The organism is Bradyrhizobium sp. LeoA1Lang, assembly GCF_055413685.1.
Map to the genome: position 1 here is coordinate 114901 of NZ_JBVAPG010000001.1, position 52664 is coordinate 167564.

54 protein-coding genes and 1 pseudogene (1 of these 55 running past the window's edge) are annotated in these 52664 nt (G+C 62.9%); 31 read left to right on the forward strand and 24 right to left on the reverse strand.

All coding sequences use genetic code 11. From position 1 onward, the window contains the following. The 4 genes from ACZYOF_RS00490 to ACZYOF_RS00505 all read left to right on the forward strand — a co-directional run. A protein-coding gene (locus tag ACZYOF_RS00490; RefSeq protein ID WP_463714420.1) for an amidase family protein crosses the window boundary here: on the forward strand, positions 1 to 488 show its final stretch. 904 nt of this gene lie to the left of the window's left edge; 488 of the gene's 1392 nt are visible here — the last part of the coding sequence; its start codon lies off the left edge, out of view; its stop codon occupies positions 486 to 488. Positions 489 to 697: 209 nt separating this feature from the next. Then, on the forward strand, positions 698 to 1174 hold the full coding sequence (locus tag ACZYOF_RS00495) for a glutathione peroxidase (protein WP_463714421.1): 477 nt from the start codon (positions 698 to 700) through the stop codon (positions 1172 to 1174). After that, complete coding sequence (locus ACZYOF_RS00500; RefSeq protein ID WP_394568656.1) at positions 1171 to 1440, forward strand: DUF3297 family protein; 270 nt, start codon at positions 1171 to 1173, stop codon at positions 1438 to 1440. Before ACZYOF_RS00495 ends, ACZYOF_RS00500 begins: the two co-directional genes overlap by 4 nt. 135 nt (positions 1441 to 1575) lie before the next feature. Then, the gene (locus ACZYOF_RS00505; RefSeq protein ID WP_282528955.1) at positions 1576 to 2745 is read left to right on the forward strand and encodes a mandelate racemase/muconate lactonizing enzyme family protein; all 1170 of its coding nucleotides are present in this window, start codon (positions 1576 to 1578) and stop codon (positions 2743 to 2745) included. A 1030-nt stretch (positions 2746 to 3775) separates the two neighbouring features. Here ACZYOF_RS00505 and ACZYOF_RS00510 read toward each other — a convergent pair. Both ACZYOF_RS00510 and ACZYOF_RS00515 read right to left on the reverse strand, forming a co-directional pair. Next, positions 3776 to 5128, reverse strand: a complete 1353-nt coding sequence (locus tag ACZYOF_RS00510; RefSeq protein WP_463714422.1) for a malonyl-CoA decarboxylase — start codon at positions 5126 to 5128, stop codon at positions 3776 to 3778. Positions 5129 to 5234: 106 nt separating this feature from the next. Next, positions 5235 to 6035: an AraC family transcriptional regulator gene (locus tag ACZYOF_RS00515; RefSeq protein WP_463714423.1), complete on the reverse strand. Its 801-nt coding sequence runs from the start codon at positions 6033 to 6035 to the stop codon at positions 5235 to 5237. A 110-nt stretch (positions 6036 to 6145) separates the two neighbouring features. Between ACZYOF_RS00515 and ACZYOF_RS00520 the strand changes: the two genes are divergently transcribed. The 6 genes from ACZYOF_RS00520 to ACZYOF_RS00545 all read left to right on the forward strand — a co-directional run bounded on the left by ACZYOF_RS00520 (position 6146) and on the right by ACZYOF_RS00545 (position 13440). Then, positions 6146 to 7324 (forward strand): MFS transporter, encoded by a 1179-nt coding sequence (locus ACZYOF_RS00520; protein ID WP_463714424.1) that lies wholly within the window; start codon positions 6146 to 6148, stop codon positions 7322 to 7324. A 199-nt stretch (positions 7325 to 7523) separates the two neighbouring features. Next, on the forward strand, positions 7524 to 9092 hold the full coding sequence (locus ACZYOF_RS00525) for an SUMF1/EgtB/PvdO family nonheme iron enzyme (protein WP_394568660.1): 1569 nt from the start codon (positions 7524 to 7526) through the stop codon (positions 9090 to 9092). Positions 9093 to 9116: 24 nt separating this feature from the next. Then, positions 9117 to 9542 (forward strand): DUF4399 domain-containing protein, encoded by a 426-nt coding sequence (locus tag ACZYOF_RS00530; RefSeq protein ID WP_130580369.1) that lies wholly within the window; start codon positions 9117 to 9119, stop codon positions 9540 to 9542. A 98-nt stretch (positions 9543 to 9640) separates the two neighbouring features. Then, positions 9641 to 10387 carry a transporter substrate-binding domain-containing protein gene (locus ACZYOF_RS00535; protein ID WP_463714455.1) on the forward strand — a complete coding sequence of 249 codons (747 nt, stop codon included), beginning with the start codon at positions 9641 to 9643 and terminating at the stop codon, positions 10385 to 10387. A 439-nt stretch (positions 10388 to 10826) separates the two neighbouring features. Beyond that, entirely contained in the window at positions 10827 to 11645 is an 819-nt protein-coding gene (locus ACZYOF_RS00540; RefSeq protein WP_463714425.1) for a formate/nitrite transporter family protein, read from the forward strand. Between the two features lie 55 nt (positions 11646 to 11700). Then, a complete protein-coding gene (locus ACZYOF_RS00545) occupies positions 11701 to 13440 on the forward strand; it encodes a protein kinase domain-containing protein (RefSeq protein ID WP_463714426.1) in 1740 nt (579 codons plus the stop codon). 209 nt (positions 13441 to 13649) lie between these two features. Here the strand turns inward: ACZYOF_RS00545 and ACZYOF_RS00550 are convergent, their stop codons facing one another. From ACZYOF_RS00550 to ACZYOF_RS00565, 4 genes are all read right to left on the reverse strand, one after another. Continuing rightward, positions 13650 to 14402: a sulfatase-like hydrolase/transferase gene (locus ACZYOF_RS00550; protein ID WP_463714427.1), complete on the reverse strand. Its 753-nt coding sequence runs from the start codon at positions 14400 to 14402 to the stop codon at positions 13650 to 13652. Then, positions 14312 to 15472 (reverse strand): sulfatase-like hydrolase/transferase, encoded by a 1161-nt coding sequence (locus tag ACZYOF_RS00555; protein WP_463714428.1) that lies wholly within the window; start codon positions 15470 to 15472, stop codon positions 14312 to 14314. The genes ACZYOF_RS00550 and ACZYOF_RS00555 overlap by 91 nt, the downstream gene beginning before the upstream one ends. A 729-nt stretch (positions 15473 to 16201) precedes the next feature. Next, positions 16202 to 16999: a substrate-binding domain-containing protein gene (locus tag ACZYOF_RS00560; RefSeq protein ID WP_394568661.1), complete on the reverse strand. Its 798-nt coding sequence runs from the start codon at positions 16997 to 16999 to the stop codon at positions 16202 to 16204. 211 nt (positions 17000 to 17210) lie between these two features. Further along, the gene (locus ACZYOF_RS00565; protein ID WP_130580371.1) at positions 17211 to 18431 is read right to left on the reverse strand and encodes a polyhydroxyalkanoate depolymerase; all 1221 of its coding nucleotides are present in this window, start codon (positions 18429 to 18431) and stop codon (positions 17211 to 17213) included. Positions 18432 to 18632: 201 nt separating this feature from the next. Here ACZYOF_RS00565 and ACZYOF_RS00570 point away from each other — a divergent pair, with 201 nt between their 5' ends. Together ACZYOF_RS00570 and ACZYOF_RS00575 are read left to right on the forward strand one after the other, a co-directional pair. Then, positions 18633 to 19286, forward strand: coding sequence for a glutathione S-transferase (locus ACZYOF_RS00570; RefSeq protein WP_463714429.1), 654 nt, complete (start codon positions 18633 to 18635; stop codon positions 19284 to 19286). A gap of 326 nt (positions 19287 to 19612) precedes the next feature. After that, a complete protein-coding gene (locus ACZYOF_RS00575; RefSeq protein WP_463714430.1) occupies positions 19613 to 20047 on the forward strand; it encodes a cupin domain-containing protein in 435 nt (144 codons plus the stop codon). 323 nt (positions 20048 to 20370) lie between these two features. Here ACZYOF_RS00575 and ACZYOF_RS00580 read toward each other — a convergent pair whose 3' ends face one another. After that, a complete protein-coding gene (locus tag ACZYOF_RS00580; protein WP_130580365.1) occupies positions 20371 to 20595 on the reverse strand; it encodes a hypothetical protein in 225 nt (74 codons plus the stop codon). A 177-nt stretch (positions 20596 to 20772) separates the two neighbouring features. On the opposite strand from ACZYOF_RS00580, the gene ACZYOF_RS00585 reads away from it, so the two are divergent. After that, the gene (locus ACZYOF_RS00585; protein WP_463714456.1) at positions 20773 to 21135 is read left to right on the forward strand and encodes a hypothetical protein; all 363 of its coding nucleotides are present in this window, start codon (positions 20773 to 20775) and stop codon (positions 21133 to 21135) included. 17 nt (positions 21136 to 21152) lie between these two features. Here the strand turns inward: ACZYOF_RS00585 and ACZYOF_RS00590 are convergent, their stop codons facing one another. Further along, the gene (locus ACZYOF_RS00590) at positions 21153 to 22256 is read right to left on the reverse strand and encodes a mandelate racemase/muconate lactonizing enzyme family protein (protein WP_463714431.1); all 1104 of its coding nucleotides are present in this window, start codon (positions 22254 to 22256) and stop codon (positions 21153 to 21155) included. A 70-nt stretch (positions 22257 to 22326) separates the two neighbouring features. Then, positions 22327 to 23559 carry an ABC transporter substrate-binding protein gene (locus tag ACZYOF_RS00595; protein WP_463714432.1) on the reverse strand — a complete coding sequence of 411 codons (1233 nt, stop codon included), beginning with the start codon at positions 23557 to 23559 and terminating at the stop codon, positions 22327 to 22329. 239 nt (positions 23560 to 23798) lie between these two features. Here ACZYOF_RS00595 and ACZYOF_RS00600 point away from each other — a divergent pair, with 239 nt between their 5' ends. From ACZYOF_RS00600 to ACZYOF_RS00615, 4 genes are all read left to right on the forward strand, one after another. Next, positions 23799 to 24638: an AraC family transcriptional regulator gene (locus tag ACZYOF_RS00600; RefSeq protein WP_463714433.1), complete on the forward strand. Its 840-nt coding sequence runs from the start codon at positions 23799 to 23801 to the stop codon at positions 24636 to 24638. A gap of 232 nt (positions 24639 to 24870) precedes the next feature. Beyond that, positions 24871 to 25797 (forward strand): SMP-30/gluconolactonase/LRE family protein, encoded by a 927-nt coding sequence (locus tag ACZYOF_RS00605; protein WP_463714434.1) that lies wholly within the window; start codon positions 24871 to 24873, stop codon positions 25795 to 25797. Positions 25798 to 25902: 105 nt separating this feature from the next. Beyond that, positions 25903 to 26496, forward strand: a complete 594-nt coding sequence (locus ACZYOF_RS00610) for a GNAT family N-acetyltransferase (RefSeq protein ID WP_282531477.1) — start codon at positions 25903 to 25905, stop codon at positions 26494 to 26496. A gap of 27 nt (positions 26497 to 26523) precedes the next feature. Then, positions 26524 to 28167: a GMC family oxidoreductase gene (locus ACZYOF_RS00615; protein ID WP_463714435.1), complete on the forward strand. Its 1644-nt coding sequence runs from the start codon at positions 26524 to 26526 to the stop codon at positions 28165 to 28167. A gap of 148 nt (positions 28168 to 28315) precedes the next feature. Here the strand turns inward: ACZYOF_RS00615 and ACZYOF_RS00620 are convergent, their stop codons facing one another. Both ACZYOF_RS00620 and ACZYOF_RS00625 read right to left on the reverse strand, forming a co-directional pair. After that, the gene (locus tag ACZYOF_RS00620; RefSeq protein WP_463714436.1) at positions 28316 to 29818 is read right to left on the reverse strand and encodes a flavin-containing monooxygenase; all 1503 of its coding nucleotides are present in this window, start codon (positions 29816 to 29818) and stop codon (positions 28316 to 28318) included. A gap of 78 nt (positions 29819 to 29896) precedes the next feature. Further along, a complete protein-coding gene (locus ACZYOF_RS00625) occupies positions 29897 to 30739 on the reverse strand; it encodes an AAA family ATPase (protein WP_130580357.1) in 843 nt (280 codons plus the stop codon). Positions 30740 to 30967: 228 nt separating this feature from the next. Here ACZYOF_RS00625 and ACZYOF_RS00630 point away from each other — a divergent pair, with 228 nt between their 5' ends. From ACZYOF_RS00630 to sseA, 3 genes are all read left to right on the forward strand, one after another. Next, positions 30968 to 32143: a vWA domain-containing protein gene (locus ACZYOF_RS00630; protein ID WP_463714437.1), complete on the forward strand. Its 1176-nt coding sequence runs from the start codon at positions 30968 to 30970 to the stop codon at positions 32141 to 32143. A 156-nt stretch (positions 32144 to 32299) separates the two neighbouring features. Beyond that, positions 32300 to 32710, forward strand: coding sequence for a rhodanese-like domain-containing protein (locus tag ACZYOF_RS00635; RefSeq protein ID WP_130580355.1), 411 nt, complete (start codon positions 32300 to 32302; stop codon positions 32708 to 32710). A gap of 116 nt (positions 32711 to 32826) precedes the next feature. Continuing rightward, the gene (gene sseA, locus ACZYOF_RS00640) at positions 32827 to 33684 is read left to right on the forward strand and encodes a 3-mercaptopyruvate sulfurtransferase (protein WP_463714438.1); all 858 of its coding nucleotides are present in this window, start codon (positions 32827 to 32829) and stop codon (positions 33682 to 33684) included. Positions 33685 to 33694: 10 nt separating this feature from the next. On the opposite strand, the gene ACZYOF_RS00645 is transcribed toward sseA, so the two are convergent. Beyond that, positions 33695 to 34459, reverse strand: coding sequence for a hypothetical protein (locus ACZYOF_RS00645; protein WP_463714439.1), 765 nt, complete (start codon positions 34457 to 34459; stop codon positions 33695 to 33697). A 307-nt stretch (positions 34460 to 34766) separates the two neighbouring features. Here ACZYOF_RS00645 and ACZYOF_RS00650 point away from each other — a divergent pair, with 307 nt between their 5' ends. Both ACZYOF_RS00650 and ACZYOF_RS00655 read left to right on the forward strand, forming a co-directional pair. After that, complete coding sequence (locus ACZYOF_RS00650; protein ID WP_463702052.1) at positions 34767 to 35972, forward strand: L,D-transpeptidase; 1206 nt, start codon at positions 34767 to 34769, stop codon at positions 35970 to 35972. Between the two features lie 162 nt (positions 35973 to 36134). Beyond that, entirely contained in the window at positions 36135 to 37103 is a 969-nt protein-coding gene (locus tag ACZYOF_RS00655; RefSeq protein ID WP_463714440.1) for an NAD-dependent epimerase/dehydratase family protein, read from the forward strand. Positions 37104 to 37119: 16 nt separating this feature from the next. Here the strand turns inward: ACZYOF_RS00655 and ACZYOF_RS00660 are convergent, their stop codons facing one another. Further along, positions 37120 to 38418 carry an amidase gene (locus ACZYOF_RS00660; protein WP_463714441.1) on the reverse strand — a complete coding sequence of 433 codons (1299 nt, stop codon included), beginning with the start codon at positions 38416 to 38418 and terminating at the stop codon, positions 37120 to 37122. A gap of 11 nt (positions 38419 to 38429) precedes the next feature. Further along, positions 38430 to 39635: an ABC transporter substrate-binding protein gene (locus tag ACZYOF_RS00665; RefSeq protein WP_463714442.1), complete on the reverse strand. Its 1206-nt coding sequence runs from the start codon at positions 39633 to 39635 to the stop codon at positions 38430 to 38432. Between the two features lie 124 nt (positions 39636 to 39759). Between ACZYOF_RS00665 and ACZYOF_RS00670 the strand changes: the two genes are divergently transcribed. Beyond that, positions 39760 to 40737 carry a sugar-binding transcriptional regulator gene (locus tag ACZYOF_RS00670; protein WP_245476677.1) on the forward strand — a complete coding sequence of 326 codons (978 nt, stop codon included), beginning with the start codon at positions 39760 to 39762 and terminating at the stop codon, positions 40735 to 40737. Here ACZYOF_RS00670 and ACZYOF_RS00675 read toward each other — a convergent pair whose 3' ends face one another. Both ACZYOF_RS00675 and ACZYOF_RS00680 read right to left on the reverse strand, forming a co-directional pair. Beyond that, a complete protein-coding gene (locus tag ACZYOF_RS00675; RefSeq protein ID WP_130582511.1) occupies positions 40738 to 41700 on the reverse strand; it encodes a D-2-hydroxyacid dehydrogenase family protein in 963 nt (320 codons plus the stop codon). A 219-nt stretch (positions 41701 to 41919) separates the two neighbouring features. Beyond that, on the reverse strand, positions 41920 to 42111 hold the full coding sequence (locus ACZYOF_RS00680) for a hypothetical protein (RefSeq protein ID WP_130582512.1): 192 nt from the start codon (positions 42109 to 42111) through the stop codon (positions 41920 to 41922). 254 nt (positions 42112 to 42365) lie between these two features. On the opposite strand from ACZYOF_RS00680, the gene ettA reads away from it, so the two are divergent. From ettA to ACZYOF_RS00695, 3 genes are all read left to right on the forward strand, one after another. Then, positions 42366 to 44015, forward strand: coding sequence for an energy-dependent translational throttle protein EttA (gene ettA / locus ACZYOF_RS00685; RefSeq protein WP_463714443.1), 1650 nt, complete (start codon positions 42366 to 42368; stop codon positions 44013 to 44015). A gap of 107 nt (positions 44016 to 44122) precedes the next feature. Beyond that, entirely contained in the window at positions 44123 to 44707 is a 585-nt protein-coding gene (locus ACZYOF_RS00690; RefSeq protein WP_130582514.1) for a TIGR00645 family protein, read from the forward strand. A 103-nt stretch (positions 44708 to 44810) separates the two neighbouring features. Then, positions 44811 to 46043: a lytic murein transglycosylase gene (locus ACZYOF_RS00695; protein WP_463714444.1), complete on the forward strand. Its 1233-nt coding sequence runs from the start codon at positions 44811 to 44813 to the stop codon at positions 46041 to 46043. An 81-nt stretch (positions 46044 to 46124) separates the two neighbouring features. On the opposite strand, the pseudogene ACZYOF_RS00700 reads toward ACZYOF_RS00695, so the two are convergent. Continuing rightward, a pseudogene (locus ACZYOF_RS00700) lies at positions 46125 to 46402 on the reverse strand (hypothetical protein). Positions 46403 to 46642: 240 nt separating this feature from the next. Continuing rightward, positions 46643 to 46966, reverse strand: coding sequence for a hypothetical protein (locus ACZYOF_RS00705; protein ID WP_456644772.1), 324 nt, complete (start codon positions 46964 to 46966; stop codon positions 46643 to 46645). Between the two features lie 270 nt (positions 46967 to 47236). Here ACZYOF_RS00705 and ACZYOF_RS00710 point away from each other — a divergent pair, with 270 nt between their 5' ends. Both ACZYOF_RS00710 and bfr read left to right on the forward strand, forming a co-directional pair. Continuing rightward, positions 47237 to 47500 (forward strand): (2Fe-2S)-binding protein, encoded by a 264-nt coding sequence (locus ACZYOF_RS00710; protein WP_282531489.1) that lies wholly within the window; start codon positions 47237 to 47239, stop codon positions 47498 to 47500. Between the two features lie 134 nt (positions 47501 to 47634). Further along, positions 47635 to 48120: a bacterioferritin gene (gene bfr / locus ACZYOF_RS00715; RefSeq protein ID WP_130582517.1), complete on the forward strand. Its 486-nt coding sequence runs from the start codon at positions 47635 to 47637 to the stop codon at positions 48118 to 48120. A 60-nt stretch (positions 48121 to 48180) separates the two neighbouring features. On the opposite strand, the gene ACZYOF_RS00720 is transcribed toward bfr, so the two are convergent. Together ACZYOF_RS00720 and ACZYOF_RS00725 are read right to left on the reverse strand one after the other, a co-directional pair. Continuing rightward, on the reverse strand, positions 48181 to 48786 hold the full coding sequence (locus ACZYOF_RS00720; RefSeq protein ID WP_282531491.1) for an MSMEG_1061 family FMN-dependent PPOX-type flavoprotein: 606 nt from the start codon (positions 48784 to 48786) through the stop codon (positions 48181 to 48183). Between the two features lie 86 nt (positions 48787 to 48872). Beyond that, entirely contained in the window at positions 48873 to 49118 is a 246-nt protein-coding gene (locus ACZYOF_RS00725; protein ID WP_130582521.1) for a DUF2188 domain-containing protein, read from the reverse strand. 145 nt (positions 49119 to 49263) lie between these two features. Here ACZYOF_RS00725 and ACZYOF_RS00730 point away from each other — a divergent pair, with 145 nt between their 5' ends. Beyond that, positions 49264 to 49530, forward strand: coding sequence for a DUF2277 domain-containing protein (locus ACZYOF_RS00730; protein WP_130582519.1), 267 nt, complete (start codon positions 49264 to 49266; stop codon positions 49528 to 49530). Between the two features lie 18 nt (positions 49531 to 49548). On the opposite strand, the gene ACZYOF_RS00735 is transcribed toward ACZYOF_RS00730, so the two are convergent. Then, entirely contained in the window at positions 49549 to 50037 is a 489-nt protein-coding gene (locus ACZYOF_RS00735) for a collagen-like protein (RefSeq protein ID WP_463714445.1), read from the reverse strand. A gap of 146 nt (positions 50038 to 50183) precedes the next feature. On the opposite strand from ACZYOF_RS00735, the gene ACZYOF_RS00740 reads away from it, so the two are divergent. Continuing rightward, positions 50184 to 50432, forward strand: a complete 249-nt coding sequence (locus ACZYOF_RS00740) for a hypothetical protein (RefSeq protein ID WP_463714446.1) — start codon at positions 50184 to 50186, stop codon at positions 50430 to 50432. A gap of 4 nt (positions 50433 to 50436) precedes the next feature. Here ACZYOF_RS00740 and ACZYOF_RS00745 read toward each other — a convergent pair whose 3' ends face one another. The 3 genes from ACZYOF_RS00745 to ACZYOF_RS00755 form a co-directional block, all read right to left on the reverse strand. Beyond that, complete coding sequence (locus ACZYOF_RS00745) at positions 50437 to 50688, reverse strand: helix-turn-helix domain-containing protein (protein WP_130584245.1); 252 nt, start codon at positions 50686 to 50688, stop codon at positions 50437 to 50439. Positions 50689 to 50849: 161 nt separating this feature from the next. Continuing rightward, entirely contained in the window at positions 50850 to 51074 is a 225-nt protein-coding gene (locus ACZYOF_RS00750) for an SDR family oxidoreductase (protein WP_463714447.1), read from the reverse strand. Then, positions 51029 to 51553 (reverse strand): SDR family NAD(P)-dependent oxidoreductase, encoded by a 525-nt coding sequence (locus ACZYOF_RS00755; protein ID WP_463714448.1) that lies wholly within the window; start codon positions 51551 to 51553, stop codon positions 51029 to 51031. Before ACZYOF_RS00755 ends, ACZYOF_RS00750 begins: the two co-directional genes overlap by 46 nt. 285 nt (positions 51554 to 51838) lie before the next feature. On the opposite strand from ACZYOF_RS00755, the gene ACZYOF_RS00760 reads away from it, so the two are divergent. After that, on the forward strand, positions 51839 to 52279 hold the full coding sequence (locus ACZYOF_RS00760) for a hypothetical protein (protein ID WP_130584247.1): 441 nt from the start codon (positions 51839 to 51841) through the stop codon (positions 52277 to 52279). The last annotated feature ends 385 nt before the right edge of the window (positions 52280 to 52664 follow it).

The following is a 52664-nucleotide window of genomic DNA, read 5'->3' on the forward strand; positions in this document are numbered from 1 at the left end:
TGCGCGAAGCCGCCGACCTCCAGACCAAGCTCTGGCTCGGCGACGGCTATGAGGCGCAACTGGAAGCCGCCGAGCGCGAGGGCGATCCCGGCGCGCTCGCCTGCCTGCGCGGCAGCCGCGCCAAAGTGCATCCTTTCGATCTTTCGAAAGCGCTGACGCGCCGGGCGACGTTGACGCGCGAATGGCTGGCGTTCTTCGAACAATATGCGGTGTTGCTGATGCCGGTCTCCGGCGAATTGCCGTTCCCGGATCAACTCGACTGCAAAGACGATGCCTCCTTTGCCCGGGTCTGGAACGCCCAACTGCCGCAGATCGCCATTCCCTTCATGGGCCTGCCCGGGCTGGTTGTGAGCACAGGCCTGGTCGGCCGGATTCCCGTCGGCGTGCAACTGGTCTCGGGCCGCTACCGCGAGGATCTCTGCCTTGCCGTGGGCGAGGCGATCGAAGCCGGCGGCACGCCGTCTGCGGTCATTGATCCCGCAGGCTGATCGAACCATGGTGATTGCAGCGCGCAAAGCTCCCTCTCCCCGTTCTTACGGGGAGAGGGTTGGGGTGAGGGGCTCTCTCCGCGGGTACGGTGACAGACGGACTCGTAGAGGCTCCCCCTCACCCGGATCGCATCTGCGATGCGATCCGACCTCTCCCCGCAAGCGGGGCGAGGTGAAGCGGAGACCGCTTCGTGCTTTGAGGGAAAACCATGCCCACTGTCTATGATTTTGCGGCCCGCTCGCTGGCCGGAGATGAAGTGCCCCTGAAGCGGTTCGAGGGGCAGGTCCTGCTCATCGTCAACACCGCCAGCGCGTGCGGCTTCACGCCGCAATACAAGGGCCTGCAGGAACTCTATCAGGGGCTCTGGCCACGGGGTTTTTCCGTGCTCGGCTTTCCCTGCAACCAGTTCGGTGGGCAGGAACCGGGTGATGAAAAGCAGATCGGCGAGTTCTGCGAAACCAACTACGCGGTGACGTTCCCGATGTTCGCCAAGATCGAGGTGAATGGCGCGAACGCACATCCGTTGTACGAACACCTGAAGAGCGAGAAATCGGGCCTGCTCGGCCCGTCGATCAAATGGAATTTCACCAAATTTCTGGTCGACCGGTCGGGCAGGGTGGTGGCGCGCCATGCGCCCACCGCGCGGCCCGAAGGACTGAAGACAGCAATCGAGGCCCTGCTATGAGCGAGAACAACGAAACGCCCCATGAGGAACTGCCGGACCGCTTGTCGGTCGATCCGAACAGCCCGTACTACAACGCGGATATCCTGGCCCGCGACGTGGGCATCCGCTTCAAGGGCGCCGAAAAGACCAATGTCGAGGAGTATTGCGTCAGCGAGGGCTGGGTGCGCGTCACCGCCGGCAACGCCAAGGATCGCTACGGCAATCCGCTGACCATCAAGGTCCACGGCCCGGTCGAGCCGTATTTCCGCGATAAGACGAAGTCCTGATATCTGAAGCGTAAGTATTTCACTTCGTCATGCCCGGGCTTGTCCCGGGCATCCACGCCCTTCCTTCATCGCGAGCAAAGAACGTGGATGGCCGGGACAAGCCCGGCCATGACGAGAAACCCAAAGGCCAATCCCATGTCCGTCCGTATCATCGACGTTCGCGAGGTAACAAAACCGATCGCCTCGCCGATCCGCAACGCCTATATCGATTTCAGCAAGATGACGACGAGCCTGGTTGCCGTCGTCACCGACGTGGTACGCGACGGCAAGCGCGTGGTCGGCTACGGCTTCAACTCCAACGGCCGCTACGGGCAGGGCGGTCTGATCCGCGAGCGCTTCGCGCCGCGGCTGCTCGAGGCCGATCCGAAGGCGCTGCTTGATGCGAGCGGCGACAATCTCGATCCGGACAAGGTCTGGTCGACCATGATGTCGAACGAGAAGCCCGGCGGCCACGGCGAGCGCTCGGTCGCCGTCGGCACCATCGACATGGCGGTGTGGGACGCGGTTGCGAAGATCGCGAACAAGCCGCTGTTCCGCCTGCTCGCCGAGCGGCATGGCGTCAAGGCCAATCCGCGCGTGTTCGTCTATGCCGCCGGCGGCTATTACTATCCCGGCAAGGATCTCTCCGCGCTGCGCGCGGAGATGCGCGGCTATCTCGATCGCGGCTACAATGTCGTGAAAATGAAGATCGGCGGCGCGTCTGTAACCGAAGACAGCGAGCGGATCGAGGCGGTGCTGAAGGAGATCGGCAAGGACGCGCAGCTCGCGGTCGACGCCAACGGCCGCTTCGATCTGGAGACCGCGATCGCCTATGCAAAAATGCTGCGGGACTATCCGCTGTTCTGGTACGAGGAAGCCGGCGATCCCCTCGACTTCGCGCTGCAGGCCGCGCTCGCAGAATACTATCCGGCGCCGATGGCGACCGGCGAGAACCTGTTCAGCCATCAGGATGCGCGCAATCTCGTTCGTTATGGCGGCATGCGGCCGGACCGCGACTGGCTGCAGTTCGATTGCGCGCTGTCCTACGGCCTCTGCGAATATCAGCGCACGCTGCAAGTGCTGAAGACCCACGGCTGGTCGCCAAGCCGCTGCATCCCGCATGGCGGCCACCAGATGTCGCTGAACATCGCCGCCGGCCTCGGCCTCGGTGGCAATGAGAGCTATCCCGATCTGTTCCAGCCCTATGGCGGCTTCCCCGACGGTATCAGCGTCGAGAATGGCCACATCACCATGCCCGATCTTCCGGGCATCGGCTTCGAAGGCAAGAGCGATCTCTACAAGGAGATGAAAGCGCTGGCCGAGTGAGCCACACTCGCGCCAAAACCTCCGCCGTCATTCCGGGACGTCCGAAGGACGAACCCGGAATCGATCGGGCCGCAGGCGCAGGCGGAGGAATGGATTCCGGGCTCGCGCTCCGCGCGCCCCGGAATGACAGCCCGTCATTGCGAGCGGAGCGAAGCAATCCATGCTTCCGCTTGCGGCGCTATGGATTGCTTCGCTGCGCTCGCAATGACGATGTGGGTGCGTCAGGTGCGACAAATCAACCCGACGGGCAAATCAGCAGAAACGTGTCCACCCCTCGCGCGAAAAATAAACCGCTTAACCCGTCGGGCAAATCAGTGATTTAACTCCGCGCGTCTCACCCGAGAGAGGGGCGGATCGCGATCGTCACGAACGTTGCGGTGAGATGCGGTGGACGTGAAGCGTGTGACTGACGAGCACGCGCATCACGGACGGCGAAGTCGTGTGGTCCTGGCGCCCCGACGCTGGCGCTAAGTTTCCAGTGATCGAGCATCGCTGGAGGCGACGGTGGCAAGAAAGCCCGGTCACCGGGGAGAGCACGAAATAAGCCGTAAAACCATCGCGCAGGGAAAGCCGGAATGCTTCGGTTGAACCTGTGGTCCTACCCCCGTGCTTTTTGTTGCACGGGACCCATGGGTGCAACCGGCACCCGGCTTTCCCTGCGCCCTCTGTTCGATGAGAGGGTGGAAAGTGACGCAAAGCTCGGGCATCTCGTGCCGCGAGAACGCGAACTCACATCCTCTCCGCTGTTTGACATTTGAATCAGGACCTGACCCCGTCATTGCGAGCGCAGCGAAGCAATCCATGTCTCGGCAAGTGGAGCAATGGATTGCTTCGCTGCGCTCGCAATGACGGGGAGAGAACAAGCCAAGCGCGCAACTGCCGTAGGGTGGGCAAAGCGCATACTTGCACCGTTGTTCAAACAAACACAGGCGTAAGCGTGCCCACCATCACGAGCGGAGTGCTGGAAGGTGGGCACGGCGCGAAGAGCGTCTTTGCCCACCCTACGGGGCGGACGCTCACGCCGCGCCCGTCACGACAGCCGCATCTCGAGCAGCCGACGGCCTTCGCCCTTGAGCAGTTTCTTCACGGCGCTGGAGGCGATTACCTCGCCGTTGTTGGCGTAGGCTTCGTGGTTCTTCTCGATGTCGTCGAGGCGATAGAGATAGTTGACCATGATGCCGGCAGATTCGCGCAGGCCCTTGGGCGCGAGGTCGCCGAGCCAGTTGATGCGCTCCAGCCGCGCGCCGTTGCCGAGGTGGAACCGCGCCACGGAATCGATCAGCCGTCCCTTCGGCGTCCGCGCCTTCAGGAAATAATAGGCGGCGAGCGGCTCCAGCACGGTGCGGAGCTGCGCGGCCAGCTCGGCATTCTCGAACCAGTCGGGCTTGCCGAGGCCTTCGAGCAGCACCCGGTCCTCGTCGGAGAGCGGCGCGTCGGTCGCCTGCCTCAGCCATTGCATGAAGCCCGGCACCGGCGACAGCGTCACGAAGGTGTCGAGCTTCGGCAATTCGCGGCGCAACTCCTCGACCACTTGCTTGATCAGGAAACTGCCGAAGGAGATCCCGCCGAGCCCGCGCTGGGTGTTCGAGATCGAATAGAACACGGCGGTGCGGGCGCGCTCGATCGCTACCGGCTCGCGCTGCTCGGCAAGCAGAGGTGCGATCGCGCCGGGGATCGTCTCGGTCAGCGCGACCTCGACGAAGATCAGCGGTTCGTCGTTCAACGCGGGATGGAAGAACGCGTAGCAACGGCGGTCGATGGGATCGATGCGGCGGCGCAGGTCGTTCCAGTCGCGGATCTCATGCACCGCTTCGTAGCGAATGATCTTCTCCAGAATATTGGCCGGCGTCGACCAGTCTATCCTGCGCAGCACGAGAAATCCCCTGTTGAACCAAGAAGAGAGCAGATGGGTGACGTCGCGATCGAGCGACTCGAGGTCCTTGTTGCCTTTCATCAGGTTGAGCAGATCCGCACGCATCGCCACCAGTTCGCTGGTGCCGCCCGGCGCGCGGTTGAGCCGGCGGATCAGTTCCTGCCGGCGCGGCTCGGAGGCGAAATGCAACTCGCTGGCTTCGCCGTCGTCGGAACCCTTGCGCCAGGCCTCGATCGCCTGCATCAGCTTGGCGCGGTCAGGGCCGAAATCCCGGGACAACGTCTGGAAGAACGCCAGCCGCTCCGCAGCGTCGAGATGGTGATAGCGGTCGAGTACCTCGCGCGCCATGGCGGTGCCGGAGGCTTCGCCGCGGCCCGACAACAGCGCTTCGCACAATTCAAGAAGCTCGGAAGCGTCCTGCTTCGCGTCCAACGAATTGCCTCGCCGGAGCAGCGTGCGGCCGCGCTCGGAAATCGTTGCAAGCAGGTCGGAGAAAAAGGCACTGGCCATGGGAGGGATCGAATCCGGTTACACCGAACCTTACATAGGATTTAGGTTCCTGCCGACTATAATCAAGAACACCATTTTGTCATGACTTGCCAATGAAGTCTCGCGTTCATTCCTTGCCCGCAAATTCTGTCGGCGTCTTGCCGGTCACCTGACGGAAGGCGTGAGAGAACGCTGGAACGCTGGCATAACCAAGGTCGGAGGCGATCTGCTTGATCGACACATTAGATTCTGTCGACAATCGTTCGATTGCGGCTGCGATGCGGGCGCGCTGGTACCAGCTCTTGAAACTGAGCCGCGTTTCAGACGAGAACAGACGCGACAAGGTTCGCGCCGACGTGCCGACCTCGCGCGCCAGCGTCTCGATTTCATATTGGGCGGTGGGATTGGCGAGGACGATGTTGGCGGCGCGCCGGCAGCGCGGTTCCTGCGGCAGCGGAATGAAGGTCGCGGAATCCTCGGCCTGGTCCAGCTCCAGCATGAGCAGTTGCAGCAGAAGCGCCGTCCGCTTGTGGTCATCCTGCCTGTCGAACAGCGCCAGGATGGTCTGATGCAAGAGCGGCGATATCCGCACCACGAATTCGGAGCCGAGGCTGTTGCCGCGCGCGTTGCGCTTCAGCCACGGCAATTCGAAATACAGCGTGCGCATCTGGATGTCGGCGAGCACGTCGATCGAATGCTCCAGCAGGGCTGGCACCCACACCGCGCGATCCGGCGGCACCAGCCAGCGGCCCTTGGGCGTCGTCACCTGCATGGTGCCCTCGGCGGCGTAGACCAGTTGCGATTCGCGGTGCATGTGGGTGTCGAGCCGCACGCCCCGCTGGTAGTGGCGTGCGACCAGATGCACGCCGTCGCCGGTGGCGCGCTGGCCCCGCAAGATCGCGGCAATTGGCGTTTCGGCGACAGTCATTGGCGACATCCCGTCAGGACAACTCCCTATAACCTAGTTCGGAAAGCAAGAGGATTCCCCAAGGGAACATCTCAAGAGGACTTCTAAAGGGATCGAAACAGGATCAACGCATGAACAGCCCCGGCCGGGTGATCACCTACGTCAACGCCGCCCATTTCATTGACCATTATTCGATGCTGATCTTCGCCGCCGCCGTCATCGTGATGGGGCCGGCGCTTGGCATGGCCTATTCGGAATTGCTGCCTTACGCCACCCCGGGCTTCATCGCCTTCGGCGCCGGCTCGCTGCTCACCGGCTGGCTCGGCGACCGCTGGAGCCGCCGTCATATGATGGTGATCTTCTTCATCGGCATCGGCCTGTCCATGATCTCGGTCGGCTTCGTGCAGACACCTCTGCAGCTTGGCGCGGCGCTGTTCGCGATCGGCGTGTTCGCCTCGATCTACCATCCGGTCGGCACCGCCATGATCGTGTCCTATGCCGACAAGCTCGGTCGCGAGATGGGGCTGAACGGGGTCTGGGGCAATCTCGGCGTCGCCTCCTCGGCGCTGGCCACCGGCGTGATCGGCCAGTATCTCGGCTGGCGCTTTGCCTTCATCATTCCCGGCGTCCTCACCGTGCTGCTCGGCATCGCCTTCGCGCTCAGCGTGGTGCATGAGGATCGCAAGGGCACCAAGCAGGCCGCAGCCCAGGCGCGCGTCGCGAAGAAGGACATGTGGCGGGTGATCCTGGCGCTCCTGATCGTGGTGATCGCGATCTCGACCACCTTCAACGCGGTGACGGTGGCGCTGCCGAAACTGTTCGCCGAACGGCTCGCCGACCTGACCAGGAGCCCGGCGCTGCTCGGCGTGATCGCAGCCAGCGTCTATGTGTTCGGCGCGATGACGCAGTATACGATCGGCAAATTGCTCGACCACCATTCGCTCAAGACGGTGGCGCTGCCACTGTCCTTCATGCTGGCGCCGTTCCTCTATCTGGCAGCGACGCTGTCGGACCTGCCGCTGATCCTGGTGTCGATCGGCATCGTGATGGGCGCCTTCGGCCAGGTTACGGTCAACGACGCCATGGTCGGCAAGTACACCAGCGAGGAATGGCGCTCGCGCGCCTATGCGGTGCGTTATTTCGTCGGCTTCACCGCGGCCGGCGCCTCGGTCGGGCTGGTCGCCTGGCTCTATGAGCAGGGCGGGTTCGTCACCATGCTGCGTGCGTTCGCCGCGCTCTGTCTATTGGCGATTGCGGCGGCCATTATCCTGCCCCGCGAGATCAGGACGCCGGCACCGCAGGTGAATTGAGGCTGGGGATATTTGGTCGCGGACACGCAAGGTTGATCGCTGTGTGAACTGCATCACTTCATGCGTCGCACAATATCTGGCAAACTTGTTCCGGGTGAGGAGTGTGATAGGCTCTTTATGGGTAGACCTTTAGGTTTCGGGGGCTGAGGCTAATTGCGCCTCAACGCTGTATTTGCGGTTTTTGGAGCCCAACCGATCCATGGGTGAGATTCGCGACTTCAAGTCGGGTAGGCACGAGCGGCCGCCGGGTGATCCGACGCCGCGGCGCCTTGCCGCGATCGTCGCAGGCGACATCGCCGGCTACAGCCGCCTGATGCAGCTCGATGAGGAGGGCACGCACAACCGCGTCAAGCGGATCGAGCGCGACCTGATCGAGCCGACCATCGTGGAGCATCACGGCAAGCTGGTGAAGACGACCGGCGACGGCTTCATTGCGATGTTCGACAGTCCGGTCGAAGCCGTCAGGTGCAGCATCGTGATCCAGCAGAACCTGGTCGGCCGCAACGCGGCGGTACCGAGGGACTACTGGATTGAGTACCGGATCGGCGTCAATCTCGGCGACGTCATCATCGAGCCCGACGATATCTATGGCGACGGCGTCAACGTTGCGTCGCGCCTTGAAGGGATCGCCGAGCCGGGGCAGGTCTTCATCTCCGGTGGCATCTACGAGCAGATCAAGCACAAGCTGGTGTGCGGCTACGAGTCGCTCGGCGACCGCAAGGTCAAGAACATCACCGATCCGGTGCGGGTCTATCGCGTGCTGCCGGATGCGGCGGCCTTCCAGCGGACGCGCCGGCGGCGCGAGAACATCTTGATCTTCCTGCTCAGCATCACGCTCGCGATCATCGCCGGCGGCATCCTCTGGTCCTTGCTGATACCGCGGAGCGAAAAGCTGGCGCTGCGGACGCCGGCGCCAGCGGCATCGCCGGCGCCCGCGGCATCGCCGAAGGCGACTGAGCCGGCACCCGCGACGAAACAGGCGGCAGCTCCCGCTGCCAGTCCCACGGCGCAACCGCAGCCGCCGCAACCGCAGCCTTCCGCGAGCCCGGCCGTCACCGCGGTCACGCCCCCGACGCCTCCCACGCCTTCCGTGCGGGAGCCCGAGATGGTCGCGCTTCAGGGCGGCAGCTTCTCGATGGGCAGCAATGACGATGCGTCGGAGCGGCCGATCCGAAGGGTGACGATCAAGCCATTCGCCATCGCCAAATATCCGGTCACGGTCCGCGAATGGAACGCGTGCGCTGCCGCCAAGGTGTGCGGCTTCACGGCGACCGGAAAGGACGAGGCGCCGGTCACCAACGTGAGCTGGAGCGATGCCAAGCAATACGTTGCCTGGCTCGCGGACGTCACGAAGAAGGCCTATCGGCTTCCGAGCGAAGCCGAATGGGAGTTTGCTGCCCGCGGCGGAACGCAGACCAGATATTGGTGGGGCGAGCAGATGCAGCCGGGTGTGGCCAGTTGCAAGGATTGCGGCGACAGCGCAGCCGCCGAGCAACCGACCAAGGTCGGTAACTTCAAGCCCAACCCGTTCGGGCTGCACGACATGGGTGGCGGGGTCGACCAGTGGGTGGAGGATTGCTGGCACAAGAACTATCAGGGGGCCCCGGCCGACGGTTCACCCTGGCTTGGCGGAGACTGCACGTCCCATGTGCTCCGCTCCGGCTCCTGGAAGAATGACACGCGTTATGTACGACCGGCCAACCGCGATAATTACGACACCAATGTTCGATATCCGACCCATGGGTTCCGGGTCGCGCTGTCGCCTTAAAGTATTTGGATCGGTGAGGGGGCAATGAGAATTGCACGTACACTTCTGATTTCGGCTGTCCTGTCGTCGCTTGCGAACGTTGTGCACGCGCAGGACAAGCCTGCACCGAAGGATGCGGTCCTGTATTTTGTCTGGCCGCAGAATGGCGCTACGATCAAGGGCGCATTCTGGGCCCGCTTCGGCCTGCGCAACATGGGCGTGACCCATGCCGGCGATGACTATGCGAACGCCGGTCATCACCATCTGCTGATCGACGTGAACGAGCCGCTCAATCCGAACGAGCCGATCCCATCGGACAAGTCCCACCTGCATTTCGGCGCCGGTCAGACCGAGGCTCGTATCGAGCTGCCGCCCGGCAAACATACTTTGCAGCTCGTACTCGGCGACGCCAAGCACTATCCCTTCAAGCCGCCGGTCGTCTCCGAGAAGATCACGATCCGCGTCAGATGAATTTGTAGCGACAGACTCGGCGCACAGATCTGGCGTGGAGGAAGCCAATGCCCAGCCAGTTGCCGCTTATCACAGGCCTTGTAGTCGCGGTCGCCATGATGGCCGCCCCGGCCAGTGCCGACGCGCTGAAAGACGAGATCGCGCCGACCGGCAAGCTCCGCGTCGCGATTGCGATCAGCCCGGCGGGCGGTGCGTTCTGGTGCACCAAGACCGAAACCGGCTATGCCGGGGTGCCGGTCGATCTCGGTAAGGCAATGGCCGCGCAGCTCGGCGTGCCCATCGAATATGTCGTGCACCAGAATTCCGGACAGATCACCGATGCGGCATCGAAGGGCACCTGGGACGTCACCTTCCTGCCCAAGGATCCCGAGCGCGAAACCAGGATGACGTTCGGCCCGATCTATGAAGTCGCGGATGCAACCTACATCGTCAGGCCGGGCTCGACGGTCACGAATTTCGCAAGCCTCGACCAGCCGGGCGTCAAGGTCGCTGCCGTCAACAACACCACAACCATGCGCGGCGCAATTGCGGACCTGAAGAACGCCAAGGTGACGGGCTATCAGACCTATGACGAGATCTTCAGTCTCCTGAAGAGCGGCGAGGTCGACGCGTTCGCACTCTCACGCGACCAGCTCAATGCGATGGCGAAGAAAATTCCGGGCACGCGGGTGCTGGACGAGACCTTCAAGCAGACGGTGACTGCGGTTGCGGTCCCGCTAAATCATCCGCTGTCCGCGGCCTTCGCGACCAAGTTCATGACGGAAGCGACTGCCGACGGCACGCTGCGCAAGGCCTATGACAACAACGGGCTCAAGGACACGCCGATCCGGACGCAGACCAAATAAGCATCCAGTCCTCTCAGCGTGCGTGCCATATGGGCAATTTGCCCAAATTGGCGGCATGGCGTTCGCCAAGCCGGCGCAGCGACAACGGCCAAAGTCCCTGTAATTCCAGGCACCAATCGGCGAAGACCGCTGTTGGCACATCGATTGCTTTTGAATGCGCCAGTCAATGACGACTGCCGTCCTTCGGATTGCCTTGGCCAGCGTTGGCTGAAGGCGCAGGGATCAAAGCGACCTTATTCGGCGCCGCGAGCAGTCATTAAAGACGCCACTATCACATCCCTGTTCCAACCGGGCTCCGCCAACCGCAGCGTCGCAGCAGGAATTGTCTCATTCCTGTCGCGCCGTAGTCCGGCGCGCGTCCAGGACGGCCACTCATCCTTCATATCAGCGCTGCGGCCGAGCCGTGGTGCCCTTGGTTTTGCGAATAAGGGGAACTGGAATGGCCTATCTCGTGCCTTCGGAATTTGTCACCAAGATGGTGGACGCGGGTGAGTCGAAAATCTTCATGTCGACCCGCGACACGGTGATCCGCGCCTACATGGCAGGCGCGATCCTGGCGCTCGCCGCGGCCTTTGCGGTGAGCGTCAACGTATCGACCGGTGTGCCGATCGTCGGCGCGGCGCTGTTTCCGGTCGGTTTCTGCATGCTCTATCTGTTCGGCTTCGATCTTCTGACCGGCGTATTCGTGCTGTCGCCGCTTGCATGGATCGACAGGCGGCCGGGCGTGACGCTCAGCGGCGTGCTGCGCAACTGGGGCCTGGTGTTCATCGGCAATTTTGCCGGCGCCTTTACCGTAGCCGTGATGATGGCGATCGTCTCGACCTTCGGCTTCTCTTCGCCGCCCGACAAGGTCGGCCAGATCATCGGCACCATCGGCGAAAGCCGCACGGTCGGCTACGCGGCGCACGGCGCGGCGGGCATGCTGACGCTGTTCGTCCGCGGCATGCTCTGCAACTGGATGGTCTCGGCCGGCGTGGTCGGCGCAATGATCTCGACCACCGTCAGTGGGAAAGTGATCGCGATGTGGATGCCGATCATGCTGTTCTTCTTCATGACCTTCGAGCATTCGGTCGTGAACATGTTCCTGTTCCCTTCGGGGCTGCTGCTCGGCGGCAAGTTCACGATCATGGACTATCTGATCTGGAACGAAATTCCGACCGTGCTCGGCAACCTCGTTGGCGGTCTCGCCTTCACCGGGCCGACGCTCTACGCCACCCACGTGAAGACCGCGCCGAGGCGCGAGCGCCTCGCGGCTTGATCTTATGGGCTGACGGTCTCTCCTCTCAGAGGGACCCGTCTGCTTCTAACACGCTATGCCGCGCGAACTCAAAATATCGGTCGGGCAGTGTTCCGATAAGGGCCGCAAGGAAACCAATCAGGATTTTCATGGCGTCCTGATTCCGAGTGAGCCGCTGCTCGGCCTGAAGGGCATCGCGATCGTGCTCGCGGATGGGATCAGCTCAAGCAGCGTCAGCCGCATCGCGAGCGAGTCGGCTGTCAAGGGGTTCTTGACCGACTATTACTGCACGTCGGAATCCTGGTCCGTGAAGACCTCGGCGCAGCGCGTGCTGGAAGCCACCAATTCGTGGCTGCATGCGCAGACCCGGCGCAGCCAAAACCCTTACGAAAAGGACAAGGGCTATGTCTGCACGCTGAGCGCCATGGTAATCAAGTCGACCACCGCGCACATCTTCCATGTCGGCGACTGCCGGATCTATCGTCTCGCCGGCAACAGCCTCGAGCAACTGACCACCGACCACCGCGTGGTCCTGTCCTCGGTGCAGAGTTATCTCGGCCGCGCCTTGGGCGTTAATCCGCAGGTCGAGATCGACTACCAGTCCTTCAGGGTCGAGCGGGGCGACATGTTCCTGTTGGCGACCGACGGCATCTATGAGCATACCGCACCGCGCCAGTTGGCAAAGCTGATCGTCGACGGCGCCGATGACCTCGACAAGGCGGCCAAGTCCATCGTCGAGCAGGCCTATGAGCGCGGTAGCCAGGACAATCTCACCGTCCAGATCGTCCGGATCGACGAACTGCCTGAGAGCAGCGCCAGCGAGGCGTTCGGCCAACCGAGCGAGTTGCCGTTGCCGCCGCTGTTGGAAGCCAGGATGGCGTTCGACGGTTACACCATCGTGCGCGAACTGCATGGCAGCAGCCGCAGCCACATCTATCTCGCCGTCGATAATGACACCGGCACCACGGTGACACTCAAGATTCCGTCGATCGATCTGCGCGACGACCCCGCCTATCTGAAGCGGTTCATGATGGAGGAATGGGTCGCCAAGCGCATCGACAGCCCGCATGTGCTGAAGCTTTGGACGCCACCGCGCAAGCGCAACTACCTCTACGTCGTGACCGAATTCATCGATGGGCAGACGCTTCGGCAATGGATGATCGACAATCCGAAGCCGGCGCTGGAGACGGTTCGCGGCATCGTCGAGCAGATCGCCAAGGGCATCCGCGCCTTTCACCGCAGGGAGATGCTGCACCAGGACATCAGGCCCGACAACATCATGATCGACAAGACCGGCACGGTGAAGATCATCGATTTCGGCTCGACCAAGATCGCCGGCGTGGTCGAGGCGGCGCCCTCGGACGACCGCAACGACATTCTCGGCACCCAGCAATACACCGCCCCGGAATATTTCCTGGGCGAACCCGGCACGCCGCGCTCGGATTTGTTCTCGCTCGGGGTCGTCACCTACCACATGCTGACCGGAAGACTGCCCTATGGCGCCCGGGTCGCCCGCGCGAGGACGCGATCGGACTTCAGCAAGCTCGTCTACGGCCCGGCCACGCACATCTGTCCGCAGATCCCGATCTGGGTCGACCGAACGGTGGAGCGGGCCGTGCATCCCAATCCATACAAGCGATATGACAGCCTGTCGGAGTTCTTGTTCGACCTCCGCAATCCCAACGCAAAATATCTCACGACGTCATCGACGCCGCTGATCGAGCGCAATCCGCTGTTGTTCTGGAAATGCACGACGCTCGTGCTGGCGCTTGCCCTGGTTCTCTTGCTGGCCTACGGCGCACATCGTTTTCACTAACGCGCGCACTCTTAACTCGGTCAGGTCCGCTTCCGACGAGCGCGACGTAATTGCTGCACGATAGCGAAATGGCGCGATGGCCAAAAGCGAACATCGAAACGTCCACATTAAGGCGGGCGGCGAGCCGTCCGTTGAAGCCGGCTCGCCACCCGCAACTGGCACTGCGCCAGCCACTGGCGCAGCGGCACGCAAGTTAGTCTCGTCAACTATTACCCGCCGCCGGCCTTGATCCGCGGTGGGTTTTTCATGTCCAGCAACGGTACGGGGTTGTCAGGACGTTGGAGATCGGGTCGCCAATCGTTCGAGGCTCCACCCGGAACCCGCTTGATGCTTGGAAAGTCAACGATGGACTTGTTGAACTCCATCACGACAGGGACGATTACCGCCATGAGCCAACCATTATCCTGTCCGGCGTACTTGCCCGGCGACTGTGTGGGCATGCGTGCCGACACCGCACCGTTGAAGATCATGTCGTATTTCTCGAACGGGTCCATGGTGAGGTTGTAAACCGCGCCAATCGCGCCCAGGTTCTGCTCGGAACCGAGCCAGGTGTCCTTGGCCGTCCATAGATACTTCCACGCGATGCTGAGATCGGGATTGACCGGATCACCACCGACATCCGCGCGCACTCCCATGAAGCTTTCGCCGTCGATGTAAACCCACGACCTTCGTGCTGAGTGCTTCGAACGACCGAGGACGTACTCGCTGTTGTCGATGCTATCAAAGTAGATTGGCTTGCCATTGTTGTCGGTCCAAGCGCCGTGCGGCGGTGGCGTCAGGCCGACCATCTTGGCGAGCGTCGCCCAGCAGTCGATGTGCGACATCATTTCATGGTACTGCGCACCCGCCGGGATGTTTGCGGGCCACCACATCAATCCAGGTACGCGCCAACCGCCTTCAAATGCTGTACCCTTTTCGCCACGGAAAGGCGTCGTGCCAGCGTCAGATAAGCATCCTGCCACGCACCGTTATCCGCCGTCACGATCACGATCGTGTTCGGCGCTTCCGCGCGGATGGTGTCCATGATCCGGCCGATGTCGTCATCGAGCTCGAGCAACGAATCCGAGTAGTCGCCCAACCGGGACTTCCCAGCGAACTTTGCTGCGGCATTGGTCGGGTTGTGCATCTTCATGAAATTGACGTCCATGAAGAACGGCTTGGCGTCCTTGGCGTGTTTCTTGATGTAATCGATTGCGTAATCGGCTTGCCGGACGTCGAAGCTGGCGAGGTAATCGTAGGTAATGTACTCCCCTCGCTTCGCCGGTTGCCCCGCAACTCCCTCCCATTCGTACATGTTCACGACTTCAAAATAGGCTTTTGCGATCTCCGGGTTGTACGAGGGAAACCACGGATGGAACCATTTGGACGTGTCGGCATAAGTGTAGACGCCCGGATAATACGCCGCGAACGCCTTCATCTCGTCGTAGCCGTGCTGGATCGGGTAGGACTCGGGCTTGTCGCCGAGATGCCACTTGCCAGAAAAGTACGTCAAGTAGCCGTTCTTTTGAAAGAACTCGGCGATGGTCGGCGTTTCCTTTTTCCGCGCATTCTCGTCGCCCGGAGCGACCACGATGGAGGGCGCCGAACGGATCGGGATGCGCCCGGTTTGGAACGAGGACCGGCCTGCCGTGCAGCTTGCTTGACCGTACCAGCTCGTGAACGTCGCACCTTCCTTGGCGATCCGGTCGATGTTTGGCGTTGGATGGCCGAGACCAGCGCCGCCTCCCGAATAGGCACCGAAATCGTTCCAGCCAGTATCGTCCGTCATCAGCATGACGACGTTCGGTCGCTTCTGTTGCTGTGCGATCGCCTGCGGGCTTGCCACCATCACGGCAACGAACAGTGTGAGCACGCCAACCGCGATACTTCTTCCAGCGCACATGATCCGTTTCCTCCGAATTTGACGGTCGACGATTTGCAATAGAAAGCGCCCTCGGACCGCCGCCGCGAACCCATCACAGCACTTCCGGTGAGCCTGTTTGTCAGGCTCACCGGAAATCGCGCGTCGAGTGTTGTTCAGTTTCTTTTTCAAGCCGCACGGTAAGGCGCAGCGCTACTTCGGTCGAAAAGCGCTTAAGAGCGCAGAATCGCGGCGCTTACTTTTAGGGCCTGTAGGTACCGGGGTCGTCGCCGCCAACCAACCCGCCCCGGTTGTTCGGGCCGCCGCGGTAGTTGTTCCAACCCGGGGTATTCCAACCGGGGTTGTTCCAACCGTAGTTGCTCCCACCATAGTTCATAGCGGGCTGCATCCGGGCGTAACTACCGTGATGCGTCCTCTTAGGATGCTTCGTGGCTGCAAGTGCGAACGTACTTGAGAGCGCGAACGCAGAAGCTAGTGCTATCGTCGCAAGTTTCATGGCCGTTCTCCCTTGGTTTAGCAAATTCAATGCTCCACCCTACGACCGCGAACGCAGCGAGCGCATCCGCCTTCCAAGAGGAAAATGGCATGCCTGCCTATGCACTTCCGGCAGATCGCGGTCTCGTGATGATCGAGGTCGCGGCTATACAAATTCGGCCGTTCGCATGACCGTCAAGCTGAGAAGCAGTCGCTCACTGTCACTGCCTGCGATTCCGAGTTGGTTCATTTTCGACCGGGTCTCGGGCCTTGCCTCGCATCTGATGTCCGCTTCGCCCCAAAACCAACCTGTCGCCGGGCCTGCGCCATGAGCATTGAGTTTGGCCCGACGTTTGTGATTCAAACTCCTCGCACTCGTTCAGCCTGCATCGACCAGGCTAAGGCTGCGCGTTAATGAGTCCACGCCTAGTGCGTGGTGCTGCTGGAGGGGATCGGGTCCAGTCCGCTCTTGATCAGTTCAGCGCGGGCGTCGGGCGATGCGAGGAATTGGATCAGCGCCCGTCCGGCGTCGGGTTCCTTGGAGGTGCTGGCGATCCCGGCGGAAAACACCGTGATCTTCTGCAGCTCATCCGGCAGCGGCCCGACGATATCGATGCCGGCGACCGGTTTCAGCTCGCTGATCTGCTGGAGGCCGATCTCGGCTTCGCCCTTGGCCACGATCTCGCCGACCGGCGTGGCCGGAATCTTCCTTGCTTTATCCTTCATCGCCTCGGCAATGCCCAGCTTCTGGAACATTTCGGTCGACACATAGACGCCGCTTGCGCTGTCGGAATAGGCGATCGACTTTGCCGCGAGCAGCGCGCGCTTCACGGCATCCGCCGAGCTGATGTCCGGCTTTGGCGCGCCTGATTTCACCGCGATCCCGATCGGCGATTTGACGAGTTCGACGCGGCTGTCGGCTATCACCTTGCCTTGCGCGGCGAGGTCATTGAGGGCGTAGCCGACCATGATGAGTACGTCAGCGGGCTCGCCGCGCGCGAGCCGCACCGGAATTGCGTTGACGGTGGTTCCCATCGACGGTCCATAGGCGGTCGACACCTTGTGGCCGGTCCTGCGCTCGAATTCGGGCACCAGGGCCTTGTAGGCGGCGGTCAGCCCGCCCGAGATCATCACGCGGATTTCGGCGGCGGAGGCAGAGGCGGTGAGGAAGAGTACGCCGATGAAGGCAAGGGCGAAGCTGCGGAAAGTCGCGGAGGGCCGCATGGTTGTTTCTCCCGGGACGATTCTCTGGGGGGTCGTCGTGCCCGGTAGACTATTGCGTGCGGAGTTGAGTGGCTAGGGTCTCCAGCCGTCATTGCGAGGAGCATAGCGACGAAGCAATCCATGCCTCCGCGCGTGGAGAAATGGATTGCTTCGCGGAGCCTGTCATCGGGCGCGCGTTCGCGCGACCCGTTGGCTCGCAATGACGAACAGCTCACGAATTCACGTGCACGAAGTCGCGCAACAGCGGATAGATCTCGTTGTTCCAGCGCTTGCCGCTGAACACGCCGTAATGGCCGACGCCGGCCTGCATGTGATGCACCTTGCGATAGCCGCGCACGCCGGTGCAGAGGTCTTGTGCCGCCAGCGTCTGCCCGATCGAGCAGATGTCGTCGCGCTCGCCTTCGACCGTCATCAGGCCCATGCGCCTGATCGCAGCGGGATTCACCGGCCGCCCCCGGTGCATCAGTTTGCCCTGGGGCAGCAGATGCTCCTGGAACACGTCGCGCACGGTCTCGATGTAGAATTCGGCCGGCAGATCCATCACCGCGAAATATTCATCGTAGAAAGTCTTGATGACGTTTGCCTTCTCCTTCTCGCCCTTGGCGAGATGATTGGCGAGGTCCATGTGCTGCTTGATGTGGCGCTCGAGGTTCATGGACACGAAGGCGGTGAGCTGCACGAAGCCCGGATAGACCTTTCGGAACGCGCCCCGGCACTGGATCGGGACATAGTTGATGAGGTTGTCCTCGAACCACTTTATCGGCTTGCTCTTCGCAAATTCGTTGACCTTGGTCGGTTGGATGCGCGTGTCGATCGGCCCGGCCATCAAGGTCAGCGATGCGGGACGCGCGGGGTGATTGTCCTCCGACATGATCGCCGCTGCCGCCAGTGCCGATACCGAGGGCTGGCAGATCGCGACCATGTGCGCGCGCGGGCCGAGCTTGTCGAGGAAGGTGATGAGATGGTCGGTGTAATCCTCGAGCCCGAAACGGCCTTGGTCGAGCGGAATGTCGCGCGGATTGTGCCAGTCGGTGATGTAGACGTCGTGATCCTGCAGCAGCGTCGTGACCGTGCTGCGCAATAGCGTCGCGAAGTGACCGGACATCGGCGCCACCAGCAACAGGCGCGGGTGCTCGGGCCCATCGACCTTCTTGAAGTGCAGGAGCGATCCGAACGGCGTGGCGTAGCTGACTTCCTCCCGCACCTCCAATTCCCGATTGCCCACCTTCACGCTGCCGATGCCGTAGTCGGGGCGGGTGTAGGTCAGGGTCGAGCGCGAGATCAGTTCGAGTGCGGCCGCAAGCCGGCCAAACAACCGGTCCGAGACCCCCTGCGGTACCAGATTAATATATCTAAGTGCCGCCGCCGCCCCCGTGCGCCATGGTGCCGTCAGGTCCATGTGATTCTGGTAGGCTTGGTACATCATTGACATTGACATCATACGCGACCGCCCTTGCCCGGTGTTGCTATGCAATATCGAAGCCAAAGCGGAGTCGAACCGCCCTCGAAATTGGCACGTAGCTTGCTGCTTGGGATACTCGGCGCTCAGGCAATGAGCAGGGGCGATATCCGCAAGGATAGGCTGGAGGCTTTGAGTCCGTGCGGTCGACGTTGAGGCGTGAGGGAAGGCTCTATGGCAACGACACTGACCATCAGCAGCAAGAACTATTCGTCATGGTCGCTGCGCGGCTGGTTGCTGGCGAAGTTCGCGGGGCTGGAATTCGAGGAGGTGATCACCGCTCCAGATGACGCGTCGGCGCGCGCGGAACTCCTGCTGCTATCGTCGTCGATCCTGGTGCCCTGCCTGCGCCACGAGGGCGCTACCGTCTGGGACACGCTGGCGATCGGCGAGTATCTCAACGAGATCATGCCGCATGCGGGTCTGTTGCCGGAAGACCGCATAAAGCGAGCACATTGCCGCTCGATCTGCGGTGAAGTCCACTCCGGATTCACGACGCTGCGGGCCTCGCTACCGGTCAATCTGAAAGGCCATTTTCCCGGCTTCAAGATTTGGTCGCGCGCGCAGGCCGATATCGACCGGGTCTGCACCATCTGGCGCGAATGCCTCGCAGCGTCCGGTGGGCCATTCCTGTTCGGTGAGCGCCGCACCATGGCGGACGCGATGTATGCGCCGGTCGTCACCCGCTTCATCACCTACGACGTCAAGCTCGAGCCGACGCTTGCGGCCTATGCCGAGACCATCATGTCGATGCCGGAGGTGCGGGAGTGGGTCGAGGCGGCCAAGGCCGAGCCCGCCGATGTCGAGGAGCTGGAGGTCGAATATTAGGCAGTACTGCCTGCCGGCTGCGCGTTCAGCGGGCTCAGGTAGGGTGCAGGTACTGCCTAAAGCTCGTGCCACGGAAGCCGCGCGCGCGTAGCGGCAGGGGAGCGGTGGTTGCGCCGCAGAAAATCACTCGACTCAAATTCAGGCTTGGTTCCAAACGCTTCGTCCGCCTGGCCAGCGATATCTGCAGAAATCGCCGCACCGCAGCGCGACTGGCGCGGATTTCGCATGGCACCAATCAAGCTGTGAACGCGACGATGCGACGCTGCCGAAAATTTGGACGCCTTGCGTAGCCGCGCTCTCGCGATCGAGAACGTTGGAGGCTTCAAATGAACCAGCATGCCGTTGTCAGCAAGTTCTCTCATGTCAAACCAGGCGATACCGTATTCAAAGGCGGGGGCCTGCGCGATTTCTTCCTCTACCGCGATCTCGGCATAGCCGATGCCACCGGCGGCCAGGTGATCTGCCATCTGGTCAAGGCCAATCCCGACTGCCCGCCCGAGGATGGCACCGGCTGGCATCGCCATGATTGCGATTTTCAGATCGTGATCATGATGAAGGGCTGGGCGCGCTTCATGTACGAAGACAAGCCGACGCTGGTGCAGGCCGGCGATGTCGTGCATCAGCGGCCGGGTATCGTGCACTACCTCTTCGATTACTCACCGGACATGGAATATCTGGAGATCGTGAGCCCGGCGGACTTCAAGTCCGTCGATATGCCGCCGGCCACCGAGAAGGTGCCGTCGGTGACGCCTTGGAAGTGACCGATCATGTCGTCTCCGGAGGAATTAACTTTTGTGGTTGGCCGTTGGCTGCGGCCGCTGATTGTTCTCCTGCATGTGGTGCGCCGGCTCGGACTGGCACCGACATCTAGCCGTGAACAACAGCGTACGGCGCTTCATCACTGATTCGGACGCGCTTCGTTCCACCGGCGTTCCGAACCTTAAGGCGGTGAACTCTCCCGTTGCATTTTGGGACAGAGCGGGTGCGAGAGGGATGAGCCTTCGTCCCTCTCGCAAGCTTTGCTTCGGTGTGAGCGCCGCGTCTCTCGCGGAGCAGAAGCCGATAACAACTCTTCTGTGGTCTCCTAAGCTGCGCCTGTTTGCTTTACGCGAGGAAAGCGCCAGGCAATCACGGTCGCCTCGACCGTTCCGCCGGATTGGTCATTGAGCCAATGACCGTCGATAAAGCGACAGGCGAACGGCAACTGATATGTGCCGCTCTGATCTTCGCAAAGCACTTCGACGATCTCGTTCGGCGGAGGTTCGCCGTTGCCATCGAATTGCGCCAGTCGCTTTTCGCGCGTTGCCATCTGATTATTCTCCACTTTCGATGCGTGGAAACGTTTGAGTTCCCAAAAGCCCCCCGCACCCCGCAATGAGTGGAGGACAACGCCGGAATGCGGTTACAGTGTGGTATCTCTGACGATGTCGCCGCGCTTTGCGCACATTGCCGTGAGCGCGTGGAGGATTTAATGAACGTTAAGATGATGATCGCCGTGTTCGTGATGCTTGTATCCAGCACACTGGCATTCACCAAAGTTAAAGCTCAGGATGTTCCGGGCATCGAGATCTGTACCGTCGAGAAGACCTGGGAGCGGCGCACGAGCTGCCTGCAGAGCAACGTCGACTTCCTGCAGAAGACGATCACGAAGCTTGTGACCGATCATCAGCAGAAGCTCGATGCCGCCAATCGCCAGATTGAAAGCCTCAAGAGTGCATCCGCGACCTTGCAGAAGCGCGTGGATGATCTGCTGGCCGCGCAGAAGAAGATGGACGAGGACTTGAAGAAGAAAGCCGATATGCCGCCGGCAAAGGACGCTGCGCCGGCGGCGAAAGAGACGGCGAAATAATTCGCGCGGTCGGTTGGTCACGACACGCGGTACTGCTCCATCACGTCTCTGTCGGGCTCATAGCCGAGGCCGGGCCCTTGCGGCACTTCGACACTCCCGCTTGCATCGACATCGGCGCGGCCGCGCCAGAGGCAGGCGGGCCGTTTCATGTAGAAGACTTCGATGAAGCCGTCGTCCCGTATCGACATCAGGTGCAGCGTCGCCAGGAAGCCCGGTCCGAAATAGGGCGAGTGCGGAACGATCTTGACGCCGAGTTCGTCGGCGAGCGCCGCAACTCTCAGGAACTCGGTGATGCCGCCGACCTTGGTCACCGAGGGTTGCGCATGGCTGACGGCGTCCGCCGTCATCATCTGGCGAAATTGGTGCACGGTGCAGGCATTCTCGCCCGCCGCGATGTCGAGGCCGCCCTTGGCGCGCACGTCGGCGAGCGTGGCAAAATCCTCCGGGGGCCAGACCGGCTCCTCGAGGAACATCGGACTTGCCGCCTGGCAGGCCTGAGCGAAAGCAATCGCGCTCGGGCCATCCAGCGGGCAGTTCATGTCGACCATCAGCGGGACGTCGCTGCCGATCGCGTTGCGTGCCGCGAACACCGCCGGCGTCGTGGTCTCGTGCAGCTTGATCGCGCCATAGCCGCGACGGAGCGCGGCCTCGCATTCGCTCGCGATATGTTCCGGCGTGCCGATCCGCATCAGGCTCGCATAGGCCGGGATCTTTGCGCGTCTGGCCTCGCCGATCAGCCGATGCAGCGGCACGCCCTTGATCTTGCCGGCAAGGTCCCACAGCGCGATGTCGAGCCCCGAGATCGCGAACATCGTGATGCCGTAGCGGCCGAACAGATGCAGGTTGCGCTGGATCTGCTCCATGACGGCGGGAATGCCGGAGGCATCAGGCACGTCGAGGCCACGCGCCTGCGGCACGATCATTTCCTCGATCGCGGTGCAGGTCGTGCGCGGACAGACATAAGCGAAGGCATCGCCCCAACCGGTGAGGCCGCTATCGGTCGAGACTTCGACCAGCACCATGTCGAGCGCCGCGATCGCCGACGCGCCCTGCCGGAAGCTCGCGGGGCCGGCGTCATAGGGGATGCGGATGTGGTGTGCGCGGACATCAGTGATTTTCATGGTGTTTCTCCAAGGCGGAATGGCGTATCCCGCACGAGCGGGATACGCCGATTTGAAGCGACGGCTACTTTTAAGAGTTCTTCTCGCCGCTCATGACGGGGCCGAACCGTTCCCAGCTCTCGCCTTTGAAGCGCGTCATCTGGAGCTGCTCGATCGGCGCAAAGTCGTTCGGGCCGGTCTTGATGCGCGTGCCCGGCAGGTAGATGCCGATCTGGAAATCGAGATTGGCCGCCTGCTTCATGACATTCTCGCGGGTGAGGTTGTCGCCGCATTGGCGCAGCACCTGCTCGAGCCCCTTGGCGACGCCATAGCCGAACACGGTCGCGGCATCGTCGAGATCGCCTTCAGGATACCATTTGCCCATGAATGCCCGCCACTCGTTCATGGCGGGATCGTTCTTCCATTCGGCGTCCTTGGGATCCTTCAGATAGTTGGTGGAAAGCACGCCTTGGCTGGCCTCATAGCCGGCCGGCTTCATGACGCCGCCGATCGAGACGGAGACGTTGGTCAGGAACTGCACCGGGTGCCAATCCAGCTCGGCGATCTTCTTGATCGCCTGCGCCGCGAATTTCGGCGTCGCGATGTTGACGAAGATGTCGGGATTGGCGCCCTTGATCTGCACCACCTGGGAATCCACCGTGGGCGAACTGGTCTCGTAGGAGGCCTCCACGATGATCAGCTTGCCAGCCTGATCGCCGAGGCCCTCGCGCAGGCCGATCACATAGTCCTTTCCGAAATCGTCGTTCTGGTAGAGCACGCCGATCGTCTTGCCCGGATAGTTCTGCAGGATGTACTTGCCGTAGATCCGCGCTTCGACCTGATAGCTGGGCTGCCAGCCCATGGTCCACGGAAAATTCTTCGGATCGTTCCACTTGGCGGCGCCGGTGGAGACGAAAAGCTGCGGCACCTTCTTCGAGTTCATGTATTTCTGGATCGCGGTATTGCCCGGCGTGCCCAGCGGGTTGAAGATCAGCAGCACCTCGTCGTTCTCGACGAGCTTGCGTGCCTGTTCGACCGTCTTCGGCGGGCTATAGGCGTCGTCATAGCTGATGAAGTTGATCTTGCGGCCGTTGATGCCGCCTTCCGCGTTGAGCTTGTTGAAATAGGCCGCTTCGGTCTTGCCGATGGTGGCATAAGCCGAAGCCGGGCCGGAGTAGGGCATGATGTTGCCGATCTTGATTTCGGTGTCGGTGGCACCGGGGTCGTATTTCTTTTGTGCGCTGGCGGTTCCCGCGAGCGCGACAGCCAGAAGTGTCGCAAGCAGCGTGGATTGGGCATAGTTCAAGAGCCGGTAATGCATCATTGTCCTCCCTGACAGTTCGCCGCGGCTCTTGCAGTCTTGATTATGGGCAGCTTTGGGTGAGCCGTCGGATCGATGCGTCAGCGAGTATGCACGATTGGCCTCACCTTGCCAGCGACGGGTGGGTTGCAATTTCCGTGGGACGGAACGACGCTCTGGTCGCCGCCGGACAGCAAGGACTGTCAAACGGTGCTCGGCGCGATCGCGCATGATGGACGCGCTTTGAGGGGAGGCCGACAGCCATGAATCCAGCCCAGAAGGCGCTCTGGTACACCGAGAGCCATCTTGGTCAGCCGCTGACGCTCGACGAGATCGCCGGCATCGCCGGTGTCTCGCGCTTCCACCTGGTGCGCGCGTTTGCGGCGGCGACAGGGTTTTCGGTGATGCGATACGTGCGCGCCCGCCGTCTCAGCGAGGCGGCTCGCGCGCTCGCGAGCGGCGCGCCGGATATTCTCAGCCTGGCGCTGGATGCGGACTACGGCTCTCACGAAGCGTTCACCCGCGCGTTCCGCGACCATTTCGGCGTCACGCCCGAAACGGTTCGCGCCACGACGTGCCTCAGCAAGCTTAAACTACAGGAGCCGATCATGATGGATTCAACCGCGCTCGATCATCTCAGCCCGCCGCGTATTGCGACCGGAAAGGCGTTCCTCGTCGCCGGCGTCGGCGAACGCTACAATCACGGGAATTGCGATGGCGCCGGCATTCCGAACCAGTGGCAACGCTTTCACCAGACGGTCGGCAACATTCCCGGCCGCATCGGCAACGTCGCCTATGGCGTCTGCTGCAACGGCGATGACGCCGGCAATTTCGATTATATCGCCGGCGTCGAGGTCGCCGACTTCTCCGATCTGCCGCGCGAGTTCAGCCGGGTGCGAATCCCCGAGCAGAAATATGCGGTCTTCACCCACAGCGAGCACATCTCCACGATCCGGCGGACCGTGAACACGATCTGGAATCACTGGCTGCCGCAATCCGGCATGAAGGCGGCCGATGCGCCGAACTTCGAGCGCTATGACGAGACGTTCGATCCTATGACCGGCAATGGCGGCCTTGAGATCTGGGTGCCTGTCAAGGAGTGATGGACCTGTAGGATGGGTCGAGCGCAGCGAAACCCATCAATGCGGCGGGTGAGATGGGGCGAGAGGATGGGTTTCGCTTGCGCTCTACCCATCCTACGGCAGCTCGCAAAGCTGCCCTGCTTCGCGCTTGCTTGGCAAGCAACGGCGTCTTTGCCATAACTCCGCGCCAACAATACGTTGCGTGGGGCGGTCGAAAAATCCCCTTGCAGCCATAAGCAGCCGGGAGGATTTCATGGCCAATATCCGCGTTCTTGCCACCGATCTCGAATTTCCGGAAGGGCCGGTGGTGATGCCGGATGGATCGGTGGTGCTGGTCGAAATCCGCGGGAAGCGGCTAACGCGGGTCTATCCGGACGGGCGCAAGGAAGTGGTGGCGCAGATTCCGGGCGGCCCCAATGGCGCCGCGCTCGGTCCCGACGGCAAGATGTACATCTGCAACAATGGCGGCTTCAGTTGGATCCCGACGCGCAACATGATCATGCCGGGGCCGCAGCCGGACGATTATATCGGCGGCTCGATCCAGCGCGTCGACCTGCAGTCGGGCAAGGTCGAGACCGTCGTCGACAAATGCGGCGAGCATGCCCTAAGGGGGCCGAACGACCTCGTCTTCGACAAGCATGGCGGGCTCTGGTTCTCCGATCTCGGCAAGCGGCGCGCCCGCGAGATGGATGTCGGCGCATTCTATTACATCAAGCCCGGCATGAAGGAGATTGTCGAAGGCGTGCACGGCCTGCTGCCGGCCAACGGTATCGGCCTGTCGCCGGACGAGAACACGGTTTACATCGCCGAGACACCCACGGTGCGGCTCTGGGCCTATGATCTTTCTGCGCCCGGAACCGTCAAGCCGCGCGACGTGATTTATCGCGGCGAACGCGGCAAGCCGATTGCCGGGCTCGGCGGCTACCAGATGTTCGATTCGCTTGCGGTGGAGGCGAGCGGCAATGTCTGCGTGGCGACGCTGGTTTCGGGCTGCATCTCCGTGATCGCGCCTGATGGTACCCTGGTCGAGCAGGTGCCGACCGGCGACCGCGTCACCACCAACATCGCCTTCGGCGGGCCTGAGCTGAAGACCGCCTACATCACGCTGTCAGGCAAGGGCGAGCTGATCGCGATGGACTGGTCGCGGCCTGGGTTGCCGCTGAATTTTTTGAACAAGTGATGTAGTACGTCATTGCGAGGAGCGAAGCGACGAAGCAATCCACTGTCCCCGCAAGTGGCGCTATGGATTGCTTCGCTTCGCTCGCAATGACGGAGAGGATGTTGCATGCCCTGGCTTGAACCGATCACCCTTCGCGGCGCGCAGGCGCGGCTGGAGCCGCTGTCGCAGGATCACATCGACGGACTCGTCGAGGCCGTGAAGGATGGCGAGCTCTGGAAGCTCTGGTACACGTCCATTCCGCGCCCGGAAGACATGCGCAAAGAGATCGACCGCAGGCTTGGTCTGCAGGCGGCCGGATCGATGCTGCCGTTCACGGTGTTCGATGCCGGCGGCACCATCTCGGGCATGACGACCTATATGAATGTCGATGCGCCCAACCGGCGCGTCGAGATTGGTTCGACCTGGTACGCGAAGCGTGTGCAGCGCAGCGCGGTCAATACGCAGTGCAAATTGCTGTTACTGACGCACGCCTTTGAGGCACTCGATTGCATTGCGGTAGAGTTCCGCACGCATTTCTTCAACCACCAGAGCCGCCGCGGCATCGAGCGGCTCGGCGCCAAGCTGGACGGCGTCCTGCGCAGCCACCAGATCGCAGCGAATGGCACGTTGCGCGACACCGTCGTCTACAGCATTATCGCCAGTGAATGGCCGACGGTGAAGGCGCATCTCAACTATCAACTCAACGAAAAGCCGCGGTAGCCGCTCTGCCGCGCCAGAAACGAGACGATGGAAACGTTCGATTATGTGATTATCGGCGCGGGCTCCGCTGGTAGCGTTCTGACCAACCGCTTGAGCGAGGATGCCGGCACCACGGTTTGCGTGCTCGAAGCCGGCCCGAAAGATTGGCACCCCTATATCCATCTGCCGGCGGGATTCATCAAGACGTTCCACATGAAGAGCGTCAACTGGGCCTACCAGCAGGAGCCGGGCCCTTGGACCGGCGGCCGCAGCATCTATGCGCCGCGCGGCAAGACGCTCGGCGGCTCGTCCTCGATCAACGGCCATATCTACAACCGCGGTCAGCGCCAGGACTTCGACACCTGGGCGCAGCTCGGCAACCGCGGCTGGGGCTATCCGGACGTGCTGCCCTATTTCAAGCGGATGGAACGCCGCGTCGGCGAGTGCGACGAGACCTATCGCGGCCGCGACGGCAGCCTCACCGTCACCACCATGGACTGGCAGGACCCGCTCTGCGAAGCCTTCATGGCGGGGGCCGTCAGCCTCGGCATTCCGCGCAACCCCGACTACAACGGCGCGATCCAGGAGGGCGTGTCCTACTGCCAGCGCACGATCCAGAACGGCCTGCGCATGAGCGCGGCGAAAGCGTTCCTGCATCCGGCGCGCAAGCGGCCGAACGTCAACGTGCGCACGCATGCGCATGTCACCAACATCATCTTCGAAGGCAAGCGCGCGGTCGGCGTGCGCTATCTTCGGGGAGGGCGGGGCGGCGAGCCGGTCGAGGTGCGCGCCAACAAGGAAGTCATCCTCTCCGGCGGCGCCTACAACTCGCCGCAGGTCCTGCAATTATCCGGCGTCGGCTCGCCCGAACTGTTGCAGTCGCACGGCATCGAGGTGCGCCATGCATTGCCCGGTGTCGGCGAGGGATTGCAGGACCATTACGCGCCGCGCTCGGTCGCGCGCGTTAAGAACATCAAGACCATCAACGAGCTCCGGCGCGGACTGAGCCTGTGGGTCGAGGCCTTGAAATGGGCGACGACGCGGCGCGGCCTGCTGTCGCTGTCGCCGACCATGGTCTATTGCTTCTGGCATTCCGGCGAGACCACGGAAAGCTCGGACCTCCAGCTCACCTTCACGCCGGCGAGCTACAAGGAAGGCGTGCAGGGCCAGCTCGAGGACGAGCCCGGCATGACGGTCGCCTCCTGGCAGCAGCGGCCGGAGAGCCGCGGCTATGTCCGCATCCGCTCGTCGGATCCGTTCGCGCCGCCGGTCATCCAGACCAACTATCTCGTCGAAGAGCTCGACCGCCGCGTCGTCGTCGCCGGCATGAAGCTGGCGCGCCGCTTGCTGAAGTCGGCGCCGCTTGCGCCCTACTATGATTACGAGGATTTCCCCGGACCGAACGTGCAGACCGACGACGAACTCGTGGCGGCGGCGACCGAGCGCGGCACCACCACATTCCATCCCGGTTGCACCTGCCGGATGGGTCCGGCAGATGCCAGATGGGCCGTGGTCGACGACCAGCTCCGCGTCCACGGATTGCAGGGCCTGCGCGTGGTCGACGCGTCCGTCATGCCGCGCATGATCTCCGCCAATCTCAACGCCTCGACGATGATGATCGCCGACAAGGCCTCCGACATGATCCGCGGGCGGACCGCGCCGGAGGCGGTAAGGTTTCCCGAAATGGCCTGAGCTGTCATTGCGAGCCAACGGGTCGCGCGAACGCGCGCCCGATGACGGGCTCCGCGAAGCAATCCATCGCGCCACGTGTGGAGAGATGGATTGCTTCGTCGCTGTCGCTCCTCGCAATGACGTTGAGAGCGTCCGCTGGGACGAGGGTCTAGCTGTACACGAACGCCTTGTCCGCGAGGTCGATCGTCGGAAACTCGTCCTTCTCGGCCCAGTAGTCCTGGTTGTGCTGCCATTCCGGCTTGGCGCCGCGCTTCGGCAACAGGTGCATGCCGCGCAGCATGTAGCCGGGGTTGAAGTTTTCCTCGTCGATCCATGGCAGGATCGGCATGTTGTGGTCTTCGGACCTGAGTGCCGGCGTGACCTTCTTGGCGCCCGTTTCCTTCATGTGCTTGAGCAGGCGGCAGACGAAATCGGCGACGAGGTCGACGCGCAAGGTCCAGCTCGCGCGGAAATAGCCGAACACCCAGACGAGGTTGGGCACACCCGTGAACATCATGCCGCGATAGGTCACGGTATCGGCGAAATCAAGCGGCTTGCCGTCGAGCTCGAATTCGATATCGCCAGTGGCGCACAGATTGAAGCCGGTCGCGGTGACGATGATGTCGGCTTCGAGCTCCTTGCCGGATTTCAGCAGGATGCCCTTCTCGGTGAAGCGTTCGATCTCGTCGGTGACGACGGAAGCCTTGCCGGCCTTGATGCCCTGGAACAGGTCGCCGTCGGGAATGAAGGCGATGCGCTGCCGCCACGGGCGATAGCGCGGCGTGAAGTGGGTCGCGATGTCATAGTCCTTGCCGAGATAGGCTTCGACCGCCGACAGCAAGTCCTTCTTGGCCTCCTCAGGCTTCTCGAAGGTCTTGCGGGTGAAGGCGTCCTGGTCGAACAGGATCTTGCGGCGGGTGATCTCGTGGATCCACTTCTCGTCGACCTGCAACTGCCGCAGTTGCTCCGCGATCTCGATCGCGTTGCGGCCGGTGCGGAAATAGGTCGGCGAGCGCTGCAGCATCGTCACATGGCCGGCGTCCTTGGCCATTGCCGGGATCAGCGTCGCGGCGGTGGCGCCGGAGCCGATCACGACGACGCGCTTGCCCTTGTAGTCGAGATCCTCGGGCCATTTCTGCGGATGCACGATCGGGCCCTTGAACTTGGCCATGTCCTTCCACTCCGGCGTATAGCCCTCGGCATGGCGATAGTAGCCCTGGCACATCCAGAAGAAGTTGGTGGTGAAGCGGAAGTGTTCGCCGGTGTCGATACGCGTGGCGTCGATGGTCCAGAGATTGGTCTCGCTCGACCATTTCGCCGAGGTGATGGTGTGGCGATAGCGGATGTGGCGCGCGAGGTCGTTCTCCTCGATCACGTCGCCCATATATTTCAGGATCTCCGCGGCGGTTGCGATCGGCGCGCTGGTCCACGGCTTGAAGCGATAGCCGAAGGTGTGGAGGTCGCTGTCGGAGCGGATACCGGGATAGCGGTGCGTGCTCCAGGTGCCGCCGAACGTCTTCTGCGTCTCCAGCACGACGAAGCTGGTCCCGGGGCACTGCGTGGTGAGGTGGTAGGCGGCGCCAATACCTGAAATGCCGGCGCCCACGATCAGGACGTCAAAATGCTCAGAGGTGATGGGTTCGGCAGCACGGATCTGTGTTTGGACGTTCATCTTCCCCGCTCTTTTGTTGTTTTATTGGCAGTACGCGCGAAGCGCCGGGGTGCTCCCGGCGCTCCGTAGATCGTCAAGTCAGACTTCGCGGCGGCTCAGGAAGGCCAGCCGCTCGAACAGGTGCACGTCCTGTTCGTTCTTGAGCAGTGCGCCGTGCAGCGGCGGGATCAGCTTGCGCGGATCGCGCTCCCGCAGCATCTCTGGCGTGATGTCCTCGTTCAGGAGCAGCTTCAGCCAGTCGAGCAATTCGGAGGTCGAGGGCTTCTTCTTCAGGCCCGGCACTTCCCGCACCTCGAAGAAGATGCGCAAGGCCTCTTCCACCAGACGTCTCTTGATGCCGGGGAAATGGACGTCGACGATCTTTTCCATCGTGTCCGCATCGGGGAACTTGATGTAGTGGAAGAAGCAGCGCCGCAGGAAGGCGTCCGGCAACTCCTTCTCGTTGTTGGAGGTGATCATCACGATCGGGCGCAGCTTGGCCTTGATGTTCTCGCCGGTCTCGTAGACGAAAAACTCCATGCGATCGAGCTCGAGCAGGAGATCGTTGGGGAATTCGATATCGGCCTTATCGATCTCGTCGATCAAGAGCACCGGGCGCTTCTCGTTGGTGAAGGCTTCCCACAGCTTGCCGCGCTTGATGTAGTTCTTGATGTCCGAGACGCGGGCGTCGCCGAGTTGGCTGTCGCGCAACCGCGACACCGCATCATATTCGTAGAGGCCCTGCTGCGCCTTGGTGGTGGACTTGATGTGCCAGGTCAGAAGCGGTGCATCGAGCGCCTTAGCGACTTCCTCAGCCAGCACCGTCTTTCCGGTGCCGGGCTCGCCCTTCACCAGAAGCGGGCGCTCCAGCACGATGGCGGCGTTGACAGCGACTTTAAGGTCATCGGTGGCGACATAATCCTTGGTACCGGTGAATTTCATACTACCCCGTCATGATGAGTTTCAATTTGATACTAATGGAAAAACCAAGCAGGTCTAGCGTGGATTCCAGCGCCTGAACGCAACTGAGCTAACCGCTACCGCCTTGAAATTAGGCGGGCCCTTTCCGCCTTGCGGAATGATCCGCGCACCTCGGTGCCGACCCCGTGATGCTGCCCTAAAGACCCGGGTGCCCTTGACGGCGCGACCCCGGCGGGCGATTTATGGAACATGTTCTTGCAGTTCTTCACATCGCTGCGCGAGGCCCAGGTCCCTGTGACCTTGCGCGAATATCTCACGCTGATGGAGGCGCTCGACGCCGACCTGGCGGAGCAGAGTGTCGAGAATTTCTACTATTTGTCGCGCTCGGCGCTGGTGAAGGACGAGCGCAACCTCGACAAGTTCGACCGCGTCTTCGGCACCGTGTTCAAGGGGCTCGAGAGCCTGCTCGATGCCATGGACAAGGCCGAAATCCCTGAGGAGTGGCTGAAGAAGCTCGCGGAGAAATACCTCACCGAGGAAGAGAAGAAGCAAATCGAAGCCATGGGCTGGGATAAGCTCATGGAGACGTTGCGTAAGCGCCTGGAGGAACAGAAGGGCCGGCACCAGGGTGGCAACAAGTGGATCGGCACCGCCGGCACCTCGCCCTTCGGCGCCCACGGCTACAATCCCGAAGGCATCCGCATCGGGCAGGAGAAGAACCGCAACAACCGCGCCGTGAAGGTGTGGGACAAGCGCGAGTTCAAGGATCTCGACGGCAATGTCGAGCTCGGCATCCGCAACATCAAGGTCGCGCTGCGGCGCCTTCGCAAGTTCGCTCGCACCGGCGCCCCCGACGAGCTCGATCTGGACACCACGATCAAGGAAACCGCCAATCACGGTTATCTCGACGTGCACATGCGTCCCGAGCGGCGCAACGCGGTCAAGGTCCTGGTGTTCTTCGATATCGGCGGCTCGATGGATTCGCATATCGAGCAGGTCGAGGAATTGTTCTCGGCCGCGAAGAGCGAATTCAAGCACATGGAATATTTCTACTTCCACAACTGCCTCTATGAGGGCGTCTGGAAGCAGAATAAGCGGCGCTTCACCGATCGCACGCCGACCTGGGACGTGCTGCACAAATATCCGCACGACTACAAGGTGGTGTTCGTCGGTGACGCCTCGATGTCGCCTTACGAGATCATGGTCCCTGGCGGCTCGGTCGAGCACGTCAACGAGGAGGCCGGTTCGGTCTGGCTCGATCGCATCATCCGCACCTATCCGCACGCGGTGTGGCTCAACCCGGTGGCGCAGAAGCACTGGGACTATTCGGAATCGACCACCATCATTCGCCGCATCTTCTCCGAACGCATGTACCCGATCACGATCGAAGGTCTGGAGAATGCGATGAAGGAACTGGTACGGTAGCTCTCGTCATTCCGGGGCGTCCGAAGGACGAACCCGGAATCCATTTAGCCACTTGCGCCGGCGGAGGAATGGATTCTCTGATGTGCAATTGCACATCATAGTTCGCGCTATGCGCGCCCCGCAATGACGGCGACACAACAGCCAAGGGAGAGCCCCATGCCCCAGACCATTCACCGCGGCATCAAGCAGATGATGGATGAAGCCAATGCCGAGATCGAGACCGTCAGCGCGGCCGACGCCATCAAGCTGCTCCCAAACGGTGATGTCGTGATCGTCGACATCCGCGATCCCCGCGAGATCGAGCGCGATGGCAAGATCCCCGGCGCCTTCTCGTGCACCCGCGGCATGCTCGAGTTCTGGATCGATCCCGCGAGTCCCTACGCCAAGCCGATCTTCCAAGAGGACAAGAAGTTCATCTTCCATTGCGCCGGCGGCATGCGCTCGGCCCTGGCTGCGAAGACCGCGCAGGACATGGGGCTGAAGCCGGTCGCCCATATGGGCGGCGGTTTTGCCGCCTGGCGCGACGCCGGCGGCCCGATCGAGAAGTGGGAGCCGAAGAAGAAATAAGCTCGTCACACGCGGGCTGATCCGCGTATCCCGACAAAAGGGCCATCCTCTCGAAGAGGATGGATCGCCGGGTCAAGCCCGGCAATGACGATTTGCGAAGCGCCGGAGATCCATCCATGACTACCACCGAAGACCCGCTCGTCTCCACCGACTGGCTTGCCGCCCATCTCGGCGATCCCAAGGTCAAGGTGATCGACGCCTCCTACAAGATGCCGGGCGTGTTGCCGTTGCCGGCAGACGATTTCATCGCCGCCCACATTCCCGGTGCGGTGTTCTTCGACGTCAATGCGATCGCCGACAAGAACGACCCGCGCCCGCACATGTATCCGACCGCCGAGCAGTTCGCGCAGAACGTCTCCGCGCTCGGCATCTCCTCCGACGACACCGTGGTCGCCTATGATGCCGGCGGCTGGGTCGCAGCGCCGCGGGCGTGGTGGATGTTCCTTTCGTTCGGCCATCCGAACGTGAAGGTGCTCGACGGCGGTTTGCAGAAGTGGAAGGTCGAGGGACATCCGACAGAATCCGGTCCCGTGACAGCGAAGCCTGGAAAATTCCAGGCCAAGTTCGATCCGAGCTTCGTCCGCAGCAAGGAGCAATTGCTCGGCAATATCGAGACCAAGAAGGAACAGGTGATCGATGCACGGCCGCGTCCGCGGTTCGAGGGCACCGTGGTCGAGCCCTGGCCCGGCCGTCGCTCCGGCCACATCCCAGGCAGCCGCAACGTTCCTTATGCCGATCTGTTCGACCCGAAGACCGGGGCGATGAAGCCGCTCGATGAATTGCGCAAGGCATTTGCGTCCGCCGGCGTCGACACGGCAAAGCCGATCGTCACCAGTTGCGGCTCCGGCGTCTCGGCGCTGGTGTTGACGCTCGCGCTCTATCGCCTCGGCGTGCGCGGTAGTGCGCTCTACGACGGTTCCTGGGCCGAATGGGGATTGCCGGGCGGGCCGCCGATCGCGACGGGACCCGCCTGATTCCAGACGATCAGCGTGTCGGGCGCACGAGCATCGGCTGGCCGAACGGATCGAGCACCTGCTGTGGCGGGGCCTGCCGCATCAGGCGTTGCTGCTGCGCCGCCACGCGCCGACGCTCCCTGGCACGCTCCGCCCGCGCACGCTTCTTGGCGGCGCTTTGATCCGGCTTCGCGTCCGCGCTCTTTGCGGACGTCGTTTCCTCGACGGTAACCGCGGGGCCGCCCAGCGTGGCGATCTTGGCCGCCGCCGGACTCTCTTCCGCTGCGGCAGGCGCCTCGGGTGCGGAGGGGGTGGCGTCGTTCGCGGGCGGGACCTCTGCGACCGCCGCAGGCTTGGTCTCTTCGGCGGGAGCAGGAGTTTCCGTCTGGGCTGCCGTCGTCGGTGCCTGTGGTTCCGGAGCATCTGCCACAGGCGGCGGCGTCTCGGTCGAAGCAGGCTCATCGGGCTTCACGGCGGCCACCTCCTCGGGCTCGGCCGGCGCGGGAGCATCGGCGGTTGGTACGGCCGGAGCAGGGGACGTCTCGGCGCTGTCCGGCGCCTTTTCTGTTGTCTCTGCTGCGGACGCGTCGACGCGCAGCATGGCGAGCGTCGGCGGCTTCTCTTGAACTTGTGTTTGGGCTTGCGCGAAGACGGGCTCCGGTGGGCTGCGTCGCGACGGGATGCTCGCGACTTCCTCATGGGCAGCCCGCAGAAGCGCCGCGGCGCCAAGTCCGAAGATCAGGACCGACGTCGACAGCACGATCGCCGCGAACAGGAAACGAAGACCGGGAAGCATGGGTGCGGTTCCGTCTTTGCCGAAGTGTTCTTTTGAGCCAGAGGAAACGCGGTGACCACAGGGGAAGGCCGCTCGCAGGCAGCGAATCAAGCCGATTCGAGGATATCGCAACCAATGTCGGGGAATGACGCCCGTAGTCCAACGGAATAACTTTTCCCGACGGTGAGGCATCTTTGCCGCAGCGATCACTGCCCAATCACAAAATGACCGATTCGGGCCGGATTTCGCGGAATTGTCTTGAATGCGCCGCTATCTTCCTTCAAGTGCCGTTAACGGTCCGGTGTGGCTTGGGGACTATACAAGAGCGATGATGATCAACCGCATTCTGACGATTTGTGCTGCCGCAGCGCTCGGCGCGGCAGGAACTTCGGTTGCGCAGGCGCAGCAGGGCTACCCCGCAGGGCCAGGTCCGGTCTATTCCGCTCCTCAGGGCTCCTATCCGCCGCCGCCCCCTGGCTACGTGCGCGACGACCGCCGCCCGTCGGATTTTGATGTCTTTGAAGAGGACGACGAGGCGCCGAACGGCCAGAGTTCGGCGTCGCTGTCGCCGCCCGGACCGGTGCTTTCGCCCAACGATCCCCGCTATGGCCGCCCGATGGGCGCGCCGCCGCCGGCCTATTCGGATCGTAACATGCCGACCGGCCCGGTCATGTCGCCCGATGATCCGCGCTACGGCCGTCCGGCAGGCCCGCCGCCGGTGATCTACGCCGATCGTCCCCAGGGGCCGGCGCAGAATTATAATTATCCCGATGATCGCGCCATGCGTCCGCCGGAGTCCGTGGGCGCCGCGGGTGGTGCGCCCGCCGTCACCGGCGCCGTGCCGCAGCAGCCCCAGGTCGGCAGCGACGGCAGGCCGATGACGGTCGCGGCGCTGCCGCCGGAAGAGCAGCCGGAAGCCGCTCCCGTGCAACTGCCGCCGAACCTGCGTCGCCAGGAAGTCTCGTTCGCGACCAAGGAGCCGGCCGGCACCATCGTGGTCGATACGTCGAACACCTACCTCTACTACATCCTGGGCGGCGGCCGCGCAGTCCGCTACGGCGTTCGCGTCGGCCGCGACGGCTTCACCTGGACCGGCGTGCAGAAGATCAGCCGCAAGGCGGAGTGGCCGGACTGGTACCCGCCGACCGAGATGATCGAGCGTCAGCCCTATCTGCCGCGCTTCATGGCCGGCGGCCCCGGCAATCCGCTCGGCGCGCGCGCGATGTATCTCGGCTCGACCGTGTACCGTATCCACGGCACCAACCAGCCGTCGACGATCGGCAAGTTCGTCTCGTCGGGCTGCATCGGCATGCTGAATGAGGACGTCTCCGACCTCTTCGATCGCGTGAAGGTCGGCACCCGCGTGGTGGTGATGCCGGGCGGTCCGCCGCCTGGAACCGCCACCGCCTCCGCTGCGCCGCCGCCTAGCGGGTCCGTTGCCGCCGCCCCAGCGCAGGCGCAGGCCGCCGCGCCGCTGCCGGGCACGCAGCCGACGGCAGTGCCGCCGCTGCCGGCCCCGGTCACGATCCGCTAGCGCGATTGCAGTTCAACATCAAAAGGCGCGCGAACAGCGCGCCTTTTTTGTTTGGTGCGACCGTGATCGGCAGGCTTTGCACTTCTGTCAAATTCCCGCGCTTGAATTCGTGTTCGGCTGGACTACGTGCCAGAGGGCTGCAACCGACGTGGGGATAATGCCATGCGCATCCTTGTTGCGGGCGCCACCGGCGCTATCGGCCGACAACTCGTTCCCGCCCTGATCCGGGCCGGCCATTCGGTGATCGGCACCACGCGAACATCAGCCAAAGCCGAGGCGATCGGGCAGATGGGCGTCGAGCCTGTCATCGTCGATGGGCTCGATGCACAGGCCGTCCGCGCGGCGGTCATTGCGAAGCAGCCCGAGGTGATCGTCCATCAGATGACCGACCTCGCTAATGTCACCGATCTCCGCCATTTCGATCGTGCCTTCGCGGTCACTAACCGGCTGCGCACCCTCGGCACCGATTGCCTGCTGGCCGCCGCGCGCGAAGCCGGTGTCAGGCGTTTCGTCGCCCAGAGCTTCTGCGGCTGGACTTATGGCCGAAGCGGCGCACCGGTCAAAACCGAGGCCGATCCGCTCGATCCCGATCCGCCGCAGGAATTGCGCCACACGCTGGAGGCGATCCAGCATCTGGAGCGGGCAGTTACCGGCTCTGAGCAGCCGGAAGGAATCGTGCTCCGATACGGATCGTTCTACGGCCCCGATACCGGCATACTGTCGCGGGCGATGGTCGATCAATTGCGGCGCCGGCGCGTGCCGATGATCGGCGATGGCGGCGGCTGGTGGTCGTTCATCCATGTCGCCGACGCGGCATCCGCCACCGTTGCCGCGATCGAGCGCGGCAGAGCCGGCAACATCTACAACATCGTCGACGACGAGCCCGCGGAAGTCAGCGAATGGCTGCCGGCGCTCGCGGCGATCGTGGGCGCCAAGCCGCCATTCCATGTGCCGGTCTGGCTCGGCCGCCTGCTCGCCGGCGAACATATGGTGGCGATGATGACCGAGGTGCGGGCGGGCTCGAATGTCAAAGCCAGGCGCGAGCTCGGCTGGCAGCCGTCGCATCCATCCTGGCGCACCGGCTGTGCCGAAATCGTCGGGCACTCCGGCGGCCACAGCGCCGCCGCCTGAGCAGGTGATGCCACGCTCAGACCTCCGCCTCGCCCGTGCTTTCGCGGGTTGCATTCCCGAGCCAACCGGCGGCGCGCAACAAGTCGCCATCGCGCCCCTGGGCGCCTATGAGCTGGACGCCGATTGGAAGCCCCTGACGGCCTCTGAGCAGCGGCAGCGAGACGGTAGGCAGGCCGCAGAGGCTCCATGGCATCGACATCACGCCGGAGCCCGGCCCATCTTCCAGCCGGGTCGCCTCACCCGGCGCCGACAGGGTGATCAACGCATCATGTTCGATGAACAGAAGCGAGGCCAGTTCAACGAGACGATCGGCCTGCGCGTCGAGCGTGAGGTAGCGTGCCGCGCTGATGGTGCGGCCGGCTTCGATTCCCTGCTGCAGCGGCGCGCAATAGCGGCGGATGGTCTCAGTCGGCTCCGAGCCGAAACGATAAGCGAGATGCGCGTTGAGCAGCCCGAAGGTGACATCAAGCGCCTGATCGAATTCAAGTGGGAGTTCGACCTCGACGATCGCGGTCGGCAGTGACTGGATGAATGTCTCGAACGCCTGGCCCGCGTCGTCATCGATCAGCTTCCAGCCCGGCCCCTTCACCAGGGCAAGACGGGGCGCTGTTGCCGCAGGCTGGACAGCAGCCAACGCGGGATCGAACGCGCCGGCGAAAAGGCATGCATCCGGGATCGAGCGGGCCAACAGTCCGACATGCGCCATCCGCGGCACCAGCACATTCGATCCCGCCATCGAGGTGAATCCCAACGAGGGCTTGAACGCGAATGCGCCGCAAAACGACGCGGGCAGGGTGGTCGAAGCGGTATGCTGCGTGCCGAGCGCCAGCGGCACCATGTGGTCGACGACTGCGGCCGCAGAGCCCGCCGACGACACGCCCGGCGAGCGCGACAGGTCCTTGGGATTGCGGGTCGGGCTCGGATGGTACATCCCGAATTCGGATGTCGCGGTCTTGCCGACAATGATCGCGCCGGCGCGGTGGAGCGCCGCCACGGCATCCGCATCGGCGTTTGGCCGCCGGCCGCGAAGCGTTTCGCTGCCATATTCGGACGGCATGTCGGCGGTGTCGAATACGTCTTTCACCCCGATCGGCAGGCCGTGCAGCGCGCCGAGTGGCCCACCTGATGCGCGGTGCTCGTCCGCACGCCGGGCCTGCTCGCGCGCCCGTTCCGCATCGAGGAAAGCCCACGCCTTGACCTCGGGCTCACGCGCGGCGATCCGGTCGAGGCAGGCATTCATCAAATCGAGCGCGCCTATGTCGCCCCGCTTGAGCCTGTCGGCCAGCCTGCTGGCCGACAGGTGGTTTGGAGGCATTGAGTCGGTCATCATCGAACCGAGGCCGTGATGCTGCAGCCGGATTCGGCCGCCGGGCGGAACGCGGTCGCGGCGGGAACGGTGGCGATCCGCTCGTAATAGTCCCAGGGCTGCCGGCTCGCCGCCGGCGATTTCACGCGATAGACGCCGAGATCATAGGCGAGGCGGCCGTTCTGCTGCACGACTGCCTGCCGCCCGAACCGATCGACCGGAAGCTGGCGCATCTCGGCATTGACGATCGCGGCATCGTCGCTCTTGGCGCTTCTCGCGGCCTTCAAGAAATGCAGCATGCCGGAATAGACGCCGGCCTGTTCGCGCGTCGGCATTCGGCCGTGTTCCTTCAGGAAGCGCAGTGCGAAGTCGCGCGTGCCGTCGCTGTCATCCCAATAGAACCCCGTGGTGATGATGAGCCCCTGCGCCGCTTCGAGGCCGAGGCTGTGGACGTCGGTGACGAAAGCATGGAGGGCTGCGATCTTCTGCGTGCGCATGATGTCGAACTGGCCGGCTTGCTTGATCGCATTGACGGTGTCGGCACCGGCGCTCGCGAGCGCCACGACCTGCGCGTTCGAGCTCTGGGCGCGCAGCAACAGCGAGGCGAAATCGGCGGTGTTGAGCGGATGGCGCGCGCTGCCGAGCACTTTGCGGCCGCGCTCCTGCACCACGGCACTGGCGTCTTTCTCCAGGTCGTGGCCGAACGCATAGTCGGCAGTGAGGAAGAACCAGGACTTCTGCCCCTGTTCGGTCAGCGCCGCAGCCGTGCCACGCGCCAGCGCGTAAGTATCGTCGGTCCAATGGGTCACGTAGGGCGAGCAACGTCCGCCGGTGATCTCGACGCTGGCGGCACCCGATACCAGGAGCGACCGCTTCTTCTCGGTCGCGATCGTCATCAGCGCGAACACCGCGCCCGAATGCGGCAGGTCGACAATAGCGTCGACGCCTTGCCGGTCAAACCATTCGCGTGCGATGGCTGAGGCGACGTCCGGCTTGTTCTGATGATCTGCGGTGATGATCTCGATCGGGACCCCGTCGATCGAGCCGCCAAAATCGGCAACCGCCATCCGCGCGGCCTTGATCGAGCCCGGCCCGCCGACATCGGAGACCACGCCGCTTTGATCGCCCATAACCCCGATGACGACCTTATTGTCCGAGAATTGAGAGAAGGCTGGCGACGTGAGTATCGAGCTAAGTGCAATTGAAATCAGGATTTTCCGGTACATTTCGCTGCTCCACGTGAGGTGCGGCGCAACCTACCAATTCGCCGCGACGCATATGTGACAATGATGGTACATATGTAACGGTTGGTGTAAGAGACGTAGATATCGAGGTCGATGGGGAAACAGCGTGACCAGACAGGCGACGGAAATCGAAACGTTCGGGCCAGAAGTGGAGAACGGGGACGCGTTGGTCGCCCGCATCTGCTGGCACTACTACAAGGAGGGGCAAACCCAGGACGTCATCGCGCAGCACCTGAAAATCACGCGGAAGCGGGTCAACCAGATCCTGGGAGAAGCGCGGGAGCGCGGCGTCGTCCAGATTTCAATTGCCAGCCCGTTCGGTCCTTGCAGCGAACTTGAGGCCCGCCTCGCTGCACGCTTCAAGCTGCGCAACGCCATCGTCGTGCCCGCGCCGATTGGCGACACCGATGTCCGCAACCTCGTCGGGGCCGCCGCCGGCCACTACATCTCCGAGCACCTGCCGCCCGCCGGGACTCTCGGCATCACCTGGGGCGGCACCATCAACATGGCCGCGCAAAATCTGCGGCGCCGTTCCGGCGACGGCTGCCGTGTCGTTCTGTTGTGCGGCGGGCTTGCCGAAAGCACGGCGATCAACCCTTACGACAACGCGGCGATGATGGCACGCGCGTTGGGTGCGACATGCTACTACGTGACCGCGCCGATGTTCGCGGCAACGGCGCAGCTTCGCGATGCGCTGGTTTCCAGCGAGCCGGTGCGCTCGGTTCTTGCAATGGTCGCGGAGCTGGATATCGCCCTGTTCAGCGCCATCGATCTGTCCGAACAATCGAAAGCGCTGGAATATGGCGTGATATCGCGCGAGACGTGGCAATCGCTGCGCGACGCCGGCGCCGTCGGCGATATCTGCGGCCACTATCTCGACAAGGACGGCAACGCGGTGACGCATCCCCTGACCCGGCGCGTGATCCATCCGCCGATGCGCGATCTGAAGGCGGTACGCGAGCGCATCCTTGCCGCCGGCGGTCTTCAGAAGCTCCCGATCATCAGCGCAGCAATCCGCGCGGGGCTGGCCGATATCCTGATCACGGACGAACGGGTCGCGACCGCTCTCTGCGAGGATCGGTGATTACGCCAATCGCCGCGGCGGCTCGCTGCCCTTGGTCCAGGCATCGATGCACTCGACCATCTGGCCGTAGTGGATCCCGAGGCTCTCCTGGGTCGCGTAGCCGAGGTGCGGGGTGAGCACGAGGTTGTCGAGCCTGCGGAAGGGATGGTCGGCCGGCAGCGGCTCCACCGAGAACACGTCGATGCCGGCGCCCGCGATCTTCTTTTGCGTAAGGACTTCCAGCAGTGCGTTCTCGTCGACGATCGGCCCGCGCGCAGTGTTGACGAGATAGGCCGTCGGCTTCATCCGCGCGAGATCGGCGGCACCCACCAGGCCGCGCGAGCGCTCGCTCAGCACCACATGGATGGTGACGATGTCGGCGGTCGCAAACAATTCCTCCTTGCTGGCATAGCCGACGCCGGCCTCCTTGCATTTCTCGGCCGTCAGGTTGGGGCTCCAGGCGTTGACATTCATGCCGAACGCCTGCGCGAGCTTCGCCACCCGGGTGCCGAGCTTGCCGAGCCCGACCACGCCAAGCGTGCGGCCCTCGATCTCTACGCCAGCAAAAGTCTGCCAGGGCTCGCCGGCATGCATCCGCGCGTTTTCCCGGCCGATGCCGCGGGTGAGTTCCAGGATCAGGCCGAGCGTCAGCGCCGCGGTCGGGTCGCGGCTGTATTGCGTGCCGCACAGCACCACCTTGTGAGCCTTGGCGGCGTCCACGTCGATTGCCGCATTGCGCATGCCTGATGTCAGCAGGAGCTTCAGCTTGGGCAGCGCCGCGAACAGCGTGCGCGGGAATGCGGTGCGTTCGCGCATCGCGCAGATGATCTCGAAATCGGCAAGCGCGCTCGCGGCCGCCGCCTCGCTCGCAAACGGCTCCCTGAACACGGTGATGTCGATGCGGTCCTTGATCCCTGACCAGTCCGCGATCGAAAGTGACAGGTTGAAATAGTCGTCGAGGATTGCACAGCGCAGCCGCGTCATCGATGAATCCGTCTCTGGCGAAAGGACGGCGAAAATACCGTCGGGGGATATCGCCATGGTTGCGCGCAATCGTCGGGTCGCGCAAGCGGAGTTCGGGAAACGCCGGCTCCAAATATCCGACAGGCTCAGAGCATGATCCGGAAAAGTGGATACCGGTTTTCCGAAAAGATCATGCTCAAACAAAGAGATGAGATCATGATCCGATTGCTTCTAATCGGATCATGATCGCAACCGGCTTCTGTGCTTGGCGCGCCAGGCCGGCCCGGGTCCGCGCATATAGTGCAGTTCCGGCCGGTAGGGGTTGAATGCTCTGGTGAAGAACTGGCGCCAGAAGACGCGGAGTTCGGCGATGATCTTCGCAAGGCCAGTGCGGCTGGCCCCCGGGGCGGGCAGGGACGTGCTTGTTGCCATGACACAGCCCTCCTGTTGGTCATGCGCGGCTTAGCCTGCGCAAAATGCCGTTTTCGACGCTGAAAACGAGATTTCGCCCGATTTATTAAAAGATGGTTTCAATTGTCGTCATCCTCCGTACACATGGTTTCAATCCCGTATTCATCGGGGTGAACGGATGGAAAACGCGCGGTGTGCGGTTGCGCTTTGAGGGCCCGGCGGCTACATCGGCGGCAGCAAAATTTCCACAAATCCTGCCGATTCCAGGGGACTCAATGGCCCGCCAATTCGTCTATTTCATGCAAGGTCTGACCAAGAGCTACCCGACCCGCAAGGTGCTCGATAACGTCCACCTGAGCTTCTACCCGGACGCCAAGATCGGCGTGCTCGGCGTCAACGGCGCCGGTAAATCGACGCTGCTCAAGATCATGGCAGGCATCGACAAGGACTATACCGGCGAAGCCTGGGTCGCCGAGGGCGCCCGCGTCGGCTATCTCGAGCAGGAACCGCACCTCGATCCCAAGCTGACCGTCCGTGAGAACGTGATGCTGGGCGTCGCCAAGCAGAAGGCGATCCTCGATCGCTATAACGAGCTGGCGGTGAACTACTCGGATGAGACCGCCGATGAGATGACCAAGCTGCAGGACGAGATCGAGGCCCAGGGCCTCTGGGATCTCGACAGCAAGGTCGACCAGGCGATGGACGCGCTGCGCTGTCCGCCCGACGACGCCGACGTCTCAAAGCTCTCCGGCGGCGAGCGCCGCCGCGTCGCGCTGTGCCGGCTCTTGCTCGACCAGCCCGAGCTGCTGCTGCTGGACGAACCGACCAACCATCTCGACGCCGAATCTGTGTCCTGGCTCGAAGGCCATCTGCGGCAGTATCCCGGCGCGATCCTGATCGTCACCCACGACCGCTACTTCCTCGACAATGTCACGGGCTGGATTCTCGAGCTCGATCGCGGCCGCGGCATTCCCTATGAGGGCAACTATTCCTCCTGGCTGGTGCAGAAGCAGAAGCGGCTCGAGCAGGAGGGCCGCGAGGACGCGGCGCATCAGAAGACGCTGGCGCGCGAGCAGGAGTGGATCGCATCCTCGCCCAAGGCTCGCCAGGCCAAGTCCAAGGCGCGTTACCAGCGCTACGAGGATCTGCTCAAGAAGGCGAGCGAGAAACAGACTCAGGCCGCGCAGATCATCATCCCCGTCGCCGAGCGGCTCGGCCAGAACGTCGTCGATTTCGAAGGCCTGACCAAGTCGTTCGGCGATCGCATGCTGATCGACAATCTCACCTTCAAGCTGCCGCCCGGCGGCATCGTCGGCGTGATCGGTCCGAATGGCGCCGGCAAGACCACACTATTTCGCATGATCACCGGGCAGGAAAAGCCCGACCAGGGTACGATCACGGTCGGCGAGTCCGTCCATCTCGGCTATGTCGACCAGTCGCGCGACGCGCTCGACGGCAGCAAGACCGTGTGGGAGGAGATTTCCGGCAACAACGAGCTGATCCTGCTCGGCAAGCGCGAAGTGAATTCGCGCGGTTATTGCTCGGCCTTCAATTTCAAGGGCGCCGACCAGCAGAAGAAAGTGGGCGCACTTTCGGGCGGTGAACGCAACCGCGTGCATCTTGCCAAGATGCTGAAGTCGGGCGCCAACGTGCTGCTGCTCGACGAGCCCACCAACGACCTCGACGTCGACACGCTGCGCGCGCTCGAAGAGGCGCTGGAGGATTTCGCCGGCTGCGCCGTGATCATCAGCCACGACCGCTGGTTCCTCGACCGCATCGCCACTCACATCCTCGCCTTCGAAGGCGATAGCCATGTCGAATGGTTCGAAGGCAACTTCCAGGATTACGAAAAGGACAAGATGCGGCGTCTCGGCCAGGATTCGATCATCCCGCATCGGGTGAAATACAAGAAGCTGACGAGGTGACGGCAGTCTAGCGACAATTTGCTGCGGCCAGTTGTCGCTTCCCACCACGACGAGATTGCGTAGATATAGCATTCCGCAATCCAAATCCTGCCACGAGCAAATTCATAATGTCTGCTACCTCCGACGCACCCGTGCCGCCGAAGAACATACCGCTGCGCCCGGTCCCTATGCTGATCTTCGGATCGCGCTGGTTGCAATTGCCGCTTTATGTCGGGCTGATTATCGCTCAGGGCGTCTATGTCGTGCTGTTCATCAAGGAACTGTGGCACCTGTTCGCCCATGCCTTTGATTTCAGCGAGCAGCAGATCATGCTGGCGGTGCTCGGCCTGATCGACGTCGTCATGATCTCGAATCTTTTGGTGATGGTGATCGTCGGCGGCTACGAGACCTTCGTCTCGCGCCTCAACCTGCGGGGACATCCAGACGAGCCGGAATGGCTGAGCCACGTCAACGCCAGCGTGCTCAAGATCAAGCTGGCGATGGCGATCATCGGCATCTCCTCGATCCACCTGCTGCGGACCTTCATCGAGGCCGGCGCACTGACGTCGGGCAAGACCAACTACACTGAGACCGGCGTGATGTGGCAGACGATCATCCACACCGTCTTCATCCTCTCCGCGATCGGCATTGCCCTCGTCGACAAGCTCTCGAATGCGTCGATCGAAGGAGCCAAGCAGTCGGCCGGACATTGAGGGTGCGGCGGCTGTCGTGTCGTGCTAGCATCGCGTGATTAATGTCTGCCTCAAGAACAGGATAGCACTTGGATTGGACCGCTGTGTGAACAGGCCGCCCGTCTTGTCATTCCTCCGTGCGCTTGCCTTCGGCCTCCTGTTCTCGACGTCGCCCTTGGTGCCGTCAGCCCACGCCGCCGATGCCGCCTTCACCCAATTCATCGCCTCACTGTGGCCGGAGGCGCAGGCCGCCGGTGTGTCGCGCGCGACGTTTGATCGTGAGACGCGTGGGCTCGAGCCTGACTACAAGCTGCCTGATCTGATCCTGCCGGGCCGCCCGGCGACCGGCGCCCCGTCCCAGGCTGAATTCGTCCAGGTGCCGGCGGATTACGTCAAGGAAGCATCGATCGCGCGGCTTGCCGTCGAGGGGCAGCGGCTGATGCAGAAGCACCGCGCTGATCTCAACGAGATCGAAAATCGCTTCGGCGTGCCGGCAACCGTGGTGCTCGCGATCTGGGGCCGCGAGACCGATTACGGCCGCTACAAGCTACCCTACGACACGCTGCGCGTGGTGGCGACACAGGCCTATGTCGGCCGCCGCAAGGACCAGTACCGCACCGAGTTCATCCTCGCGCTGAAGATCCTCGGCGAGGGCGCGGTGACGCGCCAGGAAATGCGCTCGTCCTGGGCCGGCGCCACCGGGTTTACGCAGTTTCTGCCATCCGAATACTACAAGCATGGCGTCGATCTCGACGGCGACGGCCGCATCGATATCTGGCACTCGGTGCCGGATGCGCTCGCCTCCGCCGCCCAGCAGCTCGTCAACAAGGGTTGGCAGAAGGGCGTGCGCTGGGCCTACGAGGTGAAGGCGCCGGCCAATGTCGATTGCACCATGGGCGTACCCGAGGTGACGAGGCCGGTCGGCGAATGGCTGGGCGCAGGCTTTGTGCCGGTGCGCGGACAGAAGCTCAGCGCGACGGAACAGGCGCAGCCGGCCTCGCTGTTGCAGCCCGAGGGCATCTATGGCCCCGCATTCCTGACCACGAAGAACTACTTCGTCATCAAGGAATACAATTTTTCCGATCTCTACGTGCTGTTTGTCGGCCATCTCGCCGACCGCATGACGAGCCCGGCGCCGTTCGCGACGCCCTGGTCGGCGACGACGCAATTGCGCACCGCCGATGTCGAGGCGATGCAGCGCCATCTCACGCGGATCGGTCTCTACAAGGACAAACTCGACGGCAAGGCCGGGATGCAGACCCGCGCCGCGCTCGGCGCCTACCAGAAATCGGCAGGCCTGAAGGTCGACTGCTGGCCGAGCGAAGCGGTGCTGCGTTCGATGGCCGCCGCGAGGTAGCCGTCGGCGATAAGGGCAAAGAAAAACCCGGCCTGGATGTCGGCCGGGTTTTGATTCAGTGGCTCGATGAGCCGGGTCAGCTTAGTCGCAAACCTGAACGCGACGGAAACGCCAGCCGTAGCCGTCCCAGAAGCGCTCGCGAATCATGCGGCACGGAGCTTCTTCAACGTAGACCGGCGCCGGTGCGACATAGACCGGAGCCGGACGGCTCGCAGCAATCGCGCCACCGAGCAGGGCGCCGCCAATCAGCCGGCCACGCCGGCTGCGATCTGGCCGTCTCCGGCCTTGGCAGCCGGCGCGACAGCCAGCGAACCGGCAATCGTTGCGACCGCGACGAAGGCAGCTAATGTCTTCTTCATGTCTTGGGCTCTCCTGGATGGCGCCTTCAGCCGACGCCGGGTTTAACGCTTAACGATGACTCGCACGCTGGTTTCGAAATCCCGTGTCGCAAAAAGAGCGCACAACAGTCAATCGAAAGTAAACGTCAGCGCGCTAATGGCCTGAAAAAAACGGTTTTTTCTGGCCATAAGCCGTTCAGCTTCCGGAAAAGCGGGGGTTTTCCGGCATCCTGTGCGAGATTTAATGAAGGTGAATGCGCGTTAATAGCAGACGCGCACGTTGCGCACCCGCCAGCCATAGCCGTCCCAGAAGCGCTGGCGCTGCCAGGCGCAGGGCGGCCCGTACTCGTAGGGGTCGGCGACGTAGTAGCCGGGGCCAGGACCGTAGGAATACCCGGGACCGTAGGAGTAACCGGGACCGTAGTACCCGTTCTGCGAAGCGATCGCCCCGCCGATCAGGGCGCCACCGATCAGTCCGGCCGCGACGCCTGCGGCAACGCCGCGCTGCGCATGCGCCGGAGGAGGTGCCGCCACGAGCGCGCCTGCCAATGCAATGGCGGCAAATCCGAGCAATGTCTTCCTCATGGCCTCACCTTTCTTCAAGTCATCCCTTTTGGGGCACTGGTCCTGACCAGAGTTCCACATTTCCCCTTGACGATCAATCAACGCCGCGGCGGATCGCCCGCCACGTGATAGCCGGCGTGCCGTGCGATGACGCGGATCACACTTAGAGCCATTCCAATTTACCTCCATCATCAGTTTGGAATTGCTTCAAATTCCGGTTTTTCCCTTTGCGTCGCTTGCTCGCCTTCAATATTTCTTATGTCAGCATCACCGACCGGACCCGCCTCTTCGATGATCGTTTGTTCCTGTAATGTCCTCAGCGACCACGACGTCCGCAGTGCCGTGAGCGTCGGCGGGTCCTTGCCGCGAAATGCCAAGCAGCTCTATGGCTGCCTTGGCTGCAGTGCAGAATGCGGCCGCTGTGCCCGCACCATCAAGACGATCATTGACGAGGCGCTCGGACCGTGCGCCAAGGCCTGCTGCAGCGGCTGCCCGCACAGCCACGAGACAGTCGACGAAGCCGCCAACACTGAGTTCGCGCTCGCGGCCTGCTGAGCCGCCGGGATTTCCCCAGATCTCTTCCCAGGTGCCCTCCCAGAGGAGGGTTGCTCTTGTCCATAATCTGATTTAGAAGCGTTCTAAAGTTGGAATCGGGCCCGCTTTGGGCCTTTAAGCATTTGGAGTGGACTATGCAGGGCGACCCTAAGGTCATCGAATATCTCAACAAGGGCCTGCGCAGCGAACTCACGGCGATCAACCAGTACTGGCTGCACTATCGCATCCTGAATAACTGGGGCCTCCTGGAGATGGCGAAGGTCTGGCGCAAGGAATCGATCGAGGAGATGCACCACGCCGACCGCTTCACCGACCGCATTTTGTTCCTCGACGGCTTCCCCAACATGCAGGTGCTCGATCCCTTGCGGATCGGCCAGAACGTCCAGGAGATCATCGAGTGTGATCTCGCCGCCGAGATCGGCGCCCGCGCACTCTACCAGGAAGCCGCCACCTATTGCCACGGCGTGAAGGACTATGTGAGCCGCGATCTGTTCGAGGACCTGATGAAGGACGAGGAGCACCACATCGATTTCCTCGAGACCCAGCTCGACCTGATCCAGCGCATCGGCCTTGAGCTCTACACCCAGAAGCACGTCGGCCACCTCGAGAACGAGCACTGAGGCGGGGCAAGGATTTCCACCCTCTCCCCGAAAGGGGAGGGTGATTACCTGCGCCAGCCGTCAGAGCTGCGTCTTGTAGCGCTCTTCCACCACCGCCTGGCTCTCCGGCTCGCCGAGCGTGGTCTGGTCGTGGATCACTTCGCTGATGCTCGGGAATACCTTGCGCTCGACGCGCGTGTCCGCCGACCACAGTTTCGAGCGCATCAAGGCCTTGCCGCAGTGGAAATAGGCTTCCGTCACGTCGACGCGCAGCACCGCGCGCGGCGGCTTGCCGAATTCCACCATCGAAGCCAGGAGCTCCGGATCGGACGAGAGACGTCCCTTGCCGCCGACGCGCAATGTCTCGTCGATCCCCGGCACGAAGAAGATGAGCTGCAGAAAGCCCGAACCCTCGACGATGTTCCGGAAGCTGTCGATGCGGTTGTTGCCGGAGCGGTCCGGCATCAACAACAGGTTCGGCGAGGCGACGCTGACGAAGCCCGGATTGCCGCCGCGCGGGGACGCATCGACGCTGCCGTCCGAGCCTGAGGTCGCCAGCACGCAGAACGGCGACATGCCGATGAACTTCCTCGCATGCACATCGATCTCCGGCCGCGCCTTCGCGATCACGCGCGCAGTCGGCTTTTGATAGATCGAGGCGAGGTCGGCAGCGGCAAGGTCGGTCACGGGCGATCTCCGGATGTCGTATTTGCGACAAGCGTATCATCGCGAAATTCTGCCGTCATCCCGCGCTGAAAGAGGCATGCTCAGCCTCAGCCGCGATCCTCGACATCCGTCTCGGGGCGGTCGCTGCCGGCGGCGGTCTCGGTGTGCCATTGTCCGTCAGGGGTTTCATACTCGATCGCCTCGGTGCGGCCGGGCACCCGCTGCTCGGCCGCCACACGTCGGGCGGCGGCCAGCGCAGCGGCATGGGTCGCGAACGGTTCGGAGAACACGCCGTCCACGGTGTAGGCCCATCCGCCGTCATGTTCGACGATCTTGTAGATCACATGGCTCATCGGGAACTCGCTTCATGGTTGACACTGGAAGGGTGAAGCCACCGGCGCTTTCATGACAGAATAGGCGATGATGTCGGAATTTCCATGGACCAATCGTCCTTGGGCTAAGGCAACGGACCCGGGCCGCCGGTGACAGGAGTAAGGCATGTGCCGCAACATCAAGACGCTGTTCAATTTCGAGCCGCCCGCGACCGAGGACGAGATCCACGCTTCCGCACTGCAATTCGTGCGCAAACTGTCCGGCTTCAACAAGCCGTCGCAGGCCAATGAAGCTGCCTTCGATCGCGCGGTCGCCGAGGTCTCGGACGCCGCGCACCGGCTTCTCGTTTCGCTACACACCACGGCACCGGCGCGCGACCGCGAAGTGGAGGCGGAGAAGGCAAAGGAGCGCTCGCGGCTGCGGTTCGGGTGAGCCGCGCCGGCCGGCGGCCTATTTCTTGTCCTTATGCTTCTTCTTTTTCTTGTCCTTGTGATCCTCGTCTTCATCGGGATCGTCGAGGTCAGCGGGCTGCTCGGCCACGGCCGCAGCCAATGCTTCGCGCTCGGCCGCCTCCTGCTCGCGCTGGCGGCGATAGTCTTCCCAGGCGTCGAAGATCATGTGAAGCCACGGCATCACCTGTTCGATCGACGGCAGTTGCCCGGGCGGGCCCGGCTCGCCGCGCGGACCGGCCGGACCCTGCGGCCCGGCGGGACCATGCGAACCAGGCGCACCCTGCGCGCCCGGTTCGCCTCGCTTGCCTTGCGCACCAGGCTTGCCCTGCGCTCCCGGCTTGCCTTGCGGGCCGGGCTTGCCGCGCGCCCCGTCGGGGCCGCGCCGGCCGGGATGTCCCTGCGGTCCCGGCCGTCCTTGTTCGCCGGGACGGCCGCGTGGGCCCTGTGCGCCCGCTGCTCCGCGCCGGCTGGAAGCATCATCGGCCACTGCTGCACTCCGAATGAAATTGCGCCCGCGCGTTCTTAGCGGCGTTTGGCGACCGCTTCAATTCCGCGAGCGGATTGATCAACATCAATGATGCAATCGCGCTCCATGGCATCGTCGCGATGTGATGGTGGAACGGGAGCGAAGCCATGAACGCAGGCTGGAAGATCTTCTTGCTGTCGCTGGCCCTATTCGCGATTGCCTTCGGTGCCGAGCGGCTCCTTGTGCCCGACATCGTGCCGATCGGCTTTGCCGAGGAGCCGCAATTGCTGGTGTCGGTCCAGACCGCGTTCGTGCTGCGCGCCATCGAACTGATCGCCGGAAGCGTCGCTGCGATCTCGCTCGTCATCACCCTCGGCGCCTGGGTGAGGACGCGCAGCACGCGATCGCACGCGTAGGCGCCTAATCGCTCGGCGCGGGCACTTCGATTCCGTCAGCCGAATAGCTCCTGATCTTGTTGCGCAATGTGCGTACGGAAACGCCGAGCACGCGCGCGGCGCGCGTGCGGTTGCCATTGCAGCGGATCAGGGTTTGCAGCACCAGCTCGCGCTCGACCTCGCCGACGGTGGCTCCGATCAGGAGCGGCACGATTTCGTTGGGGGCCAGTGAGGACGCCGGAATCTCCGGCAGGGGCTGCGTGGACACATAGGACATGACACCTCCCGAGCAACGCCCGTTCGCAACATCGCGAATCGGAAACATCGAGAACGAACAAACCCCTTGCCCGCGCGAGACGGTGGCCGCAGATGGTTAACAAACGATTAACGCGGTCGCTGCCATCCACATTTCCGCATGGGTTCCCGCGTGCGCCATGCTCACACCGCCCGGTAGCCGCCATCCACCATCACGATCGATCCCGTGACATAGGCCGACAGGTCGGAGGCGAGGAAGATCGCCGGTCCCACGATATCCTCCGCCTTGCCGGCGCGGCCGAGCGGAGTGTGCGCGACGAAGGTGTTCGCGAGTTCCGGATTGCTCGCGCGCGTCTGCGCGTTCAGCGGCGTCTCGATGAAGCCGGGGCCGATTGCGTTGACGCGCACGCCTTCCTTGCCGAGCTCGGCGTGCGCACATGCACGAAGGACTGGATCGATCCGATATTGACGATGCGTCCCTTCGTGGCGCGGATCTGCGGCAGGAAGGCATGCGTCACGTTGAAGACGCCGGTGAGGTTGATCGCGATGACGTCTTCCCAATCCTTGATCACGGCCTCGTCTGCGCCGAGCATGCCGTTACGTCGCGCAATCCCGGCATTGTTGACGAGGATCGAGACTTGCCCGATCTTGCCGGCGATCTCCTTTGCAAGCGCGACGCAATCCTCGCGCCTGGTGACGTCGAGCGCAAAGCTGTCGGCTTGGCCGCCGGCGTCGCGGATCTCCTTCGCCGCTTCCGCCGCCGCGCTCTTGATGACATCGAGCAGCACCACGCGTGCGCCTTCGCGTGCGTAGCCGGCTGCGATCGCGCGGCCGATGCCGGAACCCGCGCCGGTGATGACGGCGATATGATTTTCGAGAAGGGCCATGGATGTTTCCTCTTTCCTGGTTCTTGAAACGCCGCCGCGAAGGCTAATTCAAAACGCGAGCAAACGGAAAGCCCTTGCTGGGAATTTGTAGGGTGGGCAAAGCGCAGCGTGCCCACCGTCAAGCACTCGACTCGGAATGGTGGGCACGCTTCGCTTTGCCCACCCTACGCATCTACGCATCCTGGCTACGCATTCTCGCCCATCCAGCTTCCGGGCTACACTCCGCAATGTGCGAATCGATCCGCGCCGCCATTGATGACTCAAGAAAATCCCGGAGACTTTCATATGAAAATGCCATCCGCCCTTCGTGCCGTGCTGGTCGCGCTCACCGCTATCGCCGGCGCCACTCTCTCCTCGGTCGCCCATGCCGACAGCGGCACTGTCTCGCTCACGATCTACAAGGCGGGCTGGATCATCGGCGGCTCCGGCGGTGGCGGCGTGCTGAATTTTCATGGACGCAGATATCCGCTGTCGGTCGGCGGCCTCGATTACGGCCTGGTGTTCGGCGGCTCGAAGACGGTGCTGCGCGGCCGCGTCAGCAACATCAATCGCCCCTCTGATGTCGCCGGCGTCTACGGCGCAGCCGGCGCGGGCCTTGCAATCGGCGGCGGCGCCCGCGCCATCGTGCTCACCAACCAGAAGGGCGCCGTGCTCGAACTCGCCGGCCACCAGGTCGGATTGATGGCGAATGCGGATTTGAGCGGGCTCGCGATCACGATGAAGTAGCGCGTCTACCTGCTCCATCTGCGCTTCTCTCGCGCTCACACCGTTGTCGTCCCCGCCTAGGGCGCAATTGCGCCCGGGGGGCGGGGACCCATATGTGGACGGCCCCCGTGGCACAAGAGCTTTTGAGGTGATCGGATCGCTTGCATCCATATGTCCGGCCTGTTTGATGCGATCGGATGATCGCTGGCCAAGATGGGATGCGCGAGGCGGGCTCCAAACAACCTGGCGACCTGCTGGCGGCCAATGGGTCCCACGGACTGTCTCGCCTCGTTGATTGATCGATCGCTCCATCTGCTCTTGCAGCTTCCGGGTCGGCCGGCGCGCGAGCCCGCCGGTCGGCCAATCTTTGTCAGGCGGCGGTTGCCGGCATGGCATTCATCCGCGC

What these genes read in the sequence shown, in the direction of transcription:
- ACZYOF_RS00530 (WP_130580369.1), top strand. Translation starts at nt 9,117, where the DNA reads ATGAGAATTGCACGTACACTTCTGATTTCGGCTGTCCTGTCGTCGCTT.
- bfr (WP_130582517.1), top strand. Translation starts at nt 47,635, where the DNA reads ATGCAGGGCGACCCTAAGGTCATCGAATATCTCAACAAGGGCCTGCGC.
- ACZYOF_RS00635 (WP_130580355.1), top strand. Translation starts at nt 32,300, where the DNA reads ATGCCCCAGACCATTCACCGCGGCATCAAGCAGATGATGGATGAAGCC.
- ACZYOF_RS00625 (WP_130580357.1), bottom strand. Translation starts at nt 30,739, where the DNA reads ATGAAATTCACCGGTACCAAGGATTATGTCGCCACCGATGACCTTAAA.
- ACZYOF_RS00570 (WP_463714429.1), top strand. Translation starts at nt 18,633, where the DNA reads ATGGCAACGACACTGACCATCAGCAGCAAGAACTATTCGTCATGGTCG.
- ACZYOF_RS00510 (WP_463714422.1), bottom strand. Translation starts at nt 5,128, where the DNA reads ATGGCCAGTGCCTTTTTCTCCGACCTGCTTGCAACGATTTCCGAGCGC.
- ACZYOF_RS00565 (WP_130580371.1), bottom strand. Translation starts at nt 18,431, where the DNA reads ATGTCAATGATGTACCAAGCCTACCAGAATCACATGGACCTGACGGCA.
- ACZYOF_RS00610 (WP_282531477.1), top strand. Translation starts at nt 25,903, where the DNA reads ATGCCCTGGCTTGAACCGATCACCCTTCGCGGCGCGCAGGCGCGGCTG.
- ettA (WP_463714443.1), top strand. Translation starts at nt 42,366, where the DNA reads ATGGCCCGCCAATTCGTCTATTTCATGCAAGGTCTGACCAAGAGCTAC.
- ACZYOF_RS00660 (WP_463714441.1), bottom strand. Translation starts at nt 38,418, where the DNA reads ATGCCTCCAAACCACCTGTCGGCCAGCAGGCTGGCCGACAGGCTCAAG.
- ACZYOF_RS00690 (WP_130582514.1), top strand. Translation starts at nt 44,123, where the DNA reads ATGTCTGCTACCTCCGACGCACCCGTGCCGCCGAAGAACATACCGCTG.
- ACZYOF_RS00545 (WP_463714426.1), top strand. Translation starts at nt 11,701, where the DNA reads ATGCCGCGCGAACTCAAAATATCGGTCGGGCAGTGTTCCGATAAGGGC.
- ACZYOF_RS00675 (WP_130582511.1), bottom strand. Translation starts at nt 41,700, where the DNA reads ATGACGCGGCTGCGCTGTGCAATCCTCGACGACTATTTCAACCTGTCA.
- ACZYOF_RS00745 (WP_130584245.1), bottom strand. Translation starts at nt 50,688, where the DNA reads ATGTCCTATGTGTCCACGCAGCCCCTGCCGGAGATTCCGGCGTCCTCA.
- ACZYOF_RS00615 (WP_463714435.1), top strand. Translation starts at nt 26,524, where the DNA reads ATGGAAACGTTCGATTATGTGATTATCGGCGCGGGCTCCGCTGGTAGC.
- ACZYOF_RS00600 (WP_463714433.1), top strand. Translation starts at nt 23,799, where the DNA reads ATGAATCCAGCCCAGAAGGCGCTCTGGTACACCGAGAGCCATCTTGGT.
- ACZYOF_RS00655 (WP_463714440.1), top strand. Translation starts at nt 36,135, where the DNA reads ATGCGCATCCTTGTTGCGGGCGCCACCGGCGCTATCGGCCGACAACTC.
- ACZYOF_RS00525 (WP_394568660.1), top strand. Translation starts at nt 7,524, where the DNA reads ATGGGTGAGATTCGCGACTTCAAGTCGGGTAGGCACGAGCGGCCGCCG.
- ACZYOF_RS00645 (WP_463714439.1), bottom strand. Translation starts at nt 34,459, where the DNA reads ATGCTTCCCGGTCTTCGTTTCCTGTTCGCGGCGATCGTGCTGTCGACG.
- ACZYOF_RS00505 (WP_282528955.1), top strand. Translation starts at nt 1,576, where the DNA reads ATGTCCGTCCGTATCATCGACGTTCGCGAGGTAACAAAACCGATCGCC.
- ACZYOF_RS00605 (WP_463714434.1), top strand. Translation starts at nt 24,871, where the DNA reads ATGGCCAATATCCGCGTTCTTGCCACCGATCTCGAATTTCCGGAAGGG.
- ACZYOF_RS00580 (WP_130580365.1), bottom strand. Translation starts at nt 20,595, where the DNA reads ATGGCAACGCGCGAAAAGCGACTGGCGCAATTCGATGGCAACGGCGAA.
- ACZYOF_RS00710 (WP_282531489.1), top strand. Translation starts at nt 47,237, where the DNA reads ATGATCGTTTGTTCCTGTAATGTCCTCAGCGACCACGACGTCCGCAGT.
- ACZYOF_RS00705 (WP_456644772.1), bottom strand. Translation starts at nt 46,966, where the DNA reads ATGAGGAAGACATTGCTCGGATTTGCCGCCATTGCATTGGCAGGCGCG.
- sseA (WP_463714438.1), top strand. Translation starts at nt 32,827, where the DNA reads ATGACTACCACCGAAGACCCGCTCGTCTCCACCGACTGGCTTGCCGCC.
- ACZYOF_RS00630 (WP_463714437.1), top strand. Translation starts at nt 30,968, where the DNA reads ATGTTCTTGCAGTTCTTCACATCGCTGCGCGAGGCCCAGGTCCCTGTG.
- ACZYOF_RS00585 (WP_463714456.1), top strand. Translation starts at nt 20,773, where the DNA reads ATGATCGCCGTGTTCGTGATGCTTGTATCCAGCACACTGGCATTCACC.
- ACZYOF_RS00730 (WP_130582519.1), top strand. Translation starts at nt 49,264, where the DNA reads ATGTGCCGCAACATCAAGACGCTGTTCAATTTCGAGCCGCCCGCGACC.
- ACZYOF_RS00620 (WP_463714436.1), bottom strand. Translation starts at nt 29,818, where the DNA reads ATGAACGTCCAAACACAGATCCGTGCTGCCGAACCCATCACCTCTGAG.
- ACZYOF_RS00650 (WP_463702052.1), top strand. Translation starts at nt 34,767, where the DNA reads ATGATGATCAACCGCATTCTGACGATTTGTGCTGCCGCAGCGCTCGGC.
- ACZYOF_RS00540 (WP_463714425.1), top strand. Translation starts at nt 10,827, where the DNA reads ATGGCCTATCTCGTGCCTTCGGAATTTGTCACCAAGATGGTGGACGCG.
- ACZYOF_RS00755 (WP_463714448.1), bottom strand. Translation starts at nt 51,553, where the DNA reads ATGGCCCTTCTCGAAAATCATATCGCCGTCATCACCGGCGCGGGTTCC.
- ACZYOF_RS00560 (WP_394568661.1), bottom strand. Translation starts at nt 16,999, where the DNA reads ATGCGGCCCTCCGCGACTTTCCGCAGCTTCGCCCTTGCCTTCATCGGC.
- ACZYOF_RS00590 (WP_463714431.1), bottom strand. Translation starts at nt 22,256, where the DNA reads ATGAAAATCACTGATGTCCGCGCACACCACATCCGCATCCCCTATGAC.
- ACZYOF_RS00680 (WP_130582512.1), bottom strand. Translation starts at nt 42,111, where the DNA reads ATGGCAACAAGCACGTCCCTGCCCGCCCCGGGGGCCAGCCGCACTGGC.
- ACZYOF_RS00740 (WP_463714446.1), top strand. Translation starts at nt 50,184, where the DNA reads ATGAACGCAGGCTGGAAGATCTTCTTGCTGTCGCTGGCCCTATTCGCG.
- ACZYOF_RS00760 (WP_130584247.1), top strand. Translation starts at nt 51,839, where the DNA reads ATGAAAATGCCATCCGCCCTTCGTGCCGTGCTGGTCGCGCTCACCGCT.
- ACZYOF_RS00595 (WP_463714432.1), bottom strand. Translation starts at nt 23,559, where the DNA reads ATGATGCATTACCGGCTCTTGAACTATGCCCAATCCACGCTGCTTGCG.
- ACZYOF_RS00575 (WP_463714430.1), top strand. Translation starts at nt 19,613, where the DNA reads ATGAACCAGCATGCCGTTGTCAGCAAGTTCTCTCATGTCAAACCAGGC.
- ACZYOF_RS00665 (WP_463714442.1), bottom strand. Translation starts at nt 39,635, where the DNA reads ATGTACCGGAAAATCCTGATTTCAATTGCACTTAGCTCGATACTCACG.
- ACZYOF_RS00500 (WP_394568656.1), top strand. Translation starts at nt 1,171, where the DNA reads ATGAGCGAGAACAACGAAACGCCCCATGAGGAACTGCCGGACCGCTTG.
- ACZYOF_RS00520 (WP_463714424.1), top strand. Translation starts at nt 6,146, where the DNA reads ATGAACAGCCCCGGCCGGGTGATCACCTACGTCAACGCCGCCCATTTC.
- ACZYOF_RS00535 (WP_463714455.1), top strand. Translation starts at nt 9,641, where the DNA reads ATGGCCGCCCCGGCCAGTGCCGACGCGCTGAAAGACGAGATCGCGCCG.
- ACZYOF_RS00515 (WP_463714423.1), bottom strand. Translation starts at nt 6,035, where the DNA reads ATGACTGTCGCCGAAACGCCAATTGCCGCGATCTTGCGGGGCCAGCGC.
- ACZYOF_RS00725 (WP_130582521.1), bottom strand. Translation starts at nt 49,118, where the DNA reads ATGAGCCATGTGATCTACAAGATCGTCGAACATGACGGCGGATGGGCC.
- ACZYOF_RS00495 (WP_463714421.1), top strand. Translation starts at nt 698, where the DNA reads ATGCCCACTGTCTATGATTTTGCGGCCCGCTCGCTGGCCGGAGATGAA.